At 44.4% G+C, this 52,704-nt stretch carries 54 protein-coding genes and 14 tRNA genes (1 of these 68 cut by a window edge); 53 read left to right on the top strand and 15 right to left on the bottom strand.

The window, feature by feature from the left end:
- Positions 1-9 precede the first annotated feature (9 nt).
- The 13 genes from OM416_RS28985 to OM416_RS28925 all read left to right on the top strand — a co-directional run bounded on the left by OM416_RS28985 (position 10) and on the right by OM416_RS28925 (position 1,306).
- A tRNA-Glu gene (locus OM416_RS28985) sits at positions 10-81 on the top strand.
- A gap of 67 nt (positions 82-148) precedes the next feature.
- Positions 149-224: transfer RNA gene (locus tag OM416_RS28980), tRNA-Val, on the top strand.
- A 17-nt stretch (positions 225-241) separates the two neighbouring features.
- Positions 242-315 (top strand) — tRNA-Met (locus OM416_RS28975).
- A 27-nt stretch (positions 316-342) separates the two neighbouring features.
- Positions 343-420: transfer RNA gene (locus OM416_RS28970), tRNA-Asp, on the top strand.
- Positions 421-515: 95 nt separating this feature from the next.
- Positions 516-591, top strand: a tRNA-Phe gene (locus OM416_RS28965).
- A 20-nt stretch (positions 592-611) separates the two neighbouring features.
- A tRNA-Thr gene (locus OM416_RS28960) sits at positions 612-687 on the top strand.
- Between the two features lie 9 nt (positions 688-696).
- Positions 697-782: transfer RNA gene (locus OM416_RS28955), tRNA-Tyr, on the top strand.
- Between the two features lie 6 nt (positions 783-788).
- Positions 789-862 (top strand) — tRNA-Trp (locus tag OM416_RS28950).
- A gap of 30 nt (positions 863-892) precedes the next feature.
- Positions 893-965: transfer RNA gene (locus tag OM416_RS28945), tRNA-His, on the top strand.
- A 22-nt stretch (positions 966-987) separates the two neighbouring features.
- Positions 988-1,062: transfer RNA gene (locus OM416_RS28940), tRNA-Gln, on the top strand.
- Positions 1,063-1,066: 4 nt separating this feature from the next.
- Positions 1,067-1,141 (top strand) — tRNA-Gly (locus OM416_RS28935).
- A 6-nt stretch (positions 1,142-1,147) separates the two neighbouring features.
- Positions 1,148-1,221: transfer RNA gene (locus tag OM416_RS28930), tRNA-Cys, on the top strand.
- 6 nt (positions 1,222-1,227) lie between these two features.
- A tRNA-Leu gene (locus OM416_RS28925) sits at positions 1,228-1,306 on the top strand.
- A gap of 64 nt (positions 1,307-1,370) precedes the next feature.
- Here the strand turns inward: OM416_RS28925 and OM416_RS28920 are convergent.
- Positions 1,371-2,327: an IS30 family transposase gene (locus tag OM416_RS28920; protein WP_264935295.1), complete on the bottom strand. Its 957-nt coding sequence runs from the start codon at positions 2,325-2,327 to the stop codon at positions 1,371-1,373.
- Between the two features lie 231 nt (positions 2,328-2,558).
- On the opposite strand from OM416_RS28920, the gene OM416_RS28915 reads away from it, so the two are divergent.
- Both OM416_RS28915 and OM416_RS28910 read left to right on the top strand, forming a co-directional pair.
- Positions 2,559-3,485 (top strand): class I SAM-dependent methyltransferase, encoded by a 927-nt coding sequence (locus OM416_RS28915; RefSeq protein WP_264935293.1) that lies wholly within the window; start codon positions 2,559-2,561, stop codon positions 3,483-3,485.
- Between the two features lie 307 nt (positions 3,486-3,792).
- A tRNA-Asn gene (locus tag OM416_RS28910) sits at positions 3,793-3,868 on the top strand.
- A 56-nt stretch (positions 3,869-3,924) separates the two neighbouring features.
- Here OM416_RS28910 and OM416_RS28905 read toward each other — a convergent pair.
- Positions 3,925-6,315, bottom strand: a complete 2,391-nt coding sequence (locus OM416_RS28905) for a helix-turn-helix domain-containing protein (protein ID WP_264935291.1) — start codon at positions 6,313-6,315, stop codon at positions 3,925-3,927.
- 558 nt (positions 6,316-6,873) lie between these two features.
- Between OM416_RS28905 and OM416_RS28900 the strand changes: the two genes are divergently transcribed.
- From OM416_RS28900 to OM416_RS28845, 12 genes are all read left to right on the top strand, one after another.
- The gene (locus OM416_RS28900; RefSeq protein WP_062838037.1) at positions 6,874-7,182 is read left to right on the top strand and encodes a LiaF transmembrane domain-containing protein; all 309 of its coding nucleotides are present in this window, start codon (positions 6,874-6,876) and stop codon (positions 7,180-7,182) included.
- Positions 7,183-7,217: 35 nt separating this feature from the next.
- Positions 7,218-7,889: a PspA/IM30 family protein gene (locus OM416_RS28895; RefSeq protein WP_062838036.1), complete on the top strand. Its 672-nt coding sequence runs from the start codon at positions 7,218-7,220 to the stop codon at positions 7,887-7,889.
- A gap of 4 nt (positions 7,890-7,893) precedes the next feature.
- Positions 7,894-8,130 (top strand): PspC domain-containing protein, encoded by a 237-nt coding sequence (locus OM416_RS28890; protein ID WP_235599592.1) that lies wholly within the window; start codon positions 7,894-7,896, stop codon positions 8,128-8,130.
- 17 nt (positions 8,131-8,147) lie between these two features.
- Positions 8,148-8,657 (top strand): PspC domain-containing protein, encoded by a 510-nt coding sequence (locus OM416_RS28885; RefSeq protein WP_264935287.1) that lies wholly within the window; start codon positions 8,148-8,150, stop codon positions 8,655-8,657.
- Between the two features lies 1 nt (position 8,658).
- The gene (locus OM416_RS28880; protein WP_264935285.1) at positions 8,659-9,366 is read left to right on the top strand and encodes a PspA/IM30 family protein; all 708 of its coding nucleotides are present in this window, start codon (positions 8,659-8,661) and stop codon (positions 9,364-9,366) included.
- Positions 9,367-9,517: 151 nt separating this feature from the next.
- Positions 9,518-10,165 carry a cell wall-active antibiotics response protein LiaF gene (liaF, locus tag OM416_RS28875; RefSeq protein WP_264935283.1) on the top strand — a complete coding sequence of 216 codons (648 nt, stop codon included), beginning with the start codon at positions 9,518-9,520 and terminating at the stop codon, positions 10,163-10,165.
- Positions 10,166-10,196: 31 nt separating this feature from the next.
- Positions 10,197-11,312 carry a sensor histidine kinase gene (locus OM416_RS28870; RefSeq protein WP_264935281.1) on the top strand — a complete coding sequence of 372 codons (1,116 nt, stop codon included), beginning with the start codon at positions 10,197-10,199 and terminating at the stop codon, positions 11,310-11,312.
- A complete protein-coding gene (locus tag OM416_RS28865; protein WP_091020933.1) occupies positions 11,254-11,922 on the top strand; it encodes a response regulator transcription factor in 669 nt (222 codons plus the stop codon). Before OM416_RS28870 ends, OM416_RS28865 begins: the two co-directional genes overlap by 59 nt.
- Before the next feature lie 411 nt (positions 11,923-12,333).
- Complete coding sequence (locus OM416_RS28860) at positions 12,334-13,083, top strand: YwmB family TATA-box binding protein (protein WP_264935277.1); 750 nt, start codon at positions 12,334-12,336, stop codon at positions 13,081-13,083.
- Between the two features lie 215 nt (positions 13,084-13,298).
- Positions 13,299-14,849: a glucose-6-phosphate dehydrogenase gene (gene zwf / locus OM416_RS28855; protein ID WP_264935275.1), complete on the top strand. Its 1,551-nt coding sequence runs from the start codon at positions 13,299-13,301 to the stop codon at positions 14,847-14,849.
- 358 nt (positions 14,850-15,207) lie between these two features.
- The gene (locus OM416_RS28850; RefSeq protein ID WP_145325283.1) at positions 15,208-15,606 is read left to right on the top strand and encodes a DoxX family protein; all 399 of its coding nucleotides are present in this window, start codon (positions 15,208-15,210) and stop codon (positions 15,604-15,606) included.
- Positions 15,607-15,957: 351 nt separating this feature from the next.
- Positions 15,958-17,541: a peptide chain release factor 3 gene (locus tag OM416_RS28845; RefSeq protein WP_169480676.1), complete on the top strand. Its 1,584-nt coding sequence runs from the start codon at positions 15,958-15,960 to the stop codon at positions 17,539-17,541.
- Positions 17,542-17,771: 230 nt separating this feature from the next.
- On the opposite strand, the gene sspI is transcribed toward OM416_RS28845, so the two are convergent.
- Positions 17,772-18,005: a small acid-soluble spore protein SspI gene (sspI, locus tag OM416_RS28840; protein ID WP_017692323.1), complete on the bottom strand. Its 234-nt coding sequence runs from the start codon at positions 18,003-18,005 to the stop codon at positions 17,772-17,774.
- Positions 18,006-18,133: 128 nt separating this feature from the next.
- Between sspI and OM416_RS28835 the strand changes: the two genes are divergently transcribed.
- From OM416_RS28835 to OM416_RS28795, 9 genes are all read left to right on the top strand, one after another.
- Complete coding sequence (locus OM416_RS28835; protein WP_413775839.1) at positions 18,134-18,835, top strand: potassium channel family protein; 702 nt, start codon at positions 18,134-18,136, stop codon at positions 18,833-18,835.
- Positions 18,836-18,861: 26 nt separating this feature from the next.
- Positions 18,862-19,650: a TrmH family RNA methyltransferase gene (locus tag OM416_RS28830; RefSeq protein WP_264935269.1), complete on the top strand. Its 789-nt coding sequence runs from the start codon at positions 18,862-18,864 to the stop codon at positions 19,648-19,650.
- 224 nt (positions 19,651-19,874) lie between these two features.
- On the top strand, positions 19,875-20,378 hold the full coding sequence (locus tag OM416_RS28825) for an SMI1/KNR4 family protein (RefSeq protein WP_264935305.1): 504 nt from the start codon (positions 19,875-19,877) through the stop codon (positions 20,376-20,378).
- Positions 20,379-20,780: 402 nt separating this feature from the next.
- Positions 20,781-21,539, top strand: a complete 759-nt coding sequence (locus OM416_RS28820) for an SDR family NAD(P)-dependent oxidoreductase (RefSeq protein ID WP_264935267.1) — start codon at positions 20,781-20,783, stop codon at positions 21,537-21,539.
- A gap of 61 nt (positions 21,540-21,600) precedes the next feature.
- Positions 21,601-22,686: an alkene reductase gene (locus tag OM416_RS28815; protein WP_264935265.1), complete on the top strand. Its 1,086-nt coding sequence runs from the start codon at positions 21,601-21,603 to the stop codon at positions 22,684-22,686.
- Positions 22,687-22,770: 84 nt separating this feature from the next.
- A complete protein-coding gene (locus OM416_RS28810; protein ID WP_264935303.1) occupies positions 22,771-23,769 on the top strand; it encodes an NADP-dependent oxidoreductase in 999 nt (332 codons plus the stop codon).
- Positions 23,770-23,825: 56 nt separating this feature from the next.
- Positions 23,826-24,404 carry a TetR/AcrR family transcriptional regulator gene (locus tag OM416_RS28805; protein ID WP_264935263.1) on the top strand — a complete coding sequence of 193 codons (579 nt, stop codon included), beginning with the start codon at positions 23,826-23,828 and terminating at the stop codon, positions 24,402-24,404.
- A gap of 89 nt (positions 24,405-24,493) precedes the next feature.
- Positions 24,494-25,276 (top strand): SDR family NAD(P)-dependent oxidoreductase, encoded by a 783-nt coding sequence (locus OM416_RS28800; RefSeq protein ID WP_264935260.1) that lies wholly within the window; start codon positions 24,494-24,496, stop codon positions 25,274-25,276.
- A gap of 25 nt (positions 25,277-25,301) precedes the next feature.
- The gene (locus OM416_RS28795) at positions 25,302-25,694 is read left to right on the top strand and encodes a hypothetical protein (RefSeq protein WP_264935258.1); all 393 of its coding nucleotides are present in this window, start codon (positions 25,302-25,304) and stop codon (positions 25,692-25,694) included.
- 56 nt (positions 25,695-25,750) lie between these two features.
- On the opposite strand, the gene OM416_RS28790 is transcribed toward OM416_RS28795, so the two are convergent.
- The 8 genes from OM416_RS28790 to mprF form a co-directional block, all read right to left on the bottom strand.
- Complete coding sequence (locus tag OM416_RS28790; protein ID WP_264935255.1) at positions 25,751-26,350, bottom strand: class I SAM-dependent methyltransferase; 600 nt, start codon at positions 26,348-26,350, stop codon at positions 25,751-25,753.
- 34 nt (positions 26,351-26,384) lie between these two features.
- Positions 26,385-27,485 carry a sensor histidine kinase gene (locus tag OM416_RS28785; protein WP_264935253.1) on the bottom strand — a complete coding sequence of 367 codons (1,101 nt, stop codon included), beginning with the start codon at positions 27,483-27,485 and terminating at the stop codon, positions 26,385-26,387.
- Positions 27,478-28,158 carry a response regulator transcription factor gene (locus OM416_RS28780; protein ID WP_264935251.1) on the bottom strand — a complete coding sequence of 227 codons (681 nt, stop codon included), beginning with the start codon at positions 28,156-28,158 and terminating at the stop codon, positions 27,478-27,480. The genes OM416_RS28785 and OM416_RS28780 overlap by 8 nt, the downstream gene beginning before the upstream one ends.
- 57 nt (positions 28,159-28,215) lie before the next feature.
- Positions 28,216-28,797, bottom strand: a complete 582-nt coding sequence (locus OM416_RS28775; protein WP_264935249.1) for a class I SAM-dependent methyltransferase — start codon at positions 28,795-28,797, stop codon at positions 28,216-28,218.
- 18 nt (positions 28,798-28,815) lie between these two features.
- Positions 28,816-29,319 carry a DedA family protein gene (locus OM416_RS28770; RefSeq protein ID WP_264935247.1) on the bottom strand — a complete coding sequence of 168 codons (504 nt, stop codon included), beginning with the start codon at positions 29,317-29,319 and terminating at the stop codon, positions 28,816-28,818.
- Between the two features lie 169 nt (positions 29,320-29,488).
- Positions 29,489-30,574 carry a sensor histidine kinase gene (locus tag OM416_RS28765; RefSeq protein ID WP_264935245.1) on the bottom strand — a complete coding sequence of 362 codons (1,086 nt, stop codon included), beginning with the start codon at positions 30,572-30,574 and terminating at the stop codon, positions 29,489-29,491.
- Between the two features lie 8 nt (positions 30,575-30,582).
- On the bottom strand, positions 30,583-31,230 hold the full coding sequence (locus OM416_RS28760) for a phosphatase PAP2 family protein (protein WP_264935243.1): 648 nt from the start codon (positions 31,228-31,230) through the stop codon (positions 30,583-30,585).
- 227 nt (positions 31,231-31,457) lie between these two features.
- A complete protein-coding gene (gene mprF, locus OM416_RS28755) occupies positions 31,458-34,091 on the bottom strand; it encodes a bifunctional lysylphosphatidylglycerol flippase/synthetase MprF (RefSeq protein ID WP_264935241.1) in 2,634 nt (877 codons plus the stop codon).
- Positions 34,092-34,252: 161 nt separating this feature from the next.
- On the opposite strand from mprF, the gene OM416_RS28750 reads away from it, so the two are divergent.
- The 9 genes from OM416_RS28750 to OM416_RS28715 all read left to right on the top strand — a co-directional run bounded on the left by OM416_RS28750 (position 34,253) and on the right by OM416_RS28715 (position 39,933).
- Positions 34,253-34,528, top strand: coding sequence for a hypothetical protein (locus OM416_RS28750; protein WP_264935239.1), 276 nt, complete (start codon positions 34,253-34,255; stop codon positions 34,526-34,528).
- A gap of 6 nt (positions 34,529-34,534) precedes the next feature.
- Complete coding sequence (locus tag OM416_RS28745) at positions 34,535-35,029, top strand: hypothetical protein (protein ID WP_264935237.1); 495 nt, start codon at positions 34,535-34,537, stop codon at positions 35,027-35,029.
- Positions 35,030-35,495: 466 nt separating this feature from the next.
- A complete protein-coding gene (locus OM416_RS28740) occupies positions 35,496-36,077 on the top strand; it encodes a sigma-70 family RNA polymerase sigma factor (RefSeq protein ID WP_264935235.1) in 582 nt (193 codons plus the stop codon).
- Complete coding sequence (locus OM416_RS28735; RefSeq protein WP_264935233.1) at positions 36,074-36,817, top strand: DUF3600 domain-containing protein; 744 nt, start codon at positions 36,074-36,076, stop codon at positions 36,815-36,817. Before OM416_RS28740 ends, OM416_RS28735 begins: the two co-directional genes overlap by 4 nt.
- A 444-nt stretch (positions 36,818-37,261) precedes the next feature.
- Positions 37,262-37,327 carry a barstar family protein gene (locus tag OM416_RS31860; protein ID WP_319951945.1) on the top strand — a complete coding sequence of 22 codons (66 nt, stop codon included), beginning with the start codon at positions 37,262-37,264 and terminating at the stop codon, positions 37,325-37,327.
- 243 nt (positions 37,328-37,570) lie between these two features.
- Positions 37,571-37,843, top strand: coding sequence for a hypothetical protein (locus OM416_RS28730; RefSeq protein ID WP_264935231.1), 273 nt, complete (start codon positions 37,571-37,573; stop codon positions 37,841-37,843).
- Between the two features lie 251 nt (positions 37,844-38,094).
- Complete coding sequence (locus OM416_RS28725; RefSeq protein WP_264935229.1) at positions 38,095-38,949, top strand: SMI1/KNR4 family protein; 855 nt, start codon at positions 38,095-38,097, stop codon at positions 38,947-38,949.
- A 35-nt stretch (positions 38,950-38,984) separates the two neighbouring features.
- The gene (locus tag OM416_RS28720; protein ID WP_264935226.1) at positions 38,985-39,383 is read left to right on the top strand and encodes a DUF6258 family protein; all 399 of its coding nucleotides are present in this window, start codon (positions 38,985-38,987) and stop codon (positions 39,381-39,383) included.
- Positions 39,384-39,453: 70 nt separating this feature from the next.
- Positions 39,454-39,933, top strand: a complete 480-nt coding sequence (locus OM416_RS28715) for a hypothetical protein (protein WP_264935224.1) — start codon at positions 39,454-39,456, stop codon at positions 39,931-39,933.
- A gap of 242 nt (positions 39,934-40,175) precedes the next feature.
- Here OM416_RS28715 and OM416_RS28710 read toward each other — a convergent pair whose 3' ends face one another.
- Positions 40,176-41,051 carry an AraC family transcriptional regulator gene (locus OM416_RS28710; protein WP_264935222.1) on the bottom strand — a complete coding sequence of 292 codons (876 nt, stop codon included), beginning with the start codon at positions 41,049-41,051 and terminating at the stop codon, positions 40,176-40,178.
- A gap of 108 nt (positions 41,052-41,159) precedes the next feature.
- Here OM416_RS28710 and OM416_RS28705 point away from each other — a divergent pair, with 108 nt between their 5' ends.
- A complete protein-coding gene (locus OM416_RS28705; protein WP_264935220.1) occupies positions 41,160-42,317 on the top strand; it encodes a Gfo/Idh/MocA family protein in 1,158 nt (385 codons plus the stop codon).
- 92 nt (positions 42,318-42,409) lie between these two features.
- Here OM416_RS28705 and OM416_RS28700 read toward each other — a convergent pair whose 3' ends face one another.
- Positions 42,410-43,537: a glycoside hydrolase family 88 protein gene (locus tag OM416_RS28700; RefSeq protein WP_264935218.1), complete on the bottom strand. Its 1,128-nt coding sequence runs from the start codon at positions 43,535-43,537 to the stop codon at positions 42,410-42,412.
- A 141-nt stretch (positions 43,538-43,678) separates the two neighbouring features.
- Here OM416_RS28700 and OM416_RS28695 point away from each other — a divergent pair, with 141 nt between their 5' ends.
- Positions 43,679-44,551, top strand: coding sequence for an AraC family transcriptional regulator (locus tag OM416_RS28695; protein WP_264935216.1), 873 nt, complete (start codon positions 43,679-43,681; stop codon positions 44,549-44,551).
- Between the two features lie 174 nt (positions 44,552-44,725).
- On the opposite strand, the gene OM416_RS28690 is transcribed toward OM416_RS28695, so the two are convergent.
- Complete coding sequence (locus OM416_RS28690) at positions 44,726-45,046, bottom strand: winged helix-turn-helix transcriptional regulator (RefSeq protein WP_036605715.1); 321 nt, start codon at positions 45,044-45,046, stop codon at positions 44,726-44,728.
- Positions 45,047-45,461: 415 nt separating this feature from the next.
- On the opposite strand from OM416_RS28690, the gene zwf (OM416_RS28685) reads away from it, so the two are divergent.
- From zwf (OM416_RS28685) to yunB, 4 genes are all read left to right on the top strand, one after another.
- The gene (zwf, locus tag OM416_RS28685) at positions 45,462-46,916 is read left to right on the top strand and encodes a glucose-6-phosphate dehydrogenase (RefSeq protein ID WP_264935213.1); all 1,455 of its coding nucleotides are present in this window, start codon (positions 45,462-45,464) and stop codon (positions 46,914-46,916) included.
- A gap of 532 nt (positions 46,917-47,448) precedes the next feature.
- On the top strand, positions 47,449-48,342 hold the full coding sequence (gene gnd, locus OM416_RS28680; RefSeq protein ID WP_169480654.1) for a phosphogluconate dehydrogenase (NAD(+)-dependent, decarboxylating): 894 nt from the start codon (positions 47,449-47,451) through the stop codon (positions 48,340-48,342).
- Between the two features lie 86 nt (positions 48,343-48,428).
- Positions 48,429-49,073 carry a fructose-6-phosphate aldolase gene (fsa, locus tag OM416_RS28675; RefSeq protein WP_264935210.1) on the top strand — a complete coding sequence of 215 codons (645 nt, stop codon included), beginning with the start codon at positions 48,429-48,431 and terminating at the stop codon, positions 49,071-49,073.
- A 250-nt stretch (positions 49,074-49,323) separates the two neighbouring features.
- On the top strand, positions 49,324-50,199 hold the full coding sequence (gene yunB / locus OM416_RS28670) for a sporulation protein YunB (protein ID WP_264935208.1): 876 nt from the start codon (positions 49,324-49,326) through the stop codon (positions 50,197-50,199).
- Between the two features lie 173 nt (positions 50,200-50,372).
- Here yunB and OM416_RS28665 read toward each other — a convergent pair whose 3' ends face one another.
- Positions 50,373-51,443: a M23 family metallopeptidase gene (locus OM416_RS28665; RefSeq protein WP_264935206.1), complete on the bottom strand. Its 1,071-nt coding sequence runs from the start codon at positions 51,441-51,443 to the stop codon at positions 50,373-50,375.
- Positions 51,444-51,683: 240 nt separating this feature from the next.
- Here OM416_RS28665 and lipA point away from each other — a divergent pair, with 240 nt between their 5' ends.
- The gene (lipA, locus tag OM416_RS28660) at positions 51,684-52,583 is read left to right on the top strand and encodes a lipoyl synthase (protein ID WP_062838003.1); all 900 of its coding nucleotides are present in this window, start codon (positions 51,684-51,686) and stop codon (positions 52,581-52,583) included.
- A 14-nt stretch (positions 52,584-52,597) separates the two neighbouring features.
- A protein-coding gene (locus OM416_RS28655) for a YutD family protein (RefSeq protein ID WP_235599591.1) crosses the window boundary here: on the top strand, positions 52,598-52,704 show its beginning. 313 nt of this gene lie beyond the right edge of the window; only the first 107 of its 420 coding nucleotides appear in the window; the start codon lies at positions 52,598-52,600; its stop codon lies off the right edge, out of view.

Raw genomic sequence — 52,704 nt, 5'->3', positions numbered from 1 at the left:
TAATATTAAGGCCCGTTGGTCAAGGGGTTAAGACACCTCCCTTTCACGGAGGTAACAGGGGTTCGAATCCCCTACGGGTCATAATAACTTCAAAAAAAGAAGTTGATTTTTACAACAAGATTATGGTATGATCATAAATGTGTTGTTCGGAGGCTTAGCTCAGCTGGGAGAGCATCTGCCTTACAAGCAGAGGGTCGGGGGTTCGATCCCCTCAGCCTCCACCATATAACTTTTATAACGACGCGGGGTGGAGCAGCCCGGTAGCTCGTCGGGCTCATAACCCGAAGGCCGCAGGTTCAAATCCTGCCCCCGCAATTATACTTTCCTTTGAGAAAGTGACTTGGAACCGTGGTGTAGTTGGCCTAACATGCCTGCCTGTCACGCAGGAGATCGCGGGTTCGAATCCCGTCGGTTCCGCCATTTAATCTTTACATGAGGCAAACTGTTCACTACATCTGCTGTATGGCACTGATGCCCTATATAAAGTGTAAGGAAATGAGATTAGACTTTATTATGGCTCGGTAGCTCAGTCGGTAGAGCAGAGGACTGAAAATCCTCGTGTCGGCGGTTCGATTCCGTCCCGAGCCACCATTTTCAAAACAATTTAATATGCCGGTGTAGCTCAACTGGTAGAGCAACTGACTTGTAATCAGTAGGTTGGGGGTTCAAGTCCTCTCGCCGGCACCATGTAATCCTGGAGGATTAGCGAAGTGGCCAAACGCATCAGACTGTAAATCTGCTCCCGTACGGGTTCGGTGGTTCGAATCCATCATCCTCCACCAGTTTTTAGGGGCATAGTTTAAAGGTAGAACAACGGTCTCCAAAACCGTTGGTGTGGGTTCAATTCCTGCTGCCCCTGCCAATTAATTTTTTAGAAACATAACCTTTTGTGGCGGTCGTGGCGAAGTGGTTAACGCACCGGTTTGTGGATCCGGCATTCGGGGGTTCAATTCCCCTCGATCGCCCCTTTGTTTTTTCATTTTTTATTGGGGATTAGCCAAGCGGTAAGGCAACGGACTTTGACTCCGTCATGCATAGGTTCAAATCCTATATCCCCAGCCATTATGCGGACGTGGCTCAGCGGTAGAGCATCGCCTTGCCAAGGCGAGGGTCGCGGGTTCGATTCCCGTCGTCCGCTCCAAAATATGGCGCCATAGCCAAGTGGTAAGGCACAGCTCTGCAAAAGCTTTATCCCCAGTTCGAATCTGGGTGGCGCCTCCAGTATATGCCGGCGTGGCGGAATGGCAGACGCGCTCGACTCAAAATCGAGTGGGAAACCGTGGAGGTTCGAGTCCTCTCGCCGGTATATTGAATAGCCCTACAGATTGCATAAGCAATCTGTAGGGCTATTTTTATTTTATGACGGATTGTCAAACCAAGTGCGACAGTTCTTCTGCGAAAGATTCGTGAGCGGTCTTCCAACCCAAGCATTTTCGTGGTCTGTGATTTATTAGGTCGAGTGAATGAGCGAGATCATCATCATATACCCTCGCGAGATCGGTACCTTTAGGGAAAAACTCTCGAAGTAATCCATTCGCATTCTCGTTGGAACCGCGTTGCCAGGATGAATACGGATCGGCAAAATAAACGTGTAGGTTATGGGTGGCTTCCAGATGGGCGTAGCATGCAAATTCCTTGCCTCGGTCAGCCGTGGCTGTGAGGAAGGTTCCCGTGGGATACTGTGAGATCGCTACACCGAGCGCAATCTCCATCGACAAAGCGGTGCGATCAGGCATGAGAACAGCGTTATATAGACGTGTCTTGCGTTCAATCAACGTCGCTACGCAGCCTTTACTTCTCCCACGACCCGATACAACGGTATCCAACTCCCAGTGCCCAAATGTTTCACGGGAACGGACTTCTTTTGGGCGATCTGAAATCGTCCTTCCAATGGCGAATTTGCCGCGCGTTTCTGCGGGTTTCTGACGCTTCCCCTTATGCCGAAGAACCTGTAATATGCCTCGAACCAGGCGCCCTGAATAGATCCAGCGATAGATGGTTTTGAAAGAGACTGCATGCCGCCCTTCGATACGGAAACGTTCGGTGATTTGTTCCGGAGACCACGTTGCCTCCAATTTTTCCTCCAGTGAAGCAGCCAAGGCATCGGACCAACTCCCTGGAGAGACCGAAGCCTTACGACGCTCCTCATAAGCATGCTGAGCTTGTTCTGCCTGATACGGATGTGATGAAGTCACCCGATCTAACTCACGACAAATCGTCGATGGATGCCTACCCAGTTCTTTCGCAATGGCTCTTGAGCTTCTACCTTGTCTGTGGAGGACTTCTAGCTTGCTACGTTCAATTATGCTAAGATGTCTGTAGCTCATGGTTGGATTCTCCTTGTGTGAATGGTGTTGTGGTGACTTCATTCTACACGAATCCGGCCATGGGCCATTTTTTATTTATTTCCAGTAGGTGTCGCACTTCATATTACAATTCGTCTTATAAGAAATGATTTTGAATAGTAAGGAAAGCTGTACTTAATAAAAGATTGACGTATGTTTACAATAAGTATATTGTAGATAAGTAAAGTCTTTAATATAGAGGAGTGAAGCAGAGTGACTAATGAAAAAAATCTATCGGATACCGATCTGTTATTTAACCTTTCTGTGTGGGAAGAGGCATGGAAGAATCGTCCGAGAAGTTCAAAATATAAGAAAAAAAGCGCACCATTTAATACAGAAGAAGCATTTGAGCGGTGGGCCAGAGATTATCATGCACAGTCGTTCACTGAAGAAGGAAAGCAGCGTTCTGAGCGTATTATGGGCTGGATTGAGAACCAGGGGGTTGAGTTCGCGGGTTTATCCATTTTGGACATTGGAGCCGCTTCAGGCATATTCACTATTCCTTTTGCAGAAAAGGGGGCAAGTGTAACCGCAGTTGAGCCTTCTGAGTTACTTGTCTCCCTTATGAAAGAAACCATACCTTCAGCTCTGGAATCCAATATCGAAATCGTAAATGAACGATATGAGGAAATCTCTATTCAGGATAAAGGCTGGGAGAAGAAATATGACTTTGCATTTGCATCCATGTGTCCGGCGATGTCGGATTGGGAAACGATTGAGATGGCGATCAACTGTGCTCGTAAGTATGTGTATATAAGCACTATGGCGGGACAAAAGGAACACACATTAATGGATGAACTTAAGGATGTACTGGGTGTAACTTCTTCATATAAGGCTGGTGATATGGGATATATTCAACAGTTGCTGTATTTGAAGGGTTATTCATACACCATGATCATTACGAGAGAAGTTAACTCATTTGAAGTACCAATGGAAGAGATTATTGAGAAGCTGCCAGAGTGGCTTAATACGTATGAGCTACCAACAGATGAAGCTTCCCTCAGACTGGCTGAGAAGTACATCCGGGATACATACAAGGAGAGTACGGTGACCTTCTCACGCGGAGCAAGGTTTGGTAAAATTCTGATTCAACTGGAACAGCCGAATATGAAAACAGTCCTCACCAAAGATAAGCGATAAATCGTATAAGCTTGTTACTCTTGTTCTATGGATGATCAGGAAACGAGGGGACAACGTAGCCTTATGTCTGAGATGGCACAAGCTAGCATCATACCCCCGCGCAAAAAGAAACACATGTGAAACATATGAAGTTAGGATTGCAGAAGTGAAGTTGTAAGTGAAGGGGGAGCAGGTTATGTGCTCCCTCTTTTTTGAAGACACTAATTCATCGACCACTTTGAACCAAACCCTCGTTTATTTAGAGATGTTCGAGATAACGGAAAACAAACACATACCTAGTTTTCAGAGAATGATCTCTTAAGCATATTCCCTGATATTTCAGTTGGTAGAGCACTCGACGGTTAATCGAGTTGTCACAGGTCCGAGTCTTGTTCGGGGAGCCATATGGAGAGGTATCCGAGCTGGCCGAAGGAGTACGACTTACAATCGTGCTCCTTTTCTACTTCCTATTGGATACTTCTGTTTTCTGCTTACGTTCCCGGTACTGGCCTGGGGTGATTCCTTCCCATTTACGAAATGATCGGATGAAATTTTGCGGATTGTTGTACCGAAGTCGTGCTGCGATATCTTTTACCGTCAGATCACTTTCGTCCAGCCATTTTTTAGCGATGTTGAAACGGTACTTGGTCAGGTATTCACTAAATGCACAGCCTGTCTCTTTGCGAAAAACACTGCTTAAGTAGTTGGCATTGTAGTGAAGCTTCATAGCACATTCTTCAAGCGTCAGATCCTTATCATAATCTTGATGAATCATGGCAATCATTTTCTCAGATATATGTTGATACTGGGCATACTGTCTCGCTTTAAAAACCCGGATGATAGGCAAGATGACTTGATGGTTAAACCAATCCTCAACTTCAGCCGCGTACTGCAAACCATGAAGTTCATGAAACATTGATCCATGGCCTTGGGAGATCTGTCCGAGTCGTATTCCGGATTCCTGAGTCATTTGCAAAATATGCGTCAGCAGCCTCGTGAGGGCTACCTGATATTCCTCTGGTGTACACTCCATACCAAAGATCACTTCGAGCAGTTGTTGCAGAAGAGCAGAGGCCTGAACTTCCTCCGCACTTTGAATAGCTTGGATCAACGAATATTCCAAAGATTCCGGGTAGGTCATGGACCAAGCGGGAGCGCAATGATCGATGTTCTCATATTGAAAGATGATGCCTGTCCCCAACTTCATCCGATGCTTCAATGCTTCCATGGCTTCTGTGTAAGCCTGGGGGATCTGATATAGGGAGTTGTGCGGCTGGCTGAAGCCTATACTGACCTGAAGAGTTAGAATCTTATCAATCTGTTGTTGTAACTGATCTGTTAATACATATAGCTGCTGTGAAAAAACAAAATGATCCTGTTCAACGGTGCCAAACACCGTGACTACTGTATGTTCCAACACAACCGGAAGCAGTTGTTGGTTATGCACAACCGTCTCCTCCAATATATTTTGAATAGCGAACAACAAAAGGTCACGATCATTAGCAGTATACTTTGTATGATTAACGAGATCGGCCTGAATTGTAATAACAGCAATTTGTTGCCATTCATTGACCTGACGCGTATAGCCGTATTCATTCAGAGTATCAGGAAGAGTATGAAAAGGGCTCTTTCCCTGGAACAGATTCATCATAAAATGAGTGCGAATCTGCAACAGATGCATATTTAGCGTGTTCTCCAGTTGAGAGCGAGAGGCAGATAATTGTGAGACACTTGCTCTAATCTGTTCGAATTCATCATGTAGCTGTGGTGATTGCTGAGCGAGAGTACTCCCCTCTTTGGACAGGCGGTTGTCACCAAGTTGGGTTAAAAGTGTACGGATCGGAATATGCATTCGTTTGGAGCCGAACCATGCGAGCAGTAATGAAAGCAAAAGCAACAAGATACTGATATACAAGGTGTGTAATCCGATATCGATATATTCCTGTGTCAGAATGTTGGTAGGTGAGATTAAAACATAAGTCCATCCTTTTAAGGTAGAAGGGCTGTACGTCAGGGAATAATGTGTATCGGCGATCTTAACTTCTCGTTTTTCAAAACCTGTTGAAAATGTAATGGGTGATAGTTTGGTTATGTTGGCTTCTGTATCCCGATCCTGTAATCCAATGGCAGACAATGGTTGTCCAATATATACGGGATCGGGATGCACCAAGATACGTTGTTCCCGATTCAAAATGATCAGTCCAGAGGCAGCATTGCCTATGGAGGCTTCTCCTAGTGTATTTTGCAAAGAGCATGCAGGAATTCCCGCAATCAGGGCAGCATCGGAAGACGTATTCAGATTCGGAATAGATCTCGCAAGGGCAATATGATAAATACAGCCTGTACCGGGTGAACGCTCATCATTACTGAACACCGATGATGGGGAGAGTTGCCATCCAGAGGTTAACGTATCTGATATCAAATCCTTCATGGGAAGAGCCAGTGGGAAATCTGTATTACGATATAATCCGGCATGGTCAATAAGCCAATTCTGAGATTGATTCACCAACGTGATATCCAGCAAAGGTTCCCACGACCTCATATTCTGAAACTCGCTTTGCAGCTTATCGGCAAGTAATGGTCCTTTTCCTTGACGTGAAGAAGAAGCAGACAAGGAACGAAGGGTTACTGGAGATCGAATGGCCTGATCAAGCATATAACTGACAGTAGCGAGTTTGTGTTCTACGTTGGATTGCATTTGTTCCAGCAACTGCCTGTTGGCTTGTGTACGATGCAGTTCAGTTTGGTTCGACGAATAGATAAATGCAGCAATTCCTGTTAACAAAATGGGGAGAGTGCTTAACAGGATCCCGAAGATAATCATTTTATGGAGATAGCTGATGGGTCGCACAGTTTCAGTTCCACTCCTGACATTAGAAATAGTAACACTTTCTATTTTAGTAAACGCTTACATATAGAACAATCTAAATTTTGTTTATTTGGATAAAAAAGTAATTTTATGTTGAGGTAAAAGAGGGTGGAACTGGATTATCGATATGTAATGCTTTTGTTATGAAAAGCTGGAATGCGGCTTCGATTGATTATCCTAAACGGAATCATGAGAAACGAAAGTGAAGAGTGAACGTAAATAGAGACATGAACCTCATTCTCTCTAACGTGCCATATCGGGTGAAGCGGAGCCTGAATAAGGGTAATAGAAGGTATCCGGAGTGCTATTCAGCTTAGAGGGAACGATGGTCTTATATAGGGACAGTCAAAGGTCCAACTAGATCCCCGACCTGAGTCTAGGATGAAAAACCGTCCACGGTCTGTTTTGAAAAGTCGTGGAATCCCCTAGAATAAGGACATAAGGTTAAACAAGAAACACGGAAACAAAAAACAAGAAATAAACGTACAAATGACTCAACACATTAAAACGAACGTATGGAAAGGGCGGTGAACAACAATTATGAGATTGAATAAGGGAAATGGCTGGGCGATTGTATTGATTGCGCTGGGTGCACTACTCCTCTTCGGAAAGTTAACTCCTCTTCTTGGACACTTAATGGGTTATCTGATTCCGGTCCTGATGATTGCACTTGGATACTACGGAGTTAAACGAGGGAATGTGATGCTTGGCTGGATTGTTCTCATCATCGGTATCATCTCACTGATGGGTAAGCTGGCATGGTTGATCGGACCGATCATCGCGATCGGGTTAATCATCTTTGGTATCTCAATGCTAAACAATAACCGCAGTCGTCGTGGTCGTTACTAAGCTTTCACGATTATGAAAAGGAGGGACAGAACATAATGAGTGTATTTCGTCGAATGCGGGATATTACCGTAGCCAATCTGAACGAACATTTGGAGCAAAGTCAGGATCCAGTTAAACTGATTGATCAGTTCCTGGTCTCGACCCGCCAAGACATCGGTGAAGCCGAGAAGCTTCGTCATCAATATGCAAGCCATACCAGACAAATGAAACAACAAGCCGATCAGGCAGCAGGTATGGTGAACAAACGGGAAGAACAGGCTTCCATGGCTCTGAAAGCAGGGGAAGAGCATCTCGCTAAGCTGGCCTTGCAGGAGAAAATCCTCCACGAGGAAAAAATGGAACAGTACAATGAATTGTATGCACAAAGTTATGCGGCATTACAGGAGCTGGATGAACAGATCGACCAGCTGAAGGTTGAATATCAGAATGTATACAGCAAACGCCAATATTACTACGCTCGTATGCAGACGATTCAGTTACAACAACGTATGAACCAGAGAGGCAATCACAACGGTCAGAATGTACCGCGTATGTTTAACCGACTGGATGACCAAGTCTCTGATCTCGAATATGAAGCACAAAGTCTCCGGGATATCCGGCGGATGGGCCAAGATGGTTCAGGAGTGACTGGCAGCATGTCATCCTCCACGCTGGATAAGGAGCTGGAGCGCTTAAGACAGAAATTGAACAATGACAGAAAGGAGTAGTCACATGATGAATAAATTATACCGCTCGGCGCGTAATCGAAGGCTAACAGGTTTGATCGGCGGCATTTCTGAAAATCTCGGATTGAGTACCACGCTGCTACGTATCATCTTCTTCATCAGTATTTTCGCTACGGGAGGTACATCATTGTTGATCTACTTCATCGCTGCGTTGGTGGTACCCAAGGAATCCAATCACGTTGATCCATATGCTTATGATTCCAACGTAAGAGGATACAAGTAAACGAAAGGAGAAAGCACATGAGCAAATTATACCGCTCAACGCGTGACCGGATGTTAACCGGCTTGTGCGGCGGAATTTCCGAAACCATCGGAATGGATTCCACCCTGCTGCGTATCATCTTCGTCATCAGTATCTTCGTAACTGGCGGCACGTCGTTGTTAATATACTTCATTGCAGCACTGGTGGTACCAAAAGAACCGTATCCGCCATATGATCCATATGGCTACGGTCCGGGCCCAGGTCCTGGTCCTGGCAGAGGATACAACAACTATGATCACCAGCCACCAAGAGGTCCTTTTCAAAATAATCACAACCAACAAGGTCCTGGTAACTTCGGTCCCGGCCCTGGATTCAACGGCAGACCTCAATCTGGTCCGCGTTCTTATGACAACAATGCCTACGGAGCAGGAGCACCGCAAGAAAGTGAACTTGATTCCATGATGAAAGATATTGAGAAAAAAGCACTGAAAAAAGAAGTTGAAGAGCTTCGCCAAAAATTATCTCGTTACGAGAAGGGAGAAAAGTAAAATGGGAGTATTTAAACGGATTAAGGATATGACGAAAGCATCGGTAAATGATATGTTGGATAAAGTAGAGGACCCGATTGTAATGTTGAACCAGTACTTGCGTGATATGGAGGCTGAGATTCATGAGGCAGAGGTAACTGTTGCCAAACAAATGGCGAATGAGCGCCGCATGAAACAACGTCTGGATGAAGCGGAGCGTACTTCGGTACAACGTGAATCCCAAGCAGAAGCTGCTCTGGCCAACGGTCAGGAAGAAGTGGCACGCAAATTGCTGGAAGAGAAAATCTACTTTGATCAAAAAATTACGGAGTACAGCGAATTGCATGCACAGTCTGAAGCACAAGCGAAAGATCTGTTGCAACAGTTGCATGACATGAAAGATGAGTTCTACAAAATGCGTAACAAACGTAATGAACTCGTATCCCGTGCACAAATGGCAAAAGCCAAAAAACAAATGTCTTCCATCAACAGCTTGCATTCGATCGAAAGTGGCGGCGCATCATTAGGATTCCACCGCATGGAAGAGAAAATCATGCAACTGGAAGCTGAAGCTGACGTAGCTCGTGCACCTTATCGCAACACATCATCCACGTACACGAATCCTGTAGATGTGGAAAAGCAATTCAAAGTAGACCAGCAGTTGCAAGCCCTCAAAAACAAAATGGGCAGTGGTTCCAAGAATGAAGCGAGCGGAACTTCAAAAGAATAACTGTTCGCTCGGTGGACAATATGATATTCTATAAATCGTGTATAATGTACGGTTAGTAGAACAAAAGTTAAGCCATACAGGACTTTATTGCCTGGTATGGCTTTTCCGTTGATTAAAGAGAAGATTAACTTACAGAGGAGGTGCGGCGGGGATGAATAAAAAGAGTAAGTGGCTTGCAGTTGTTATTATTTTCATTGGTGCAATGATGTTATTGAATCAGAATATTAACTTGCTGACCGCTGCCGCACTGATTCTGTTAACGGTTGGAATGCTTCAAGTCCGCAATGGGGATACTCGCAAAGGTTATCGATATCTTGGCATTGGTGCGGCACTGTTATTGCTGGATAATTTGATGATTGTATTCTTGATTGTACTGGCTTCTTTAGCTTACTTTTATTCTAAAAACAAAAAGATTCATCTGGACGAAGGCGTCATGAAGAAACAGAATTTCATGGCTCGGTACTACTGGGATCAATCATCCTGGACGTTACGCAGTATGAGCCTGTGGCATGCCATGGGTGAGGTTAACGCAGATCTGTCGCTCTCGATCCCTGAGGAGAAACAAACGATTGTGCTGCTGCAAGGGGTTATGGGGAATGTTCGCCTGACACTACCGGAGGATTATGGTGTGGAGATTGAAGCATCGGTTCTTTTCGGCCGGATTAATCTTCTTGGAGAACAAGATAGCGGCATGATGAACAAATTAGTATGGAGAACTCCTGGATATGAGTCCAGTGAACATAAAGCAAAATTTGTCATTTCTTATATTGTTGGCGACCTAAGCATCAGTAATCCGTAGTAAAATAGATGAAGAGAAGGAGGAGACCCCGATGAAGACAAAACGACATACCGATATGGTAACCCGAAGTATGGGTGAAGGGATCCTCCTGGTTTTCATTGTGCTCGCTGTTATTTTGTATGTATTGTATACATATGGTTATCTTGCTCCGTTTGCTGGCTGGCGGCATCTGATTCAATCGGGTCTGGCTCTATTGCTGCTCCTGACTGGGATTGGTGCGGTCTTTGGGTTCTATCAGAGTTACCGGGTCAAGCGCAGGCTTGAACTGCTGCGGGAAACGCTCCTGCAGTGGGAGAAGGGTTCTCTGTCACGTACTGTACCTGATCTGGGTGTAGATGATGTTGGTCGCTTGAGTGAGCAACTCGGACGAATCGGCAAAAAGTGGGAAGATCAGGTATCCTCGCTCCAGCGATTGTCTACCCATAATGCACAGCTTGCCGAACAAGCCAGAATTACGGCTATTGTGGAAGAGCGGCAGAGGCTGGCACGAGAACTGCATGATGCGGTATCCCAGCAATTGTTTGCGATATCCATGACAGCAACGGCCGTTGGACGGAAGATGGAGAAGGATTTTGAACGTGCTCAGCGGCAGGTGGCTCTAATTGAGGAAATGGCCTCGGTAGCACAGTCCGAGATGCGTGCGTTACTGTTACATCTGCGGCCAGTCTATCTGGAGGGTAAACATCTCGAACAAGGTCTGCGTGATCTGGTGATGGAACTGAAAACGAAAGTACCCATGGACATTGTACTCGAAATAGACGAAGACATTGACCTGATCAAAGGCATCGAGAATCATCTGTTCCGGATCGTTCAGGAGGCTATGTCTAATACGTTACGGCATGCGAAAGCTGAGAAAATGGAGATACGGCTCCAGCGCCGTACAGATGCGATTCGGGTACTGATTCGTGATGATGGGCAAGGCTTCGATCTGGATGAGAATAAACAGGCTTCCTACGGTCTGGCTAACATGCGTGAACGTGTTACAGAGATTGGCGGGGCCATACAATTTGTAACAGCGCCAGGTAAGGGGACGCGGATTGAGATTACGATACCTTTGATGAGCGATGAAAGCGAGGAAGAACATGTCAATGGAACCGGAAGTCGAAACGGAGACGGAAACGTCGATCAAAGTATTGCTCGTGGATGATCATGAGATGGTACGTATTGGTCTAGCTGCAGTACTGGATACCGAAGATGGAATTGAAGTTGTTGGTGAAGCAGGTAGTGGAGAGGAAGGCATTCGGCTTGCACAGGAATATAAGCCTGATGTGGTTCTGATGGACTTGGTCATGGAAGGCATGGATGGCATTGAGGCTACTCGTCAGGTACTCAAAATGTATCCGGAGTGCAAAGTCATCGTATTGACCAGTTATCTGGATGATGAAAAAATGTACCCTGTCATTGAAGCTGGCGCATTCAGTTATCTGTTAAAAACATCAAGAGCCAATGAAGTGGCAGATGCAATTCGCGCAGCCGCTCGCGGACAATCCGTTCTGGAGTCACAGGTGGCTTCCAAAATGATGAATCGATTCCGGCAGCCACAGGCAGCAGCTCCTTTGCATGATGAATTGACGGATCGGGAAATGGATGTACTCCGATTGCTGGCTAAAGGCAAATCGAATCAGGACATTGCTGATGATCTGATCATTGGTATCAAGACAGTCAAGTTTCATGTTACAAACTTACTCGCAAAATTGGGTGTAGACGACCGAACACAGGCCGCGATCTATGCTTATAAAAACGGACTCGCAGAGTAAGAAGAATCATATGCAATATCATAATCAAGCCAAAGAACCGTGCTTTCATGTGCGGAAGTTATAGATAAGAGATGATTTATATATAAGTGCATGTTCAAAAAGGTCGGTTTTCAGTACCAAGAAGATGGGATAAAGCTAGAAATGGAGTAGCGGAGCGTAGATCGAGCTACGTGAGCAACGGACATTTCGGCTGAATTCCATATTCGATGTTGAGGATGCCGCTAGGCACCCTTCGTAATCAAAAGCGGACTTTTTGAACAACCTCTATAAGTATGAATGGAAAGCTCTGATCTGCCATGCAAGTGGTGGGTGGGGCTTTTTTTGCTGTGTTTAGAAGAAGTATAGCAAATATGCGAAAGGGGCATGCTGTTGATAGATTCATAGAATGCAAGAAAGAAGCGGGGGATTCAAATGTTAAATCGTTGGATGACAGCAGGTATCTTGGCAATAGCTATCATAATTCTTATTGGTGTGACACAGGTATACGCAGAGAAGAACGAATCGAAAGCAGCTCAACTGGAACAGTTAATCGACACTGCTGACAGCGTGATTGATAATGTGGATCGTATGGTGATTAAATGGCAAGGAGAAGGCAAGGGAGATGCACAAGCGCAGGCCGTGTTACTGGCTGGTCACTTAGGGCTGGAACAACCGGTACGGGTACGCCAGGCAGGTCATGATGTGTACCGCAGTGAAGTGGTTGTCGACATGGCTAATGGAGGTGTAGGCTTGTTGGTCAATGTCGTCGATACAGGTGACAATGGTTACTATGCCATCGTACAAATTTCAGGGGATGCACACACGGATCGGAATACATTAATGACATTACATGAACAGGTCGATCAGCTGCTTGTAGACTCAGGGATGAAGGCAAGTTGGAATATGTCTGTACAAGGTATGGCAGCTAATGCTACTGGATTTGATGCGAGTCAGCAGTTAGCACTCATCGAGAAAGACCTGTCCAAAAATGTGGATCTTGCCTCCGTTGAACTTTATATAGATGTAGCCAGTGCTAGTGTTTCTTATGAGGCATCTGACCTGCCATTGTCGATTAAGAGTGGCTCGCACATGTTGAATATGCAGCTCGCAGTTCACCAGGTTGGTGAACAAGGGAACAATCGAATCACGGTAGGTTTCCCCGTTATAACTATTGAGTATTGAGGGATGGATTTTCTAAGAATATGGACGGAATGTTGAGAATCTTTATCAGAAAAATGAGTGTGAAATAGTGCATCCGTTCAGTTGATATGCTAAAATGGCATCACATCCAAGAAGGAACTTGCTGGTAATTGACGGTTGTATGTCGTGCATATATAACACCATTACATAGCTCGGGGAGAGCGTGAAGCTTATCTTCCCGGAAGAAAGAGGAGCCCATGGTCGAAAAACAATCGCAAGATGAAGTACAGACACCAGGCGCAGTATTTTTCATTTTTGGAGCAACGGGAGATTTGGCCCGCCGGAAGCTGTTTCCGGCCATCTACAGTCTTTACCGCGAAGGCAAGCTTGCCGAAGACTTTGCGGTTATTGGCGTAGCTCGTCGTCCGAGGTCCCCAGAAGAATTCCGGGAAGACATCTATGAATCCATTAAAGAATTCTGCCGCTATCCAGCGGGGGAACCTGATGAGTGGAACGCTTTTGTCGATCATTTTGAATACAAAGCACTGGATATCAATAATGTGGAAGGGTTTAAAGAGCTGCGTGCGCAGACGGAGAATCTGGAAGCGAAGTTTAACACGCCGGGTAATCGGTTGTTCTATCTGGCGCTGGCACCGGAGTTGTTTGGCAGTGTCTCGTACAGTTTGCGGGACGGCGGTATGCTGGAAAGTCAGGGCTGGAACCGATTGGTGATTGAAAAACCATTTGGTTATGATCTGCAATCCGCCGAACATCTGAATGAACAGATTCGTGAAGTGTTCCGTGAAGAGGAAATCTATCGGATTGACCATTATCTGGGCAAGGAAATGGTGCAAAATATCGAAGTGATTCGCTTTGGGAATGCTTTTTTCGAACCGCTCTGGAACAACAAACATATTGCCAACGTTCAGATTACGCTGGGTGAGACGGTAGGCGTGGAAGAACGTGGCGGTTATTATGATCACTCTGGCGCACTGCGTGACATGGGGCAAAACCATATGCTTCAGATGCTGACGATGATTGCGATGGAGCCACCGAGTCGCCTATTTCCGGAGGATATTCGGGATGAAAAGGTGAAGGTATTACGTTCATTGCGGGCATTCACTTCGGATGAAGAAGTAAGCAATAACGTTGTGCGAGGACAGTATTCCGAAGGGGAGTACCGAGGCAAGCAGCTTCCCGGTTACCGTCAGGAAGACAAGGTTGACCCGGATTCGAATACGGAGACGTATTTTGCCGCACGTGTATTCGTGGATAATTTCCGCTGGGCGGGTGTGCCATTCTACATTCGGACAGGCAAGCGTCTTCCGGTGAAAACGACCGAGATCGTAGTTGAGTTCAAGTCGATGCCAAACAACGTATACCTTGGAAAAAAGTATAAATTGGAACCGAATCTGCTGGTCATTCGGGTGAATCCGATGGAAGGCATATATATCAAAATTAATGCCAAGAAACCAGGCTCAGATTCCGAGATTCAGCCGCTCGCGATGGATTTCTGTCAGAGCTGCATGATTGGAATCAACTCACCTGAAGCGTATGAACGTTTGCTGCACGATGCAGCAGAAGGGGATTCTACGTACTTTACCCGTTGGGATGAAGTGGCGACAGCCTGGTCTTTTGTGGATCGAATTGCAGCAGCCTGGGGACAGAATCAGGGAGAGCTTAATCCGTATCCGGCTGGAACCTGGGGGCCAGAAGCGACAGATAAGCTGCTGGAGCAGGATGGATTCCACTGGTGGCCGGTGAATGGTCAGGACGAAGACCGTGTGATCTGGCAAGTCAACAATTAATGTAATTCATTCATAAGATGGATTGATGATTAAAGAGGCTTGGAAAGAACGCGGATGAAGCGAACTTTCCGGGCTTCTTTTGCTGTGAAAAGATTGGGGAATGCGACTGGAGAAATATATTTAAATTAAGTTATTGACAAAAAGTAAGTATATAACTTATACTCAACACAAGAGATAAAGAGTTACGCAAATGACCAACTTAACCCGATGAACTTTTCGGATAAGTGCACGATTCATGAGATGAAATGTGAAACAGGTGAAGGGGTTTCAAAACGATATCATGGAGAAAAAAAATTAGCATAATATCTTTAATCTAAGAATACTATTTTGTATATATTGAATGGAGGAAAAGAAAATGATGTTGGATTTAGGGTTGTTGTTGATTCGTTTGGTGATTGGATTGTCGTTCATGGCGCACGGGGCACAAAAGCTGTTTGGATGGTTCGGAGGTTACGGGATCAAGGGTACTGGCGGCTGGTTTGAGTCGATGGGTATGAAACCCGGTGCATTGGTGGCGTTACTGGCTGGACTCGCTGAGTTCGGGGGCGGACTGTTGCTGGCTCTGGGTCTGCTCACACCGGTAGGTGGCATTCTAATTGCGCTGACGATGGTCATTGCCATTGTGAAAGTCCATGGAGCGAACGGATACTGGTCCACGCAGAACGGATTTGAATATAATCTCGCGATTCTCGTTGTTGGTGTAGCACTTGCCCTGACGGGTGGCGGACAATACGCGCTGGATGCATTGATTTTCTAAACTCGATAACGAGAAATGAATGAGGAGTACCTGGATGCCATGATTATGGCTGAAGGGTGCTTTTTTTTGCAAATGAAAAGAGAAGAATCTGCTGTAGTAATCGGTTATTTTCGGTACAGATTATGGTACAATAGGAGAGTTGGGTTAAGAAGCAGTTCACGGTATGCATGAAAGCACAGATTTGAGGAGGATGAACTCCATTGTAAATGTGTAAAATTAATCTAGTGTGTAAATAGCTAGTACGTAAAAACTCGTGTACAATCAACCGGCCTCGCCGGATTGCATAAAGATTGAATGATGGACCGGCCATGCCGGATTAACGTGAATGAACGGACGAAAGGGATTAAACCTATGAGCAAAGCTGCAAATGATATTCTTCAACAGGAAGTGGACAAACGCCGGACGTTTGCCATTATCTCTCACCCGGATGCGGGTAAAACTACATTAACCGAGAAACTGTTGCTGTTCGGGGGCGCGATTCGCCTTGCGGGAACGGTAAAAGCTCGGAAAGCCAGCAAGCACGCAACAAGTGACTGGATGGAAATTGAGAAACAACGGGGGATCTCGGTTACGTCTTCCGTTATGCAATTTGATTATCTGGATCACCGCGTCAACATTCTGGATACACCGGGTCACCAGGATTTCAGTGAAGATACGTATCGTACACTGACGGCTGCCGATAGCGCGGTAATGTTGATTGACGTGGCAAAAGGTGTCGAGGCACAAACGATCAAGTTGTTCCAGGTGTGTGCGAAGCGTGGCATTCCAATCTTTACGTTCATCAACAAACTCGACCGTGAGGGTAAAAGTCCATTCGACCTGATGGAAGAACTTGAAAATGTACTGGGTATTCGTTCGGTTCCAATGAACTGGCCTATTGGTACAGGTCGCGAGCTGTGTGGTGTCTATGATCGGATGAAAAATCAGGTGGAGTTGTTCCAAGGGGACGATCACTCGACGATTAAAGTACAAAAGGTAGATGGATACAAAGATCCGATTATCCGTGAGATGGCTGGAGAATATCTGCATGATCAATTGTGTCAGGATCTGGAGTTACTGGATATCGCGGGCGACCAATTCGACATGGAGAAAGTTCAACGTGGCGAACTGACTCCTATTTTCTTCGGTAGTGCGATCAACAATTTCGGCGTACAGACTTTCCTGGAGAACTTCCTGGAACTGGCACCGAAGCCCGAACCACGCCGGAGTACAGTAGGCGAGATTCAGCCAACGAATGAGAAATTCAGCGGTTATGTATTCAAGATTCAGGCGAACATGAACCCGGCACACCGGGATCGTATTGCGTTCCTGCGTATTGTGTCAGGCAAGTTCCAACGTGGCATGAGTGTGAAGCATAACCGTGTCGGCAAAGAGATCAAGTTGTCACAGCCACAGCAATTCCTGGCACAAGACCGGGATATTGTAGAAGAGGCGTATGCCGGCGATATTATTGGTCTGTTCGATCCAGGTATCTTCCGGATTGGCGATTCATTGAGCCAAGGCAGCGAGGTTATCTTTGAAGAATTGCCAACGTTCTCGCCAGAGATTTTCGCTAAAGTTACCGTAAAAAATGCGTTGAAACATAAACAGTACCAAAAAGGAATTGATCAGTTGACGGAGGAAGGAACGATTCAGGTGTTCCAGACAGCAAGTTTCGACGAGACGATTCTCGGCGTAATTGGTCAACTTCAGTTCGAGGTATTTGAATACCGGATGAAAGGCGAATATGGGGTAGACGTGCAGTTGCAGCGCATGCCTTATCAGTTCGCTCGCTGGATCGTGGACGAGAATCTGGACGCAAGTAAATTCCGGATTAACTCTGCGCTTGTAAAAGATAAAAAAGGGAATTATGTAGTGCTCTTCGAAAATGAGTACGCAATGAGAACGGCTATAGATAAAAATCCTACAGCTAAATTCCTAGAGACTGCGCCTTAAGTAAAGGTAGATGTGTTGCGCGGTAATCACTAAAAGGATTAGTTGAACGTGACAAGCTCATGCGATGAGATAGAGCTTGTCAAAAAATAAGATCCCTCCGCCGATTGGCGGGGGGATCTATTGCTATACACCTTACCTGGAGGCGGGTATGATCCAGCCGAATAAGGGAAAGCTTTCTTTTGCAGACAGAACAAACGGTTTGATGGTTACCTCACCCTCCACTGCTTCGATTAGCTAAGCGGTTGGACGGGAATGGTGTGCAGATGCTCCTGCGCGATTTGAATCAGTTCTTCTTGCTTGGCAGGTTCTGTGTTCTTCCAGATCATCTCGAAAATGGCGCCAAGTCCAGGTAATGCAGCTTCCGGTCCATCTACTGAACCTTCAATCATCTCCCGGAGCTGATCATCACTCTTGTCATGAACTTTATGAACAATCGCTTCACGCAGGCTTAATGTAATGGGCATCGCAATTCCCTCCTCGTATATTCGGCTGCTCTAATACTGTTCCCTGGGAAGCGCGAGCGCATTCAAGTTTATCAGGCTTTGTGGTATACTACGAAGGATTATTTACGTTAGCATGGGTATCCGTAATGATGTGTCATGCTGAAGTGCAGCGGGAGGTTAAGACCCTAATGGCCAAGAAACAATATGCCGTAATTGGCATGGGACGGTTCGGATCAAGTGTTGCCAATGCACTGAGCGGTATGGGATTCGACGTGCTGGCAATTGATGCGGACGAGCAGCGGACTCAGGAAATGTCCAATGTGGTGACCCATGCGGTATCGGCAGATTCAACAGATGAAGAAGCGCTGCGTGCGCTGGGCATACGGAATTTCGACGTTGTCGTTGTGGCGATTGGTGAAGATATTCAGGCGAGTATTCTGACAACCCTGATATTGAAAGATATGGGCGTACCGGTGCTGATCGTAAAAGCTCAAAATGAGCTTCATGGTAAGGTGCTACAGAAGATTGGCGCAGATAAAGTCATCTATCCTGAGCGGGATATGGGACTGCGCGTTGCCCATCATCTAACCTCGCCTAATATACTGGATTACATTGAGTTATCTGAGGATTACAGCATTTTGGAGATGAGAGCCTCCGAGCAAATGATCGGTAAAAACCTGATGGAATTAAACATCCGGGCACGTTTTGGTTGTAACGTGATGGCGATCCGCAGTGGGAACTCGATGAACATCTCGCCGTACGCTGAGGATCGGATCGAAGCTGGAGATGTGCTGATCATTGTGGGTCACAAGGATCATTTGACGAAAATGGAGCTTGCGTATCCGAAGTGATGGATGCAGATGGGAAGGATGGAAAGATGGATATTGTATCACCGCAAAATACACGTGTAAAAGAATGGGCGCAGCTGCTGGAGAAAAAGCATCGTACCCGTCAACATAAATATATGATTGAAGGTATTCATCTTGTACAGGAAGCATTGCGCGCTGGAGCAGATCTAGAGTGCATCGTATTCGATGGAGAGCAAGGTGTATCGATTGAATTGACAGGGCTTGAGAACCCGCTTCAGCGTGTGGAATGGGTCAGCGTATCTCCTGCGGTTATCGCCAAATGTACGGATACGATGACACCACAGCCTGTATTTGCAATTGTACGTAAAGGCAGCGAGCCACTGGAAAGCCTGATCACCGGAACGCGCGGGCTTGTCGTGGTGCTGGATGGGGTGCAGGACCCGGGTAATGTGGGAACGATTATTCGTAGTGCGGATGCAGCTGGAGCAGCTGGGGTTGTACTTGGCGCGGGCTGTGCTGATGTCTATAACCCGAAGACGATTCGTTCGACGATGGGGTCATTGTTTCATTTGCCCATTGTGGAGGGCCAATTGGAATCCTTGCTTCCTGAAGCGAAGGCTGCGGGCGTGAAGCTGGTCAGTACTTCTTTGCAGGCAGAGCACTCATGTTATAGCTATGATTTTACGCAGTCGGTATGGCTCGTAATTGGCAATGAAGGCAAGGGTATCTCGGATTCCACGGCACGCTTGGTGGATGATGCGATTACGATTCCGATGCAAGGACAGGCAGAATCGCTTAATGCGGCAATGGCGGCAACGATTCTGTTGTTTGAGGCAATGAGACAGCGGATGGTGTAACCGATACATAATTCCTGTCCAAATCTCAAATAACTGTCTCTAACTAAAATTAACTTTCCCCCAACCACCAAAGGCTGGAACCTGGTTGCCGTTTTTCTTGGGCCATTTTTCCAGTCTTTTTGTCTTTCTCTTTGAAGCACCACAGCAGGGATTTTTCATTCAAATCCCGAATAGGTGTTATAGTTTCTATTTCTTAAGCTGAAGGGCGGTTGTATAATTTGGAAATGAATAATGGAAAAGGAAACACTCACTTTAGAGAATTTATGACTTGGGCTGGGAAAAAGGGCTGGGACATAATGAGTAAATCCGGTTCACAGTTACATTTAAACAGCGGCATTACTTCAAGATATAAGGGACTTCCAGATGAATATTTAGAATTTCTAAATGTAGTTGAAAAATGCGTTGCACCGGATGAACAAACCTGGTTTATTTGTGAGGCTGAGTTCAACAATAGCATGGAGACCGCATTCCAATGGAATGAATTTGAAATGCTTAGTTTGGAGGCAGCAGAGGGTGATTCTATTTGGCAGTCAGAGATAACGGCCTGGTGGGATCATCACTTGCCGATCGTAATGTCTGTGGAGGATGGATATTCCTTCTATGCCATTGACTTAACAACCGACAGTGGAGCTATTGTCCGTGGATGTGAACCTGAATTTGAAGAGGTTGAAAAGGTATCCGATTCGTTTGGAGAATTTCTGGCATGGATGATGTCGAATTCAGATTAGCGTAGTCAGGAAAGGTTGATGTTTAGTGATGGAAGGAAATATGTGAAGTCATCACTTTCGTAAACGAAACCGGGGTAAGGCATGTTCGCCTAATGCTGATTGCCCTGATGGTTATACTTGTGGCCAGCAGCCTGACATTAGATTATTCAATGAAAGAACTTATGAAACGATATAGGAATTCTTAACTTATGATATAAAAATGGGTTTATATAGCATGATTTTATTCTCATTTAAGTATGTTTCAAGCACATTTGCTACATATAAAATAATACTTTACTGTTCGTTCTAGAAATGGTATGCTAACAGCAAGTTAGATCTAACTGTTTTTTTTTGCACAATAAAGAACGATCGTTCTCAAAACTAAAATCACACTAATCTAAACAATATGAGGGAGAGAATAAGATGAAATACACCGTAATTACAGGAGCAAGTTCAGGAATCGGATATGAAACAGCATTGGCATTTGCAGCACGGGGCAAGAACTTGATCTTGGTAGCTAGAAGATTGGATAAGCTGGAAGACCTTAAATCGACTATTCAGGGTATCGACCCTAAAGTAAATGTTATCGTTCATATAAGCGACTTGTCTGTTACCGCAGAGGCGTACACGCTGTATAACGATTTGAAGGAATATGAAATTGAGACTTGGATCAATAATGCAGGGCTTGGAGAAGGCTCGTTTATTGCTGATCAGAATTTGGATAAAGTGGAGACCATGCTGCGTGTAAACATTGAATCCTTGACCATTCTATCTACATTGTATGTGCGAGATTACGCGAATGTCGAAGGTACTCAGTTGATTAACGTCTCCTCCGCGCTCGGATATGCCATTGCTGTAGGCAGTGTTACTTATTCTGCATCCAAATACTACGTGAGTGCCTTCACAGAAGGTCTTGCCAAAGAACTGGAACTGAAAGGTGCAAAACTAAAAGCGAAGGTACTTGCACCAGCGATTACGGAAACAGAATTTGTACAAAAATCACTAGATGCTGAAGCTTTTGATTACAAAGCGAATATGCCTAAATATCACACAGCTAAAGAAATGGCAGGCTTCATGATCAATCTGTATGATCACAATGAAGTGGTCGTAGGAATTGTAGACCAGAACTATGAGTTCCAACTGACAGGCGCAATCTACCCGGTGATTTCAGAATTGAATTAATACAGCAGATTTTCAGAGAATACATCTACAAAATCTTAAATAAGAAGAGGAGCGCGTTCAATTGGAAAAGATATGGAGTAAAACGAAAATTGGCAACATGGAACTGCCCCATCGACTAGCGATGGCACCCATGACACGTAGTCGAGCGCAAGAAGATGGTACACCTGGAGAGCTGGCTGCATTGTATTATGCTCAGCGTGCAACCATGGGACTTCTGATTACGGAAGGTGCACAACCTTCTGATGATGGACAAGGTTACTTATGGTCACCTGGCATCTACACCGACAAGCATATTGAAGGATGGAAAAAGGTAACGGATGCTGTGCATGAAGCTGGTGGATATGTATACATCCAACTAATGCATGCTGGCCGCATGTCACATCCGGACAATACCCCGCATCATCGTCAACCAGTTGCTCCGTCTGCAATCGCACCGGGTGTGGAAATGTTCACGGCCACAGGGATGCAGGATATCCCCGTTCCACGGGAATTGAGTCAGGAAGATATTCAAACCACCATCGCCGATTTCCGAAAAGCAGCAGCTGCAGCGATCGAAGCAGGGGCAGATGGCGTCGAAATTCATGGAGCCAATGGCTATTTGATTAATCAGTTCTTCGGAGAAAATTCAAATACACGCACAGATGAGTATGGCGGGTCTATTGAAAATCGTGCTCGTTTCGCGATTGAAGTAACGAAAGCCATCGTGGAGGAAATAGGCGCAGAACGAACAGGCTTCCGTATTTCGCCAGGGACACCGCTGGGTGGAATTCAAGATGGTGAACAAGGTCCTGAACTCTATCGCTACCTTGTACAAGAATTGGCGCAATTGGACTTGGTTTACCTTCATGTGATGCACCTTGGAGATGAGAACCTGCTGCAAGACATTCGTTCAATCTGGCAAAATCCATTGTTGGTCAATCGGGCTGGAAGAACTTTGGAGGATCTCAGTGTAGATCTAGATCGAGGTCTTGCTGATCTGGTACCAGTTGGTGTATGGTCTTTAGCCAATCCAGATTTGGTGGAACGACTTCAACAAGGTGCTTCACTGAATGAAGCAGATCCGACAACATTTTTTGGAATGGGAAGTAAAGGTTACACGGACTATCCTACGTTGGAAGAATTAAAGTCACAAGAGGGGCAACACTAGCACAAAGCCAAGCCTGGAACATGGCGTACAACTGAACATTGCGCGCCATGTTCTTAGTCTATAAGCAAAGGAAGTGGATAAATGATGAGAGCAGTCCAAATACGGAAATACTCCAAAAAAATCCAAGTGGAAATCAATAATATTGAGATACCTCAGATTCAGAGCCATGAGGTTCTTGTCAAAGTGAAAGCTGCGGGTGTAAATCCGCTGGATATCTTGAATATGAATGGTAGTGTTCGGATGATTGCTGACTATACGTTACCTTTAACTTTAGGTAATGAACTATCTGGTGTCATTGAAGCTGTCGGTGATGATGTTTTGAATTTTAAAGTGGGTGATAAGGTTTATACCAGGTTGCCACTAAATAAAATTGGTGCTTTTGCTGAATATGCGGCTGTACATGAGGATGCTTTATCCATCATGCCTGAAAATCTGTCTTTTATCGAAGCTGCTGCAGTACCCCTTACTGCCTTGACCGCGTATCAAGCATTGCATGATGTACTCCGAGCTGAACCAAATAAAAAGCTGTTTATACCTGGAGGAACCGGTGGATTCGGTGCGATGGCTATCCCGATGGCCAAGTCCATGGGGCTAACGGTGATTACAAGCGGCAGCGAAAGAGGCAGATCACGTACATTGTCGATCGGAGCAGATCAATTCATTGATTATAAAACCGAACATTATGCTGATATCCTGTCCGATATCGATTATGTGATTGACACCTTGGGTGCGGATGAAATCAAAGCTGAACTGAGCATTTTGAAACCACAGGGGAAATTAGTTTCTTTGAAAGCGGGGCCCAATTATCGTTTTGCAGCGGACAGCCATTTTCCGATGTGGAAAAAAGCATTGTTTGGTCTCGTAGGTGCACGCCTGGATTCTTTAGCGCGTAAAAATCAAAATGAATATCGTTTTATATTCGTGCACTCCAGTGGGCGTCAATTACAAGAAATCACAGCCCTTGTAGAAAAAGAAGGAATCAAACCCTCGATCGATTCAACCTATACGTTTGATGACATTGAAAAGGCATTGATTAAAGTGTCCACGGGTCACTCCCAGGGTAAAGTCATTCTTACCTTTTAAAGGCCTAACGAGAGCATGTTATTTCAATGTTCGTTTTCTGAACAGGAGGGAAGCTAATGGCAAGAAGCAAAGAGTTCGAAGAGTCTGTTGTACTGGATAAAGCGATGAAACTTTTTTGGGAACAAGGCTATGAGAAGACGTCTATGACGGATCTGGTCAATCATATGGGAATTCATCGTAAAAGCTTGTATGACACATTTGGCGACAAACATACCTTGTTTCTAAAGTCAGTAGACCTGTATGATCGCAAAATCAGCTCCGCCCTTGCAGCAGGCGTAAAGCGTTCCAAAACGGCAACTGAAGCACTTCAGTTTATATTTTCTTCTTTAATTCATGGAGAGGAATCTCCAGCATCAGGCTGCTTTATTGTCAATTCGACGGTAGAATTAGCGGCACGGGATGACGACATGAACAACCGATCGAAGGAGATGTTTGCAAATACCGAGAAACTAATCAAGGACATCATGGTGTGGGGACAGCGAGAAAATGAATTCACTACGGAGTACAACGCCGAGGTATTGGCGGAATATCTGCATAATGTAGGCGTTGGGTTAAGGGTAATGGCCAAGACTTCGATGACCAAGGAAAAACTGCTTCGTATAGCGATGCTATCCATGGATCTCATACTGAGGTAGTCTATTTTTTTCAACATTATAGAATGTTCATTCTAATATTGACGTTCCAGATGAAGCATATTTTTTAGCAAAGAGAGGCAGGCAACAACATGAGGAAGACAGTACTCATCACAGGCGTATCGGGTGGGATCGGTAAAGAGTTAGCAGATCGGTTTGCCAAAGGTGGACATCATATTGTGCTGGTAGCACGAAGCGAGGGTAAGATACAGGATCTAGCTCAGGAGTATCAGAAAAAGTATGGTATTCAAACGACGGTTATTGCCAAAGATGTAGCGGCACCTGGGGTACCACAGGAGATTTATAATGAGCTGAAGGAAAAGGGCATTGTTGTTGACTATCTTGTCAATAATGCAGGCTTCGGTCTGTTCGGGACGTTTATGGAAACGGATCTGGAACAAGAAGTCAATATGATCGATGTGAATATAACGGCTTTAACCGTCATGACAAAACTGTTCTTGCCGGGCATGATCGAACGTGGGCACGGCGGCGTGATGAATGTGGCTTCATTGGTAGGCTTTTTCCCTGGACCGATGATGTCGGTATACTACGCAACAAAGGCGTACGTACTATCATTCACCGAGGCTTTGGAGAATGAAGTAAGCGGAACTGGCGTTACGGTGACGGCACTGTGCCCAGGCCTGACATCCACCGGGTTTGTTGATCGGTCGGGTATGGGGGTCTCGAAGATGTTGCAGGGCCCAATCATGGAAGCTGGACAGGTAGCGGAAGAAGGATATCAAGGCTTCTTGCGTGGCAAGACGTTAATTATGCCTGGAGCTCGAAATCGATTCATTGCATTTATGCCGCGCTTGTTACCACGTAAGATGATGACTCGCATGATTAGATCGTCCCAAGACAAGACAGGACATTAAATATTAAAAAAAGGAGCTGGTCGAAATGATTTTTTATGATTCCCCTCAAGCAACTGTTACATGGAATGAAGAAAATAAGGTAGTTGTTTTGCAATGGAAGAGCTTTGCGAAAGGTGAACAATATCGTATACCGCTTAATAAAGTGTTGGAGTTAGCGGTGCAAAAACGCACAAATAAGGCGTTATACGATAGCCGTCACTTGGCCGTTATTTCGCCAGATGACCAAGAATGGGTTGCACAAGAGTGGTATCTGAGATCAATGGAGGCCGGAATTACGTATTCAGCACTGATTGTTCCCCATAAAGCGATAGCTAAATCAAGTGCAAACCGAATGCTCTCAGGAATGGACATATCCAATCCAACTCAAGAATTCCATGACATAGATGAGGCATTTCATTGGCTGGCAACCATAAAATGAAAATGTAACAAAACATGATATGGATAAATCAATTGAGTGCTGTAGTAATAATGCAATCAGGTTTCTCCCAATTCTCTCGTTTCACCGTGTCCTTCCTCGTCCTTCTTACGACAAATATACACAAATACAGGAGGGAAGCTGAAGGGCACAAATTGAATCTTCTCAATCTTAAATAACTCAGCTAATTGTTTCTTCATATGAAGTGAGTACTGGTATAAAACTAACGTGCCACCAGGACGGAGCGCTGTATGGATCTGTGACAGAATGTTGTGCCTCATTTCTCTGGAAAAATTAAAAAAGGGCAGTCCGCAAATGATACTATCTAACTGATGCACATATTCTTGATTTATCCTTTTCAATAGATAGGATGCATTCGAATGGAACATGAATTCAGGATATGTTTTCTTCAGATTACTTCTCATTTTGGGGTCTCTTTCAAATAAAAACACGGTTGCAGATTGCGGTAATTGTGCTCTCATGAGACGTGTGATGGCACCTGTTCCTGGCCCCAGCTCAGCGACGGTTCTAACCTCATCCCATGGTACAGACTGGACAATTTTATGGGCTAGAAATTTGGAACTGGGGAGGACACTGCCTACGCGTTTGGGGTTCTTCAGAAATCCTTGCAGGAAAAGAAGTGGTTCAGATGTTTTCATTGCGGTATCCTCCATTAACAATGCTATTGATGTTTCACTGGATGTTAGAAGGCAAGCTTAGTTGGAACGTAAATACGTTAAGTGTATGTTGTAGTGTTAAAGTACCCTGATGTAGCTCCGCAATATTTCTTGCAATCGAGAGACCCAGACCAGACCCCGTCTGAATGCCTTCGCTACTTCTCGAATAATCCACTTTATAAAAGCGATCAAACAGTCTGTTTTTTTGCTCTATCGTTAGTGGCATGCCTTTATTCTCTACTTCAATGGTAACTTGGTTATGCTGCATACTCATTCGAACATGGATCGTACCCGGCTTAAAGGAATACTTCAGGGCGTTCATGAGAAGATTATCGATGGCCCGAGCAATCTTATCACTATCCACGCAGGCCATAACTGGGGCATCACCAATTTCTTTCTCGATATGGATACCATTCTCCTGAGCTAAAGGTTCAAATTCAAACAACAACTGATCCAAGAGTTGATATAGGTCAACCTTTTTCATATCCAATTGGGTATCTATTGAGGTTAGACGCGTGTATTCAAATAAATCATCGAGCAGCTTCTTTAAATGCGTTGCTTTGTTATAGGTGTTCTGAATGAAGCGGTCATACTCTGCTTTGTCTTGAAAGGATTCTGTTCTCAGAAGCTCAATATACCCGATTATGCTGGTAAGCGGTGTGCGCAGATCATGTGAGATACCCGTGATCATGTCCATCTTGGATTTCTCCAGCTCGCGCTCCTTGATCATCTGTAGCTGCAGTTGTTCAGTCATGTGATTAATGTTGGAAGCGACTCGTCCAAGTTCATCTTGTCGATTAACGGGTACACGGTAGTCCAGATTTCCTTCTGAAATGAATTGAAGCCCTTGCTCCAGGCGAATAATATCTTTAACCATTCGACGAGTTAATAAAAGAAAAGTTAAGATAAACGTTAGTATAAAAATGGGAGTAATGACATACGGAAGCGAATTGCGAAACCAGGCGTGTCCCCACGCTTCAAAAACCTCTATAGAGAGGTAAATGAGCAAATTATTAAATCCGGCTGCAGCAATCGTACTCAAAATAACTCGAATCAAAATGTTAATCTGAATTTTTTTCTTTCTATTTCGCTGAAAGGGGTTAGATCGTCTAATCAATTTTATAACCCACTCCCCATACTGTTTTAATATACTGAGGTTCTCGTGGATTCACTTCCAGCTTTTCTCGCAGATTACGAATATGGACCATCACCGTATTATCCGAATACCCGTAAGGTTCTTTCCACACGGTCTCATAAATCTTCTCGGAGCTAAATACTTGTCCGGGATGGCTTGCAAGTAACACCAAAATGGAAAACTCCAGGGGAGTTAGTGTAATGTCCTTTTCTTTTAGCTTTACGGAATGTTTACTTGTATCAATGACAAGTTCCTTGATCAAAATAAGTGAATTGGATTCTGGTTTTCCGATCAGTGTTTGACGTCGCAGCTGAGCCTTAACGCGAGCAAGTAACTCTAATGGATTAAACGGTTTGACCATGTAATCGTCAGCCCCAGTAGTTAGGCCTGTAATTTTATCAATGTCCTCTTCCTTGGCGGATAGCATAATAATGGGAGTCGTTGATACTTCTCTTATTTTGAAGCAGGCTTTGATTCCGTCCATAATGGGCATCATAACATCCAGAATAACGAGCTGGACCGATGTTGTTTTGATAATATTTAGCGCTTCTTCACCATTGGCTGCTTCAATGACATGATATCCTTCATTACGTAAATAGACATGAATGACATCACGGATATCGGGTTCATCATCAACAACGAGAACGGTATTCATAATTCAACACTCCTTAAAAATTAGGATAACATCAGTGTAAACGATAGCCCAGGATGTTTAAATTGTTTCCTTTTTGCGACAGACATAAACGAACGCAGAAGGGATATTCAATGGCACTAATTCTATTTTTTCAATGATAAAGTGCTCGGATAATGTTTTTTTCATTTGAAGTGAATATTGAAAGGCGATGAATAACCCTCCAGGTTTGAGTGCCTTATAGATCTGGTCTACCAACGTATTTCTTAATTCAGGCTCAAAGTTGAAGAAGGGTAACCCGCTAAAAATGTAATCCAGTTGCTGAACACCCTCTTGATTCATGGATTCCACTAATCTAGCGGCATCTGGATAACAGGAGAATTCCGGGTATGCAGTTTGCAGATTATTTCTCATCGTTTCGTTCATCTCGAACAATAGGACTTTAGTTGAATCTTGTATCTGTTGATGAATATAACGCGTGATGGCACCCGTACCTGATCCGAGTTCGGCGACTGCTTTTGCCTCTAACCAAGATGCTTGATTCACCATTTTGTTGGCGAGAAACCGGGAACTGGGTATGATGCTGCCAACATGTTTAGGGCTTTCAAGAAAGCTTTTCAGAAATAAAAAAGGTTTATTGGAATTCAATTTGGGTTCCTCCATATATGTGATTCAATCCGGTCAAAAATGGAATAATTGAAGCGTAGATAGAATGGGACCACCGAAGTAAGTTCCTGCTGTAAAATAGGTGATGGTCCAGAGCAAAGCACTGGAATATGAAATAAGAGCAAATTTTCTATAATGAACGCCGCTCAGCCCAATCACCACAGGGAGGACGTATCGCACAAGCGGGATAAACAAACCGATGCACATTGCCCAATTGCCGTACTGGTTCAGAATTCGTTCAGCCTTGACGAAGTGTTTATGATGTTGGAATCTGTGTTTTATCTTGGGTCCGAACATCTTTCCTGCAAAATAAGCAAAGGTAATGGCCGTTAAAAGTCCTGACAGAATGCAAAAGTATGTGATCCATGAATTGATAACTCCTGTGTGGCTCAGAATGGCACCGCTGATAATCGTGATCTCATTTGGAATTGGAATCCCGAAAGGCCCTAATGAGAAGGCAAAATAAAAAATCAGATATCCATACTGATGAAGTAGCTCTAAGATCGTATTACTGATCATTGTTTTGCCTCCTCTCTTGTCGATATAGAAATCATAATGAAAAAAACTAAGGAATTAATGAGCATATTTCTGAAGAAAATCTAAAGAATACATAAGCAAAGCCACACAACTGTGTTCAAGAGAAAAAAGCCTTGCCAACTTACTGGCAAGACTTGAACAGGTGGAACTATCAGGAACGTTGATCAAGTGGCACAGTCACAACAATAATGTTGTTCGCGTGATTCAAAGTTAACGTGCCACCCTGAAGCTTAATCATATTTCTGGCGATATGAAGGCCCATTGCAGTTCTGGCATAGATCTCTGATGCAGTGCGGGATGAGCTATGCTGTTGTGTACGATCCATAGGTATGCCGTATGCATCAGGATGAGAGGAGAAATTACCTTCTATCCCAATAACGAGCTGTCTGTGATCAGCTTTGAAGATCAGGCGAATGGTACCTGGCTTAGTGGAGTGTTTGAGCACATGGAATAGTAGATTATGGAGTGCCATTTCTATTTTTACAACATCGATATGAGCCATAATCGGAGAAGAAGGCAGCTCTTTTTCCACCATAAAGTCATGATCTTTCGCTGTCGATTCGAAGTCAGAAATGGTTCGCTGCATAAGCTGAACGACGTCCGCTTTTTCTAAATTCAACTGGGTATCATGGGAAGAGAGTCGGGCATGCTGGATTAGATCATTCATTAGCTTTCGAAATTGAAAGGCATCTGTATATGTTTCTTGTATAATCCGGTTATATTCTTCCTGGTTCCTAAATGAATTGGTTTTTAATAACTCCACGTTTCGGATTATCCCTTCCAGGGGTGCGTAAAGTTCATTTGATATGCCTTCAATCCATTCTCTCTTGGCGGTCTCGCTCTCATATTCCTCGATCATCTGTTCTTGTAATTGCTCCACCATGGATTGAAGTTGAGACGAAAATTTTCTTAATTCAACAAGTTGAAGCCGAGGCACTCGATAGCTCAAGTCTCCTTCAGATATGATGCTTATCGCGTGATCCAAAGTGGCAATTTCCCTAACGATGCGATGAGTCAGAATGAAAAAAGATATCACAAAAAACGTAGTAAATAGGATAAGAACAAGATATGCCAGGTGCAATTGCAATAGATGGAGCTTGGCTACATGATGAACTGCGGCAAGCGGAAGCATGCATATGAAGGTCATGAGCAAGGCCATCAGAAAACTCAAACCAGAACTGATCAGGATATGGAAACGAATACGATGTTTGCGATAAAACCAGGGGGAATCTGTCAATGTTCATCTCACTCCAATCGAGTCGATTTAACACGCGATGAGAGAGCGTGGAGGGTTGTTCCAGTCAAACGGAAACAAAGCTCTCCAACCAGGATGCCACCTGCAATATCTACGACGACATGTTGTTTCACCAGTACGGTAGACATCATAATAAGAACGGAGAGGGTGGAAGTCATCGCCCATATCGCTCGTCCAAACACACGCGTTCCTCTAAGGATCAGATAACTGCTCAGGACATGAATGCTGGGAAAACAGTTGTAGGGTTGATCGTTACGGTAGATGTAATCAACCATGGTGAAGAGAAAGCCTTTCTCACCCTGAATGTTGGGGCGTTCAATCGCTGTCTGGAACACAGCGAAGAAGATGTATGAGATCACCAGACCGCTGCAAAGTGCAATGAGCGTTTGAAAATAGGTTCGTTTGTCCTTAAAAGCAATTGCTATTAATGCACCTGTAATGAACGGATACCATAATACATAAGGAATGATAAAGGCCGGGACAAAAGGGATCATGGAATCCAGGGGTGTTGCAAGACTATAGACATGATCCCCAGGCCGATTTAGCACACCATAGAAGATATTTAAGATTGGAACGGCTGCAAGCCAAAGCAGGGAAAGCCAGGCTGATTTGGTAGATGACGGACTGGAAAGCTTCAAATGCTCAACTCCTATACGGATTTATCAATGTATCCATAGTAGAGATAAACTCTGAAGAACTTGAGAGGGATTTTCTAAAGAATTTCTGAATATCAAGTAAAGTTTGTTTCGAAAAAGAGTGGTATGAACAGATAGCATAAAGAAGAGCCGAGACGTCATAATGACGACTCAGCTCTTTTTAATGCCCGATGAGGACGGACTTTTTGAAATCAGATTCAACCCTACCATTACTCATTTGGACAACGGGATACTAACCGAATAAGATCAAGCGTAAGTATGGGGAGTGCCATGCCTGAAGGATAAGCCAAGTATCTCGCATGCCATTCCGGAGAGAATTTTTCCTTATAACGGCGTAGTCCTTCAAATCCATACCAGTACCCACCATATCGAAAGACCAGACGGGCTAGTTTTTCTTCACGATGAGAGTTCTGATTCTCACCGACGCTGGAGAGCGGAGACATTCCGAGATTAAAGTAAGAATACCCCTGTTCTTTGGCCCATTCAATCAATCGTACAAATAGCACATCCATCGTACCATTCGGTGTATCATTCAGATGACGCATCAGATCAATGGAGATGACTTGATGTTGACTATAGGATGGGGCCAGCGTTGCAAAAGCCAAAATATTGCCTTGTGCATTACGAAGTAGTGTTAAGGGTGAACGCTGAATATAGGTTTCGTTGAACCACCCTAATGAGTACGTTTTTTCTTTACGGTCACCGAGCCACTCGTCCGAAATCCGACGCAATTCAGAGAGTAATTCTGAAGAATATGGCGGGGATAATACTTCAAAGATCTGCCCTTCGCGATCTGACTTATTTAAGGCTGTTCGTAAGTTTTGATTACTTTTCCCACTTAGGGTAAAGGTGTCTAGAGGTACCAAAGCTTCTTCACCTAATTTGAAAAATTTGTAGCCATTCTCATGATAGATCGATAGGTATTCAGGTGTAGCCTGATAAAAAACCACGGTCAATGCATAATGATGCGCATAGCTCTGAAATTGTTGAATTGCAGCACCAACAAGGTTTTTATTGCCGATTGGATCACCAAGTACGATGAGTTTCTGACGTACTTGAGCGTACGGAATCAGAACCTGATCATTTTGGGCCCAGTAAAAATGTTTGTCACCCAGATAGAGGAGATGAGTTAACAGATTACCGTCTTCTGTAGCAATGAATTGAGTGAATTTATCGATATCTTCTTCATCAGGGCGCATTTCTGTATAGCGAGACGGACGTAATGTGAAGACAAAAGCCATCACAATCAAAGCGCCCATTAATCCACTAAGCGCTGTTAACATATAGTCGTGAGGATGTGACACCCATTGTTGCGCACGCATGGGCAGGTGTTGCAGAATAGCCGGATGCAGCTGTGACCCAATAATGTAATACGACAACGATGAGATTAGAGCAAGAAACGTCCAGATCCAGATGCTACGTGCAGATATACGAACACTCTCACGATTAAATCGTGTAGGGGATATCCACAGAATAAACGCCACGGTTAATAATATAAGTGCTTCTTCGTAATCAAATCCTTTGGCAAATGTGAAAATGGCTCCTGCTAACAACAATGCTCCAGTCCACAAGTATGCTCGGCGAATACGCATGGATATCCCCCAGGAGATGACGATAAGCATGATACCGATAGTTACTGACAATTGTTCAGATAAGCGCATCATGGATAAAGATAACAGATGTTCCATGAAGCGCAACCGATCTATAAGGCCTGGAGAAACCGCGGAGATGAGTAGAAGGACCCCGCTAGCGAATACGAGCTTGCCAAGCATCCACGCACCCAGATCACTAAGCAAACTGAAACGTGAAGGCCAATTCCAGCATCTGACCCATATGTTACGTGTAGCATTGAAACAGTTCTTCGTAATATCCTGCCATTGCTGTCGACTTGGACGCATCTCAAGCCCGGCCAATACCAGACCGATGAGCCAAGGAATCACAAAGTAAAACATGCGGAATAACAACAAAATCATCAGTGCTCGAGAAGGCTCAACACCTAATGTCTGCAATCCGAGTAAGGCGATCAGATCAAAAGCACCAATGCCGCCTGGAGCCATACTAATGATTCCTGCAATGGCTGCCACAACGTATACCCCCATTACCGGAGCGAAGGGTAAGGGATGCAGATCAGAAAAAGCAAACAACCAAAATAGTGTTCCTGCACAAGCCCATTCCAGAACAGATGAACCCAGAGAAGCGAGAATGACGCTCCATGGTAATCTGCCATTTCCCTCGTTAAACCATTTGGCGAATAGGGATGAACGTTGCATGAGTAAGAAAAATGGCAAGTATAAGGCAACTCCCCATACGCCGAGTCGTAGCCAAGGATGTTGTTCAAATAGGGGTTCTACAGGCAAGATACCGATTAGTGCAAGACCGCCAAGCAAGGAGAGGCCAACCAATAAAATAGGCGATAAAAAAAGTATGGCGGCGCCCATTGTTTTCATGGAAATCCCGCTTTTCTTATAAAGAAACGCACGTAATCCTACACCGGTAAGACCTGCGAACCCTACCATATTATTAAAAGTGTTAGCGATCCAGGCGTAACGATACGTGGTTATCCAATGAATATCGAGCTTAAACTGTTTGCGAATAAGAAAATCATACGTACTCATTACAGATACGGCTAGAAAAGAAGCAGTGATTAATTGAATGATGACATGAACTGGCTTCATATGTACTTCATGAATAATGCTAGCTATATTAATACGCTGAATCTCATGTCTTCCGTATACACAGATGATGACGAGAATCGTTACAGGGATGAGAGCTTTAATGATTTTGGATTGATAACAAGCTTTTAGAAACTGAAATAACTTGAGGTTTTGAAGCAAATCTTTCATTGTATATTGGACTCCACCTTTATGAAAAAAATAGAATTTAACGTTATTGGGCAGGGGGCACGGGTATCTTGCGAGTTTCCTGCTGTACAGGAATCATATTGAAAAAAACTAAGGATTTCATGGGTATATTTCTAAAGAAATTCTGAAGAGAATGTCTGAACGTGTTAGCCTCTGAATTTAAGAATAAAGAGCTGGATCGTGATTTAATTGCGGGTATATGGATCATCCAGTTTTATTCCAATATGTGGGTTGGAAATGGTAGGATGTTAGAGAACGCACTGACAGAGGATCAGAGGGATTTAATAAAAAAATGGACTGAAATCATGTCTTATACGGTTACAATGTTGCTAGAAAATAGTGAAGAAGCATACTATGAATATAACAACTATCTGGAGGGAAAGTCCCAAAATTATGTAAAAGACTTTAGAACGAGGTGAATGGCATTGAAAATAAACAAAGAGATTTTTGACAGAATAGATAGCATTCATTGGTTCACGAATTGTGGAACTCCTTTAGCCCAAGGCAGTATAAAACAGAGTATTGTACAAATTGATGGTTGGGTACAGGCGGAAAAGTGGTACTCAGCTGCCAGCTGGGAACATACCACATTGGAGGCAAGAAATACGCTAACCGAATTTTTGCACAGAAAATATCCTAAACAATATGCCGACTGGAATAAAAAGGTGGAGGATGCAAAGGGGTATATTGATTCATCTTTATCAGCAAAATTACATAGCTACAAGGAGCAATATCAACTCGATCACATCTTTGTTGATTGCGTGAAGTGGGACGTGCTTCATTCGATTATGGAGTTCGCGTACACGGACTGTAAGAGACTTCCGCATTTCTTCCTCGACCTGCTCCAGATTTACGAAAATGGTCATTTTCCTTGTGGGTGGGAAGGCGATTATCCGAATGGGAAATTAGTTGTATATTAAGGAGATTTTGAGATGAGCATAGACACGTTCTCATATGAGCTGGATATGGATAACCAATTGAGAGCGGCCAATTATGAGCGTTGGTATAGTTTAATGGAGCTGATGGATTTTTGCATACTGGAATGCAATTGAAAGTTTGCTTCAACAGGAGTACAATGTCTTGCCCATGGAAATTTCAGCGCTTACGGATTATTGATTAATAGTTTGAAGTATTAGAATTATCAAACAGAGATCGCGATTGGACTGCCACTCATATACCTTTAGTTGCTGTTGTGGCTATTTATAACTGAAGTGCAAGCTTATCCAACACAATGATGGATGAATCCATCTTGTTGTTACGTGGTGGGCTTTTTTTGCATAATCTTATTGGCTTGCGAAGAAGCAAGAAACTTTTTATTCGAAAATAAATCGAACGATATGGACTCGTTATGCCAATATATAGTGAATAGAGGAGAGGGGCTGGCTGATGAGAGCGGAACATGAATACATAGAACTTGTAGCGTTAACGCGAGCTGGGGATGATGAAGCCTATGGAGAGCTGTATGAAAGAACGGTAACGGATGTGTATCGGACTGTCCGATTTCTGATTAATCATGTCTCTGATACGGAAGATTTGGTGCAGGATATCTATATTCAGGCGTATCGGTCGTTGGATCGATATGATGCCAAGCGTGCTTTTCGTCCTTGGCTTATGGGCATAACGATGCGTCAGGTGAAAAATTATCGGCGACGGAAGCTGACCCAAATACGATTCAGCAAGCGAATCGAGAAGTCGGACAGTGGATTGGAAGTTGATTTCTCTGTGGATCTAATCAGCAAATTGGCACATCAACCTTTGCTTGATCAAGTACGTCGGTTGCCATACAAATTGCAACAAGTGGTTACGCTTCATTATTTAAACGGATACACCCAAGAAGAAATTGCGTTGATTCTAGATATCCCGCTCGGTACCGTAAAATCACGAATTCATGCTGCATTGGGCAAGCTACGCCAGAAGACGAGTGTAATCCATTCATTTGAGAAAAGGAAAGGTGGAGGATTGGCATGAAACTGGAAGATGAATTACGTTCGGCCTATCGCCAGGAGACGAGGAAGTGGTCTAACTCACCAGGAGGGAAAGAAAATATGCTGAAAGCGATCCGAAGTAGATCCAGAGGAAATAGGCGTCCTCGTAAGTGGTTAGTCGCAGCAATAATTGCAGCAGTTCTAATTATCCCTACAGGCGCATATGCAGGCTACACATATCTTGCAGATGATATCTATGGTTCTGAACAAAACATAAGAGTGTTGGGAGGTACAGCGGACGATTATAATCGTTTGGAAGCGAAGCTACAGGAAGCCAAGGCGTATTTTAGTGACCATGAGTTCACACAGTATATGAGTCTACTGAAACAGTTGGGACAGATGGCTCTAGCGCATGCTGATCCACAAGGAGATTTGCATCCAGAGCAATGGAGCACGGTGGATCAGGAGAAGTACAACCAACTGGTGGCAAGTTTGGAGCCTTTCTTCGAACGGTTAGAGGACGCGAGTGAACAGAAGGAAATGATGGATCGTGAACAATTCCGTACTGAAACATACAAGGCTGCAGAGGAGAGGCTTTCGAAGGAGGAATTTATTGAATTTCAAGCCTTGTTCGAGAACATGGAGAAGTATGAAGCTATCGTTGTGGATAAGGATGGCAGCATTCATGAGGAGCAATTATCGGTGGAACAGAAGAAGGATCTGGATCATGTTAGAGAGAAATTTTATTCATATTTGAGACAGTTAGGATTTAGTATGAGATAGAGAGAAGGCATATAGGGAAATAGACTGCATATCCAGGCATACCCGTTGACGTAAGTGATGTAAACGAAAATGTAGCGGAGTTTAAAATACACATAGACTGGAGCCTGATGGGGTTATGCCCTCCGCTCCAGTTTTTTGGGTTGAGGTTCTAGGATTGGAGTTGTGAGATATATCCTAATTTACTTTGCAAAACTTAAATTATAGACTTATTACATCGTAGAGTGAACAAGACATAAGCAAATACAACTGAGAATAGCTGTAGTTCGTATTAGAGTCGAGCCGTTTCCAATAATGTGGATCAATTCTGTCGGGGATATAGATGTACCTAACGAATTTAATAGATGAGTGGGAGAGTAAGATAATGGATAATCGAAAAGAAGATCGAGAAGAAGAAGTGATTATTGATGTTACCAATGTAAACAGTTCACCTCAATTACATAGCTTCTGAGGAATAATCTCGGCTTTCCAGAATTCTACGGTATGAATTGGGATGCATTTTGGGAGCGATAACGGGTTTGGTAGAGATGCCCCAAAAATTAATTCTAGTGGGGTGGAAATCTGTTGAAGATCATATCCCTCAAGATGCCGCTCGAATGAAAGAATTACTTAATAGATTGAATGAAAAACATCCAACTTGGGCGTGTGAAGTTGTGTATGTATCATTTTAGAAGAATCAAGATATGAACAGATAGCCGACGTGATGTGGTTAAGATTTGGGATACATAATATCAAGAATGAGTGGGAGCGAACGTAATGAATGCTGGTGATGCAGATTGGAATAAACCGTTTGAAGGTGTTCATGACTTTGCAAGTTTTCTTAAAGTGATTGAGAACTGGGGGAATTTAGATGAAGGTTGGGAGCAATATAATCCATACGGTTTGATGGCTATCTTATCTACATGTCTGGAACAGATCGGCCATAATTTTCTAGATGATGAGGTTGATGGATTGCATGAACATTTACGTGATGAGCATATTCAGTTACTGATTAGGATCGGTAGAAGCTTAGAGCAGACTCGAACATAGCGAAGGTTTAAATAATACAAAGCGTATAGACACAGTACATAACGATGAGAAAACGGTGATGATCAGCATGAGTTCGGAGCGAATGGTGTATCCAAAATCTATGAAATGTTGGGGAGGATTGTGCGAATATTTCACTTGAGGATATGGATGGGCTGTACCCAGAATCACAGAGAGTCAATTTAGAATATTTAGATTGGAAGCTGGTTGCAATGTTGTGTATAACCACTGGTGAAAATGAGGAGGTAATCTAGGTGAATAAATCTAAACTGCTGGTTGAGGAAGAGACCGAACTCCTTGCCCTCCATAGAGTATTGCTTGAAGCGAAATTCAATCTGAGTCCTTCAGATTATCATATACAAGGTAGCCCTTTTGCTGCGGAGCTGGCTCAGCGTGTATTGAAAACGATCGTGGAGCTTCAGGCGGCTAAAGATGTAAATAAGAAAGAGCGTTGGTCCAACTGGTTAGAGCAAAAGAAGGACTGGATATGGGAGCGTTGTTTATCCTATATGTTAAAAACGCCACCTTTTCATTGGCGGACAATGGAACAGGTGACGAAATGTAAGTATGTCAAATGGTTGTTCAGTCCCAATGATCCGAGCGAAGAAGATGTAACACGGTTCATAGATGAACTTGAGAAATATATGCAAGCGATTGAGGGAGGACAAACGATTTTTCTTAGAAGCTTCGGTTACGCTACCGATGAGATGATAGATGACCTGGAGCAAAAGTTAAATAAAGAACTCCCTATAGGCTACAGAACATTCCTAAGAGAGAATAATGGAGGTAAGGTACTGGTTCACTACTGTACGTTTGCAGTAGAAGAATTGAATGAGGTTATTCCACTACACGTTATATTTGGTGTTCAGGTAGAGAAACGTTATGATCTGGCGTATTGGAATGCCTTTAAGGATGAATTTCCAACCGGGTACGGTCTCATCGGAGAAGCTGCTGAGGGAGGCAAGGTTTTGATGGACGATCTGGAGAGGATTTATTATTGGAAGGACATGGATTATGAGGAGCCCACCCTTGATGAGGGGCTTTATAAAGTGGCAGATAGTTTCCGAGCCTTTCAAAGAACGTGGAAAAAAATGATCAAAACAATTTGAGCATCTAAGCAAAGAAAATGAGGGAGTTGAACTTCATGCATCCTAATGCGTTTATCCAAACCATCTATCTTGGTGATCGCGGTTGTAAAAAAATCATCATGGATGGCTGGAATTCGGAAGTGAGAATACAAGTGACCACGATATCTAGAGTTAGAACGAACCAGTGGGATTATTATTCTGACGAAGATATTAATAATGGATGTATTGTGTTCTCTAATGTTGAATCTATTCGGATGGAGCCAAGCGGCTATATACCAAACGATAGCATTAATTATTTGAAAGTGGATGAGTTGGCAGAGGGCACGTATCTGTTTACCTTTTCTGCGTATTCAGCGAATAAAGATAACGAATCGGTTGAGGTAATAACAAGTATTACGGCTAACGGAATTCATCTAGAAGACCCAATCAATCCGGATAAGCAAATAATAGATTAATCAATTTTGTAACTCAAATTGTATGGGTTTCGGGGTGTATTTTCAAAGTTTTTTTAGGAGGCAATTTATCATGATCGCAGATTATTTGTACATAGCATGTGAGAGTGGATATTATTCTAAAGAAGATTGGCAGTGCTGGGCAGATGGACAGATCCTAACTAAGAGCAAAGTTGAATATTGGATCTATGACGTTTCTTTAGCCAAAGATATCGTGGAACTGGTTATAGCTTTGAGTGAGATTAGGATGGAAGGACGCTTTTACGTGGAAAATAACTTCTCATCTAGTGATGCTACGGTTGGTTATTATTACCTACAATTTATCGAAAATAGATTAAGTCTACGCAATATCATTGATAAATTAAGTAATGAAGATGACCCAGCGACGGGATCCTCCATACATTATGATTTGAATTTTTATGACATATGGAGGGAAATCGATGCAGACGAAAAGCGTTTAGAAGATCCCTTGTTGATTCAAAAGATAAACGACTTATGTGAGCCCTATAGGTACATTGCAGAGAGACAGATAGAACAATTGCAGTTGTACTAAAAAAAGATTATATAGGAAAAAAAACTTAGAAAGGACGTGAGAATAAAGATGTTTAGAAATAATAGTGATTTTATAGAAAGCTCAAAAAGCACACTAATGAGATAAATTAGTTTTCTTAAATGAGATATTAAGAGTCATGAAGATCTATATTGTTCAGTTTACATTTTGATCAAATGGATTGAAGGTTGATATGTAGGCCTATTCCTGCTTAAGCGGAGATAAGGGATAGGTTTTTTGGTATGTCATCCTCTCCCCTGCACTTTCAGCCGATATTGATGTGGTGTAGATCCTGTGGCAGTACGGAATACTTTGCAAAAGTAGGAGGGGCTGGTCATACCAACACGGTGACCAATTTCGGGAACCGTGAGCGAGGAACGGGTGAGCAGCACACAGGCATGACGAATGCGGGTGGCTTGAGCATAAGCAACGATTGTGGTTCCGGTCGCTTTTTTGAAAACATGAGACAGATGATAGGGAGATAAATGAAGTGTATCTGCGATATCCTCCAAACGAAAAGGCTCATGGTAATGCTGTTCAATCCATTGCATGATGGCTTCGGCATGAGGTTGAAGAACGCTTGCACTGGACGAGAGTACATCCTGGGAGCGGCGCTGCTGCCCATCTTGCCACAGATAGCGAAGCTGTGCGAACAGATCCAATAAAAAGAGGTGTGTATCCTCCTCTACTTCGTGGGGAAGCAGACCTGGATATGTATCTGCATATTGCTCCATTCGTTGAACGAGTGGGGAAGTGTCAGCAAGTCGGATCGGCTGAATGGGGGATTGCTCTCCCAGCAGATCTTGTATGAAGTGGTGAGTCGCCACAAAATGCGACCAAAGTGCCTTCAATATATCAAGCTCAACCATGAGTACATTTCGAATGAAAGGCTGCTGTCTGGATACTTGAATCTGGACGTGATGCAATTGAAAAGGTCGAAAAATCATGAGCATACCAGGTTCAAGAGAGAAAACCTGCCCTTCGGTGATCAACTGCCCATATCCCTCGTGGATATAGGTTATCTCCATCTGCGAATGAGCATGAAACACTTCGCGAAACGTAGTGTTGGATGCACGACGACAGGCCAGATTAAATTGTTCTCCCAGGATGATGGACATCATGAATGCCTCCCTTAACATGCGCAAGATAGTTTTATTTTAGCACAAGATGAACGCATAAAAGCGCTTTATTATTGTGTATTGTGAAGGGAATAAGGGAGGTATGTAACGATGTTGAAAGTGGCGATTATCGGAGCAGGTGCAATTAGTGGAGCGCATATCTCAGCATATTTGGCATTTCCTGAGCGATGTCAGATTGTTGCTGTGGTCGACATGTACGTGGATAAAGCGCAGAAGCGAATTAACGAATATGGACTGGAAGGTGCACAAGCGATCAGGGATTACACAGAGTTACTTGCCCAAAACATTGATCTGGTTTCAGTCTGTACGCCGCCGTATACACATGCTCCAATTGCGTGTGATTTCATGCAAGCAGGTGCGCATGTGCTGGTCGAAAAGCCGATGGCATCTTCTCTGGAGGAAGCAGATCTGATGCTGAGAGCAGCGCAAGCAAGTGGCAAGCTACTATCCGTTGTAGCTCAGAATCGGTTTACGACACCGATGATGAAGCTGAAAGGTGTGCTGGACAGTAAACAGATGGGCCCCATTTTACATGTGCAGGTTGATTCTTTCTGGTGGCGGGGCCACAATTATTATGATCTGTGGTGGCGCGGAACATGGGAAAAAGAAGGCGGAGGCTGCACCCTCAATCATGCAGTGCATCATATTGATGCCATGCTTTGGATGATGGGACCTCCAGTGGAATTGCAGGCGATGATGGCGAATACGGCACATGATAATGCCGAAGTTGAGGATATATCCATGGCGATGCTTCGCTTCCAGGAAGGGGCGCTTGGCATGATTACCAGTTCGGTCGTGCATCACGGAGAGGAGCAGCAGTTAATTTTTCAGGGCAAAGAAGCCCGGGTATCTGCACCGTGGAAAGTGGTAGCTTCTACTGCACGGAGTAACGGATTTCCGGAATCCAATCAAGAGCTGGAACAGCAGATTCAGAAGCTGGCTGACGAATTACCGGATGTTGTTCATGTCGGTCACGCTGGGCAAGTTGAGAATGTGTTAAACGCTATTGAGACAGGATCACCCCTTCTAGTAGATGGAGAAAGTGGTCGAAATACGCTTGAACTGATTGTGGGTATCTATAAGTCGGCAAGCACGGGAGAAAAGGTTATTTTTCCAATAGGGTCGGAAGACGCGTTTTACACAAGAGAAGGAATTATGCAACATGCCGTACACTTTTATGAAAAGAAGACGACGGTAGAGAACTTCGAGGATTCGAGTATTACGCTGGGTAGCAAGTTGGATTCGTAGTTTTTTTACGTGAAAAGGATGCCCCCTCACAATACAGTGAGATCGGCATCTTTTTTTGTTTTAGGTCGATTACACCTACATCACCACCAAAATCAGTAAACCCGGTGCTTCCATCCATTTAACTTCGCAACCGCTTCCAGATAATAATAATCCCCATAGATCAGAGAGACATAGATGAAGGAATTACCGCTGCCTGTAGCGTGCAACAAAATCGATTCACGCTCGGGTTGATCCCAGACAGCATAGTTCTCGGTTAAAGAACGAAGGATACGTTCAGCTGCATTTGTGTAAAGGCGTTTCTCGCCTTCGGGAACGACGGCGGCCAGCTCTAGAAGACCGGATGCACCAATGGCTGCGGCGGAACTGTCGCGGGACTGGCCTTCCAGCGTCGGAAGTCTGAAATCCCAGTAGGGGACATGATCCTCTGGCAGCGCAGCAATAAAGTAATGTGCGATCCGTTTCGCTGTGTTCAGGAATCGTTCATCCTGGGTATACCGATACGTGTTGGCGAATCCATAGAGACCCCATGATGTACCTCGACTCCATGATGAATCCGGGGCATATCCTTGACCACCAAAACATTCAATATATCGTCCATCTTCTGGATCAAAGGAGATGATATGTTTGGTCGATCCATCTTGTCGGACACCATATTGCATGGTCGTTTCGGCATGATTGAAGGCAATATGTCTGTACCGAGGGTCACCCGTCACTTCAGAGGCCCAGAACAACAGAGAGATATTCAGCATGCAATCAATGATGGCCCAACCGTATTTATCCTCATTCCAGGCTCGAATGAATTTCCCTGCCGGATTGTAACGACCTGCGAGGAAATTGGCTGCCTCCAGACCACGTCTGAGCGCATCCTCGTCACCTGTGATCTTGTGTTTGATAACAGCGGTGGAGAGGAACTGGAAGCCCACATCATGATGAAGCTCCACGGTAGGTTTAACAAACCATTGCTCCAGCATCTCATCCCACGACCATGCCGTATCCCGATAGGATTGTTCACCCGTCATATCATACATAATCCATAACATGCCAGGCCAGAAACCGGAAGCCCACCAGTCGGTATTGATGTTATCATACTTGCCGTCTTTCCCTGCAAAATGAGGGCATTTATCTCCAATATGTTCTTTCATTTCACCTAATTTTCGTTCCAATCTCTGCATTACTTCTTTCCAATATGTGGTTGTAACAGCCGATCCTGGTTTAGTCATATCCAGCCTCCTGAGTGTAGAATTCGAAAGTAAGATAACGCGTTCTCATGTGCTCAGTATATCTTTTTTCATTCACACAAAGTTGTGTTAGGATATGAAGAAATGTTGTTCTGTTGTCATCATAGGAGAGGGTGAACAGGGATGTTGGAGCGTGTCGAATTTGGAGGATCTACGTTAGCGTGGGATTATCAAATCAAGTCTGTAGACCATTTCAAAGGATATTATCATTGGCATCAATGTGGAGAATTTCTATACGTTCATCAAGGTGAGGGAATAGTAGTCGTTAACAATCATACCTATCCGATTCGCCAAGGCATGCTGTTCTTTTTCCAACCTTATCAATTGCATCATGTCTATGCAGAAGTTCATCCCAATACCCCGTATGAGCGAAATATCTTCTATGTAGAGCCTATAGTCATGGATCGTTATCTGCAAGCGTTCCCGCATCGGCGTTCTTTTTTTTCGAGATTGTGGAATGGGCGCAATCAGCAGCAAGTTTTTAACCTGAGTTCCCACATGGATCAACTGGATTGGATGTATGAGAGCTACAATCAGTCTCGTAGTCGTGTTGGGGGAGAATGGGAGGAATCGGTGCTGTTTTTGCTTCAGATATTGAGTGTCTTGGATCAACAAAAAGAGGGAGCAGATGAAGCGCTATCACAGTTAACGGATTCACGTCATCTGAGACACTCGGAGAAGATGATGCGATGGATTGAAGAGCATTTCGAATATGAGATGAGATTGGATCAGATGGCGGCAGATGTTCATCTGTCCAAATCGTATGCTTCCCGCATTTTTCATCAAGAGACAGGTAGCAGCATTACGGATTACGTTACAGCTCGAAGGTTGAAGCAAGCCTACTTGCTCCTTGAGACAACAACACTTTCGGTGGAGGAGATTGGCAGACGTGCCGGATTTCCGAATGGCTCGTATTTCATCCAATTATTTCGCAAATCTGCCGGGACAACCCCGCTGCAGTATCGACAACAATTTGAACGGAGCAGTAAGCATTAATTTGGATTGAAAAAATAGCGTTATTACGTCTCTATATACAATTAGTATTCACCGTTGGAAGTGAAAAAATCCCGGATGCGGATTGCACTAGCCATTTGCTAAATGCGATACTCCACCTCCGGGATTACACAGCGTCACCTTCAAGCAAATAAACCATAATGATTCCTCAAAATGTTACAGCCACTTATCAGCCCAACGTTCCACGGCGCTTAGCGCTCTCCCCAGTTCCGTGCCTTTTCGTGACAACATATATTCAGTTCGAACTGGACGTTCCGTGACCACATGGCGAACCACAAGTCCTTCTTCCTCCAATTCCTTCATTCGCTCATTTAACACACGTTTGCTCAAGTCAGGGATATAAGCGTGAATCTCACTGAAACGTTTGGGTTCCTCCATCAACGCATGAATAATGAGGGCTACCCATTTTCGGCCAATGATCTGATAAGATTGTTCCACTTTTGTGCATATTTGCTTGGCATTCTCATCATCGCTCATGATTGTACTCCTTTGATTTAATATTGCTTGTAATATCATTAGTATACTTATTGTAACCTACATGTCCACAGGCCATATGTGTAAAATGTCACATACCAATTGTTCTTAATGTTACCACATAAAGCGTTATCATCAAATAAAAACCCTATAAACACTGGAGTTCACAGGTTCGACACGATTGTTGACGAATTGTGACGACAGGTGTAATATGGGTAACGTTAATTCAAATGGTTACAATTTATAACCTAAAAACAGGTTGTGGAGAGAAGGAATGTTCCATGGTTGAATTCAGGTGCGCTATATAAACGGAGGCAAGGCGGGGAACACACCCACTTATTCCGTCTTTTGTCATGCTTGGATTTGAACATTTTGCAACATCATATACTATACTGCACAGATCACAGGAGGCACTCCAATGGATGCAATGACATTTGTCCTGTTCGGGGCAACAGGCGATTTAGCCAAACGCAAGATTTACCCTGCATTATATAACTTGTACATGGATCAGAAAATGCCGAAATCCTTCTCCGTTATCGGGTTGGGACGACGTGAATTGTCGGATACAGAATTCCAGGCGAATGTTGAAAAGTCACTGCATGAATTCTCACGTCAGACGCCGGAAGAAGCATCTCAGGTTCGTGATTTCATTGGCGCTTTCCGTTATTGTTCTTTAAATAATACGAAGCTTGAAGATTACACCAAACTATTGGAACTGGTTCAACAGCGTGAACAAGAGCTTAACATTCCCGAAAATCGCATGTTCTACATGTCGGTCGCACCGGAATTCTTTGAACCAATTGCATTGAACATTCAGGAAAGTAGCCTGGGTAACACCAAAGGCTGGAAGAAACTGATTATCGAAAAACCATTCGGACACGACCTGCAATCAGCTCGTGATCTGAACGAAAAATTGAGCAATACCTTTGCGGAAGAAGAAATCTATCGCATTGACCATTTCCTTGGTAAACCAATGGTTCAAAATATTGAGACGCTCACCTATGCAAATCCTGTGATTCAGGCGCTGTGGTCTAACCGCTATATCGCCAATGTACAGATTACTGCAAGCGAGACGGTGGGTGTTGAAGAACGTGCCGCGTATTACGACCAAAGCGGTGCCCTGCGAGACATGTTCCAAAACCATATGCTTCAGTTGCTGATGATGATTGGTTTGCATTTGCCAAAACGCTGCACACCGGAAGAGATTCAATTCAAAAAGCAAAAGATTGCTGAAGCGCTTCGTCCTTTGACAAAAGAAAACGTCGCTTCTGAAGTTGTTCGTGCGCAATATGCTGCAGGCGAGTTGCAAGGTGCTTCGGTTGTTGGATATCTGGACGAGCCTGGCATCCCTGCTGGATCTCAGAACGAGACGTATGTTGCCGCGAGACTGTGGATCGATGATCCATTCTGGAGCGAGGTTCCATTTTACATCCGTACAGGTAAACGCCTGGCTGAAAAATCCACCCGAATCGTTGTTGAATTCAAGGCTCCACTGAAGACCGGCCATGAATCCGAAAATACAACGGAACCTAACCTGCTGACGATTGAGATTGGTCCAGGAGAAAGCATCTCGCTTCAATTAAATGCGAAGAATCCATTGAACCATGGTGAAGTGGAACCAATGCATATGACCTTCAACTCGGGTAAACGTAACATTCCTGAAGCTTACGAGAATCTGATCTTTGATGCGATGCGTGGAGATTCCACCTTCTTCGCTCACTGGAACGAAGTGGAGCTGGCATGGCAATGGGTGCAACCGATTCAGGAAGCATTCGAAGCGGGCAGCGTGCCACTGGATACGTACAGTGCAGGTTCGCATGGACCAGAGTCAGCAGATCGCCTGACAGCAGTAGACGGTTACCGTTGGTGGTAAGTGTACCGAAAAAGTAAGCATAAGAGAAAAGAACGACAATACGTGCTGCTCACCATTGAACATTTTGAACAAACCAAATTGCGTCTTCCAAGTCAGCAGGATATAGAAGGAAATGTTTTATTTCCCTAGAGCTTGTACTCGTAAGCGAGTTTGGATTGAATGATGCAAAATGCTGATATATACAGTATCAATTATGAATTATACCGTTCCAATTTTGCATAAGCCCTTCCGGTTATGATTACCGGAAGGCCGTGAAAATTTTTGAATATAGATTTGTGGTTCAGTTTTAAAATGAGTTGGCTTGAACGCTGAGAATGTAGTGTAGGGGACGAAATCGATTCTGAAGAAGCAAAGCGTTCGCCTTTATCCCCGGATTTTCTCCTAATATAGGAGATTCAAAAAATCTGGGGATAACAGCGATCAAAAGAACGATTCGTGACCGGAACGGTTACTTCTCCAAACGTTAAGCACTTATTTTTAATTTTGAACGCAAATGAAAATTAAACATTGTTCATAACAGGAGGATTTTGAAATGAAACTTGGACTTGTCGGATTAGGAAAAATGGGATTGAACCTGGGTAGAAACCTGATTGATCACAAACACGAAGTGGTTGCTTTTGACCTGAACGCTGAAGCAGTAAAAGAAATGAAAGAATACGGCGCTGAAGGCGTATCTTCTTACGCAGAGATGGTGGCTTCACTCGAATCCCCACGTGTATTGTGGATCATGGTTCCCCACAACGTAGTAGACGCTGTATTGGCTGAAGTTAGCCCGTTGCTCTCCAAAGGCGACATCATTATTGAAGCAGGTAACTCCCACTACAAAGAATCCATCCGTCGCTACGAAGAGATGAAACCTAAAGGCATTCACTACATGGATGCAGGTACATCTGGCGGTATGGAAGGCGCACGTAATGGCGCATGTTACATGATCGGTGGAGACCCGGAAGCTTGGGCAATCGTTGAACCGGCATTCAAAGATACTTCCGTAGAGAACGGCTACCTGTATGCAGGTAAAGCGGGCAGCGGTCACTTCCTCAAAATGGTTCACAATGGTATCGAGTACGGTATGATGGCATCCATCGGTGAAGGTTTTGACGTATTGGAGAAAAGTGGATTTGATTTCGACTTCGAACAAGTGGCTCGTGTATGGAACAACGGTTCCGTTATCCGCTCTTGGTTGATGGAGCTTACAGAACGTGCATTCTCCAAAGATGCGAACCTTGATGAGATTAAAGGCGTAATGCACTCTTCTGGCGAAGGACGTTGGACGGTAGAAACGGCATTTGACCTTCAAACAGCTACACCAGTTATCGCTTTGTCCTTGCTGATGCGTTACCGTTCCCTGGAGACAGATACATTCACAGGTAAAGTAGTAGCAGCATTGCGTAACGAATTTGGCGGTCACGCTGTAGAGAAAAATTAAATTTATATATAACTGTTAACATATGATGAACATCGGGTAATGACTTATATCGTGTTTACGAATTCATCAAGTGGAGGTAACATATCATGAAATTTTTCTTGGATACAGGGAATGTGGGAGAAATCAAACGGATCGAACGTCTGGGTCTGGTGGATGGAGTCACGACCAACCCGTCTTTGATTGCCAAAGAAGGTCGCGTATTTAAAGAAGTCATTCAGGAGATCTGTGGCGTTGTTAAAGGCCCAGTCAGTGCTGAAGTTATCGGTCTCAAAGCCGAGGATATGTTGAAGGAAGCTTATGAAATTGCAGAATGGGCACCGAATGTAGTCATTAAATTGCCGATGACCGAAGATGGGCTATATGCTTGTCATGAGTTGACGCAAAAAGGGATCAAAACCAATGTAACGCTGATCTTCTCCGCAGCACAGGGCCTGATGGCGGCGAAAGCCGGTGCAACCTACATCAGTCCATTCGTTGGGCGCTTAGATGATATTGCGGTGGATGGTATGAAACTGATTCGTGATCTGCGTCTGATTTTGGACATGTATGATCTGCCTTCCGAGATTATCGCAGCAAGCATTCGCAATATCAAACATGTAGAAGATGCAGCCCTTTCCGGTGCGCACATTGCCACCATTCCGGGTTCGCTCTTGCCAACTCTTTGGAAGCACCCACTGACGGACAGCGGCATTGAACGTTTCCTGAAAGATTGGGAATCTGTTCCGAAATAAAAGGATAGACGTTGCCTGAGTTTTTGGGTGGTCTGAACATAATGTCTCCCGCCATGCAGATTAATCTGCGGGCGGGAGTTTTTTTTATCTCTGTTTTCGTATTTTCCTATTAGCAATGGTGAAGACTTGTCTCTTTTAACTTGTTATTACTTTCTGTCCAGTGTCCACGTACTGTCCTTCTTTTTCGGGACAACGGTGCATAAGGTTAACATATAGCCTATAGCTCATCCCGTAGGGGAGGGACACTTCGATGATGAGAAGAAGATGGCGAAGCCGGAGACGCCGTAAGCCGCCCAGCGGCAAACGCAAAATGTGGTTGATCATTTTATTGGTCACCGCGTTTTGTTTAATGCAGGGTTTTGCCTATGTAGATAAGAAAATGAAGCCCCCAATCATGCACTTGGCCAAGATTAGAGTGAAGCAGATTGCGACCGAAGCGATCAACAAGGCGATTACAGCACAGGTGGCAGATGGCAAAACCAACGAAGGGCTGATTGACTGGAAGACGGATACCGCCGGGAAAGTGTCCGGTTTCATGCTGAACTACAATGAGCATATGCGAATCACCGCAAGTACGATGAATATCGTGCAATCCACGCTTCAGAATGTACACATGTTAAAAGAAAAGATACCGCTGGGGCAGGCGCTGGGCAGTCCCGTGATGGCTTCATTTGGTCCAAGTATACCGGTTCGTATTGAGCCTCAAGGCGCTGTCAAAGTGGACTTGAACACCCGTCAGCAGAATGCAGGCATTAACATGATCTTGGTGGAAGTGTACATTCATATCATTGCTGAGGTCGCGGTTGTGGTGCCCTTCGATATGGAGCCCGAAACGGTCGATACGGAAATCCCGATTTCCTATCTTTTGGTTGTCGGGGATGTGCCCATGTATTATTACGATAATCAGGGCAAGCCGGTAGGAAGCAACGGCGGTAATGCCCCGGCTATTGCGCTGCCATCAGGTCATACGGGTGTATCAAGCGGTAATGGAGTGACGACAACTCCCCCAAGCCAGAACCAGCAACAAGCGCCGTCAGACCATTTGCAAGGGAACGAGCTTGAATTTGAGCCAGATTTGCCTGATATCAATGGCGGAGTGCAGCCTAATAAGGACGCGCAGCCGTGAATCACATTTTAATAAGTAAAGCGAAAAGGGACCTCTATCCAAGAGGTCCCTTTTTTGAATGCATATTGCACTCTAAGCCGAAGAGAATCCACTTAATTCCGCCAAATTATAGACTTGGATTGAATTAAGCGGTGTACTCCAAATTGCTTCCACTTACTGAGTATATTCTCGACTCACTTGCTCTTATTCTTCTTCTGTTTGCGTTCATCCTGTTCCCAATGTTTCAGCTGTGGATAAGGATCGAACGACCATTCGTGCAGTCCGCTGTCCCGGTAGATCCCATAGTGCAGATGTGGAGGAAATTTGCCCTGTGTCCCAGGTTTCCCGTACCCCGAACTGCCAACCCAACCTACGACCTGACCGGGAATAACCACTTCACCGATGCGTGCGCTCTTGTCAAAACCAGAGAGATGGGCGTAGTAATGATAATGGTTGTTCAAATCCCGAATTCCGATGCGCCAGCCGCCAAACGGGTTCCAGCCTTTGATCTCCACGACCCCGTAACAGGTGCTGCGCACAGGTAGGCCATGCGGAGCGAAGATATCCGTTCCCTCATGAATGCGATAGCCACCCCAGCTTCGTTTGGTACCCCAGGTGCTGCGATAGGAGTAGTTGGTTCCAAGTGGGACCGGAAAGGCATGTCCAAACAGATCCAGATTGTCAAAATGCTCATATAACTTCGCGAATTGCTGTATCCGTTGTACAGCACGGGAGTTGTGATAATATTCCCACAAGGCAATGTTGAAGTCTTCCTGCTTGTTCCCGTAACCCTGAATAACAGAAGCTATACTGTACAGCACATCCTGATCATTATTGGCATCCGCTATACCGTCTCCTGAACCATCACGCCCATATCCTTTGAAAAAAAGAATGGATTCCGGATGTTGATCCGTCTCATCCGGATTTAGCCATCCTCTCCAGGCCGGAGAGGTCATGAAGACACCTGTGAGCCGCTCCGGATGCTTGCGATCCTTCGGGTGTGCACGGGTAATCGTACGTTCGTACTGATCAATGGCGGCCAGCCTGTACCAGGGAATCTGAGTCATCTGACTGATGTTCTCATATAAATGACGACGTGCAGCGAAGATTTCTGCGGGCTTCAGCTCAGCTGCCTGTGGTTTGGGAGCGGCCTGGGCGGGTTCACCGTAAACTTCAACAGGCAAGAATGGGAGAAGCAGAGTACCTGCAAGTAATGTTTTGATCCAAAAGCGGTACGTGTGCCTGAAGGTCAAGCGTTGTTGCACTGGGAAGCAGCCCCTTTCCATTAAAATGATACAAGGTACCCGATGAACCAAGCTAAAGGTTAGCGTTCTTCAAAAGTTCTCATTTTATCCATGTCAGCACTTGGGATGAATCGAATGATACAAATTGTCCATATCGGGGATGAATGCACAAGATGTGACAAATGGGAGTTTTTCCAACGCTTTCATGGTATAATATGTTCCGAGCAACAGCCTAACTTCAGTAGAAAGAAGGTTTATGCATTGGCTAAACGTGTTAAAGAACCGAAACCGGATTGGATTCGGATCAAATTGACAACCGGCGATAACTATCAGGAAATGAAAACGATGATGCGTTCCAAAACGCTGCATACGGTATGTGAGGAAGCACGGTGCCCGAATATCTATGAATGCTGGGCCAATCGAACGGCCACTTTTATGATTTTGGGCGACATATGCACAAGGGCATGCCGTTTTTGCGCGGTGAACACAGGCTTGCCAACGGAGCTTGATTTGCAGGAACCAGAACGTGTGGCGGAAGCAGCAGAGCAGATGAATCTGCAACACTGCGTAATTACAAGTGTAGCCCGTGACGACCTGAAGGACGGGGGAGCTACGATTTTTGCAGAGACGGTAAAGGCCGTACGGCGGCGGTTGCCATTGTGCAGCGTTGAAGTACTCATTCCAGATTTTCTGGGCGATCGGGAATCTTTGCAGATTGTAATGGATGCCAAACCGGACATTCTGAATCATAATATTGAGACGGTAGAGCGGTTGTCAGACAAAGTGCGCGCCAAGGCGAAATATAAACGTTCACTGGAATTGCTTGCTCGTGCCAAAGAAATGCAACCTAACATCCCAACGAAATCAAGCATTATGCTTGGTGTAGGTGAGGAATATAATGAAATTTTATTGACGATGGATGATCTTCGTGCGGTGAACTGCGATATTATGACGATTGGTCAATATTTGCAGCCATCGGAGAAACATCTGTATGTTGAAAAGTATTATCCGCCAGAGGAGTTCGCTGCATTGAAACAGGAAGGATTAAAACGTGGGTTCAGCCACGTCGAGTCCGGTCCGATGGTACGCAGCTCCTACCATGCGCATGAACAGGTGAAATCGGCTACCAAACATGCTGAACAGGCGGCAACACACGCGTGATGGAGGAAACCGGATTGGAAGAAGAAAAAATCACAGAACAGATTCAGGACCAGCTTCAGGAACAGATCCAGGAGCCGGTTCAGGAATCGGTTGTTGAGTCAGTTGAGGAAAAGCCCAAAGA

The sequence above is a fragment of the Paenibacillus sp. LS1 genome (assembly GCF_026013365.1).
GTDB lineage: Bacteria > Bacillota > Bacilli > Paenibacillales > Paenibacillaceae > Paenibacillus.
The sequence above is the reverse complement of the archived record's forward strand: the minus strand, read 5'-3'. Positions and strand labels throughout refer to the sequence as shown.

What these genes read in the sequence shown, in the direction of transcription:
- OM416_RS28780 (WP_264935251.1), bottom strand. Translation starts at nt 28,158, where the DNA reads ATGAATACCGTTCTCGTTGTTGATGATGAACCCGATATCCGTGATGTC.
- OM416_RS28850 (WP_145325283.1), top strand. Translation starts at nt 15,208, where the DNA reads ATGTTGGATTTAGGGTTGTTGTTGATTCGTTTGGTGATTGGATTGTCG.
- sspI (WP_017692323.1), bottom strand. Translation starts at nt 18,005, where the DNA reads ATGCCCATTACATTAAGCCTGCGTGAAGCGATTGTTCATAAAGTTCAT.
- OM416_RS28830 (WP_264935269.1), top strand. Translation starts at nt 18,862, where the DNA reads ATGGATATTGTATCACCGCAAAATACACGTGTAAAAGAATGGGCGCAG.
- OM416_RS28810 (WP_264935303.1), top strand. Translation starts at nt 22,771, where the DNA reads ATGAGAGCAGTCCAAATACGGAAATACTCCAAAAAAATCCAAGTGGAA.
- OM416_RS28895 (WP_062838036.1), top strand. Translation starts at nt 7,218, where the DNA reads ATGAGTGTATTTCGTCGAATGCGGGATATTACCGTAGCCAATCTGAAC.
- OM416_RS28720 (WP_264935226.1), top strand. Translation starts at nt 38,985, where the DNA reads ATGCATCCTAATGCGTTTATCCAAACCATCTATCTTGGTGATCGCGGT.
- OM416_RS28880 (WP_264935285.1), top strand. Translation starts at nt 8,659, where the DNA reads ATGGGAGTATTTAAACGGATTAAGGATATGACGAAAGCATCGGTAAAT.
- OM416_RS28715 (WP_264935224.1), top strand. Translation starts at nt 39,454, where the DNA reads ATGATCGCAGATTATTTGTACATAGCATGTGAGAGTGGATATTATTCT.
- OM416_RS28790 (WP_264935255.1), bottom strand. Translation starts at nt 26,350, where the DNA reads ATGAAAACATCTGAACCACTTCTTTTCCTGCAAGGATTTCTGAAGAAC.
- OM416_RS28900 (WP_062838037.1), top strand. Translation starts at nt 6,874, where the DNA reads ATGAGATTGAATAAGGGAAATGGCTGGGCGATTGTATTGATTGCGCTG.
- OM416_RS28690 (WP_036605715.1), bottom strand. Translation starts at nt 45,046, where the DNA reads ATGAGCGATGATGAGAATGCCAAGCAAATATGCACAAAAGTGGAACAA.
- OM416_RS28805 (WP_264935263.1), top strand. Translation starts at nt 23,826, where the DNA reads ATGGCAAGAAGCAAAGAGTTCGAAGAGTCTGTTGTACTGGATAAAGCG.
- zwf (WP_264935213.1), top strand. Translation starts at nt 45,462, where the DNA reads ATGGATGCAATGACATTTGTCCTGTTCGGGGCAACAGGCGATTTAGCC.
- OM416_RS28890 (WP_235599592.1), top strand. Translation starts at nt 7,894, where the DNA reads ATGATGAATAAATTATACCGCTCGGCGCGTAATCGAAGGCTAACAGGT.
- OM416_RS28735 (WP_264935233.1), top strand. Translation starts at nt 36,074, where the DNA reads ATGAAACTGGAAGATGAATTACGTTCGGCCTATCGCCAGGAGACGAGG.
- OM416_RS28740 (WP_264935235.1), top strand. Translation starts at nt 35,496, where the DNA reads ATGAGAGCGGAACATGAATACATAGAACTTGTAGCGTTAACGCGAGCT.
- OM416_RS28795 (WP_264935258.1), top strand. Translation starts at nt 25,302, where the DNA reads ATGATTTTTTATGATTCCCCTCAAGCAACTGTTACATGGAATGAAGAA.
- OM416_RS28835 (WP_413775839.1), top strand. Translation starts at nt 18,134, where the DNA reads ATGTGTCATGCTGAAGTGCAGCGGGAGGTTAAGACCCTAATGGCCAAG.
- OM416_RS28800 (WP_264935260.1), top strand. Translation starts at nt 24,494, where the DNA reads ATGAGGAAGACAGTACTCATCACAGGCGTATCGGGTGGGATCGGTAAA.
- OM416_RS28710 (WP_264935222.1), bottom strand. Translation starts at nt 41,051, where the DNA reads ATGATGTCCATCATCCTGGGAGAACAATTTAATCTGGCCTGTCGTCGT.
- OM416_RS28705 (WP_264935220.1), top strand. Translation starts at nt 41,160, where the DNA reads ATGTTGAAAGTGGCGATTATCGGAGCAGGTGCAATTAGTGGAGCGCAT.
- fsa (WP_264935210.1), top strand. Translation starts at nt 48,429, where the DNA reads ATGAAATTTTTCTTGGATACAGGGAATGTGGGAGAAATCAAACGGATC.
- gnd (WP_169480654.1), top strand. Translation starts at nt 47,449, where the DNA reads ATGAAACTTGGACTTGTCGGATTAGGAAAAATGGGATTGAACCTGGGT.
- OM416_RS28870 (WP_264935281.1), top strand. Translation starts at nt 10,197, where the DNA reads ATGAAGACAAAACGACATACCGATATGGTAACCCGAAGTATGGGTGAA.
- liaF (WP_264935283.1), top strand. Translation starts at nt 9,518, where the DNA reads ATGAATAAAAAGAGTAAGTGGCTTGCAGTTGTTATTATTTTCATTGGT.
- OM416_RS28825 (WP_264935305.1), top strand. Translation starts at nt 19,875, where the DNA reads ATGAATAATGGAAAAGGAAACACTCACTTTAGAGAATTTATGACTTGG.
- yunB (WP_264935208.1), top strand. Translation starts at nt 49,324, where the DNA reads ATGATGAGAAGAAGATGGCGAAGCCGGAGACGCCGTAAGCCGCCCAGC.
- OM416_RS28920 (WP_264935295.1), bottom strand. Translation starts at nt 2,327, where the DNA reads ATGAGCTACAGACATCTTAGCATAATTGAACGTAGCAAGCTAGAAGTC.
- OM416_RS28860 (WP_264935277.1), top strand. Translation starts at nt 12,334, where the DNA reads ATGTTAAATCGTTGGATGACAGCAGGTATCTTGGCAATAGCTATCATA.
- zwf (WP_264935275.1), top strand. Translation starts at nt 13,299, where the DNA reads ATGGTCGAAAAACAATCGCAAGATGAAGTACAGACACCAGGCGCAGTA.
- OM416_RS28730 (WP_264935231.1), top strand. Translation starts at nt 37,571, where the DNA reads ATGAATGCTGGTGATGCAGATTGGAATAAACCGTTTGAAGGTGTTCAT.
- OM416_RS28695 (WP_264935216.1), top strand. Translation starts at nt 43,679, where the DNA reads ATGTTGGAGCGTGTCGAATTTGGAGGATCTACGTTAGCGTGGGATTAT.
- mprF (WP_264935241.1), bottom strand. Translation starts at nt 34,091, where the DNA reads ATGAAAGATTTGCTTCAAAACCTCAAGTTATTTCAGTTTCTAAAAGCT.
- OM416_RS28865 (WP_091020933.1), top strand. Translation starts at nt 11,254, where the DNA reads ATGGAACCGGAAGTCGAAACGGAGACGGAAACGTCGATCAAAGTATTG.
- OM416_RS28820 (WP_264935267.1), top strand. Translation starts at nt 20,781, where the DNA reads ATGAAATACACCGTAATTACAGGAGCAAGTTCAGGAATCGGATATGAA.
- OM416_RS28775 (WP_264935249.1), bottom strand. Translation starts at nt 28,797, where the DNA reads ATGGAGGAACCCAAATTGAATTCCAATAAACCTTTTTTATTTCTGAAA.
- OM416_RS28770 (WP_264935247.1), bottom strand. Translation starts at nt 29,319, where the DNA reads ATGATCAGTAATACGATCTTAGAGCTACTTCATCAGTATGGATATCTG.
- OM416_RS28885 (WP_264935287.1), top strand. Translation starts at nt 8,148, where the DNA reads ATGAGCAAATTATACCGCTCAACGCGTGACCGGATGTTAACCGGCTTG.
- OM416_RS28700 (WP_264935218.1), bottom strand. Translation starts at nt 43,537, where the DNA reads ATGACTAAACCAGGATCGGCTGTTACAACCACATATTGGAAAGAAGTA.
- OM416_RS28845 (WP_169480676.1), top strand. Translation starts at nt 15,958, where the DNA reads ATGAGCAAAGCTGCAAATGATATTCTTCAACAGGAAGTGGACAAACGC.